General features: G+C 41.6%; 58 protein-coding genes and 1 riboswitch (1 of these 59 running past the window's edge). Of the genes, 44 read left to right on the plus strand and 14 right to left on the minus strand.

Annotation, left to right across the window (positions count from 1 at the left end):
* Nucleotides 1-403: 403 nt before the first annotated feature.
* The gene (locus CSV76_RS11810) at nucleotides 404-955 is read right to left on the minus strand and encodes a hypothetical protein (RefSeq protein WP_099625703.1); all 552 of its coding nucleotides are present in this window, start codon (nucleotides 953-955) and stop codon (nucleotides 404-406) included.
* A 161-nt stretch (nucleotides 956-1,116) separates the two neighbouring features.
* Here CSV76_RS11810 and CSV76_RS11815 point away from each other — a divergent pair, with 161 nt between their 5' ends.
* The 6 genes from CSV76_RS11815 to CSV76_RS11840 all read left to right on the plus strand — a co-directional run bounded on the left by CSV76_RS11815 (nucleotide 1,117) and on the right by CSV76_RS11840 (nucleotide 8,613).
* Nucleotides 1,117-1,899, plus strand: a complete 783-nt coding sequence (locus tag CSV76_RS11815) for a hypothetical protein (protein ID WP_099625704.1) — start codon at nucleotides 1,117-1,119, stop codon at nucleotides 1,897-1,899.
* Between the two features lie 50 nt (nucleotides 1,900-1,949).
* On the plus strand, nucleotides 1,950-3,494 hold the full coding sequence (locus CSV76_RS11820) for an NAD(P)H-hydrate dehydratase (protein WP_099625705.1): 1,545 nt from the start codon (nucleotides 1,950-1,952) through the stop codon (nucleotides 3,492-3,494).
* 24 nt (nucleotides 3,495-3,518) lie between these two features.
* Nucleotides 3,519-4,001 (plus strand): nucleoside deaminase, encoded by a 483-nt coding sequence (locus tag CSV76_RS11825; protein ID WP_099625706.1) that lies wholly within the window; start codon nucleotides 3,519-3,521, stop codon nucleotides 3,999-4,001.
* A 356-nt stretch (nucleotides 4,002-4,357) separates the two neighbouring features.
* Nucleotides 4,358-5,323, plus strand: coding sequence for an SH3 domain-containing protein (locus tag CSV76_RS11830; protein ID WP_099625707.1), 966 nt, complete (start codon nucleotides 4,358-4,360; stop codon nucleotides 5,321-5,323).
* A gap of 393 nt (nucleotides 5,324-5,716) precedes the next feature.
* Nucleotides 5,717-7,051 carry a hypothetical protein gene (locus CSV76_RS11835; RefSeq protein WP_085426854.1) on the plus strand — a complete coding sequence of 445 codons (1,335 nt, stop codon included), beginning with the start codon at nucleotides 5,717-5,719 and terminating at the stop codon, nucleotides 7,049-7,051.
* A 164-nt stretch (nucleotides 7,052-7,215) separates the two neighbouring features.
* Nucleotides 7,216-8,613 (plus strand): thermonuclease family protein, encoded by a 1,398-nt coding sequence (locus CSV76_RS11840; protein WP_099625708.1) that lies wholly within the window; start codon nucleotides 7,216-7,218, stop codon nucleotides 8,611-8,613.
* Between the two features lie 74 nt (nucleotides 8,614-8,687).
* On the opposite strand, the gene CSV76_RS11845 is transcribed toward CSV76_RS11840, so the two are convergent.
* Both CSV76_RS11845 and CSV76_RS11850 read right to left on the minus strand, forming a co-directional pair.
* Nucleotides 8,688-11,273: a CBS domain-containing protein gene (locus CSV76_RS11845; RefSeq protein WP_099625709.1), complete on the minus strand. Its 2,586-nt coding sequence runs from the start codon at nucleotides 11,271-11,273 to the stop codon at nucleotides 8,688-8,690.
* 157 nt (nucleotides 11,274-11,430) lie between these two features.
* Nucleotides 11,431-11,871, minus strand: a complete 441-nt coding sequence (locus tag CSV76_RS11850; RefSeq protein WP_085426851.1) for a cell wall hydrolase — start codon at nucleotides 11,869-11,871, stop codon at nucleotides 11,431-11,433.
* Between the two features lie 387 nt (nucleotides 11,872-12,258).
* Here CSV76_RS11850 and CSV76_RS11855 point away from each other — a divergent pair, with 387 nt between their 5' ends.
* The 8 genes from CSV76_RS11855 (at nucleotide 12,259) to CSV76_RS11890 (ending at nucleotide 20,478) form a co-directional block, all read left to right on the plus strand.
* Nucleotides 12,259-13,038: a gluconate 2-dehydrogenase subunit 3 family protein gene (locus tag CSV76_RS11855; protein WP_099625710.1), complete on the plus strand. Its 780-nt coding sequence runs from the start codon at nucleotides 12,259-12,261 to the stop codon at nucleotides 13,036-13,038.
* 23 nt (nucleotides 13,039-13,061) lie between these two features.
* Nucleotides 13,062-14,822 (plus strand): GMC family oxidoreductase, encoded by a 1,761-nt coding sequence (locus CSV76_RS11860; protein ID WP_099625711.1) that lies wholly within the window; start codon nucleotides 13,062-13,064, stop codon nucleotides 14,820-14,822.
* Between the two features lie 112 nt (nucleotides 14,823-14,934).
* Nucleotides 14,935-15,477, plus strand: coding sequence for an SCO family protein (locus tag CSV76_RS11865; protein WP_233204470.1), 543 nt, complete (start codon nucleotides 14,935-14,937; stop codon nucleotides 15,475-15,477).
* A 188-nt stretch (nucleotides 15,478-15,665) separates the two neighbouring features.
* Nucleotides 15,666-16,955 carry a polysaccharide deacetylase family protein gene (locus CSV76_RS11870; protein WP_099625713.1) on the plus strand — a complete coding sequence of 430 codons (1,290 nt, stop codon included), beginning with the start codon at nucleotides 15,666-15,668 and terminating at the stop codon, nucleotides 16,953-16,955.
* A gap of 28 nt (nucleotides 16,956-16,983) precedes the next feature.
* Entirely contained in the window at nucleotides 16,984-17,475 is a 492-nt protein-coding gene (locus CSV76_RS11875) for a sigma-70 family RNA polymerase sigma factor (RefSeq protein WP_233204472.1), read from the plus strand.
* Nucleotides 17,468-18,544, plus strand: a complete 1,077-nt coding sequence (locus CSV76_RS11880; protein WP_099625715.1) for a S26 family signal peptidase — start codon at nucleotides 17,468-17,470, stop codon at nucleotides 18,542-18,544. Before CSV76_RS11875 ends, CSV76_RS11880 begins: the two co-directional genes overlap by 8 nt.
* A gap of 456 nt (nucleotides 18,545-19,000) precedes the next feature.
* Nucleotides 19,001-19,393, plus strand: a complete 393-nt coding sequence (locus tag CSV76_RS11885; RefSeq protein ID WP_099625716.1) for a hypothetical protein — start codon at nucleotides 19,001-19,003, stop codon at nucleotides 19,391-19,393.
* Between the two features lie 164 nt (nucleotides 19,394-19,557).
* A complete protein-coding gene (locus tag CSV76_RS11890) occupies nucleotides 19,558-20,478 on the plus strand; it encodes an HNH endonuclease (protein ID WP_099625717.1) in 921 nt (306 codons plus the stop codon).
* A gap of 323 nt (nucleotides 20,479-20,801) precedes the next feature.
* On the opposite strand, the gene CSV76_RS11895 is transcribed toward CSV76_RS11890, so the two are convergent.
* Complete coding sequence (locus CSV76_RS11895) at nucleotides 20,802-21,221, minus strand: hypothetical protein (protein ID WP_099625718.1); 420 nt, start codon at nucleotides 21,219-21,221, stop codon at nucleotides 20,802-20,804.
* Nucleotides 21,222-21,477: 256 nt separating this feature from the next.
* On the opposite strand from CSV76_RS11895, the gene CSV76_RS11900 reads away from it, so the two are divergent.
* Nucleotides 21,478-21,957, plus strand: coding sequence for an OsmC family protein (locus CSV76_RS11900; RefSeq protein WP_085426841.1), 480 nt, complete (start codon nucleotides 21,478-21,480; stop codon nucleotides 21,955-21,957).
* A gap of 463 nt (nucleotides 21,958-22,420) precedes the next feature.
* Entirely contained in the window at nucleotides 22,421-22,993 is a 573-nt protein-coding gene (locus CSV76_RS11905) for an SCO family protein (protein ID WP_085426840.1), read from the plus strand.
* A gap of 75 nt (nucleotides 22,994-23,068) precedes the next feature.
* Here CSV76_RS11905 and CSV76_RS11910 read toward each other — a convergent pair whose 3' ends face one another.
* The 3 genes from CSV76_RS11910 to CSV76_RS11920 all read right to left on the minus strand — a co-directional run bounded on the left by CSV76_RS11910 (nucleotide 23,069) and on the right by CSV76_RS11920 (nucleotide 26,760).
* Nucleotides 23,069-24,202, minus strand: a complete 1,134-nt coding sequence (locus CSV76_RS11910) for a CapA family protein (RefSeq protein ID WP_099625719.1) — start codon at nucleotides 24,200-24,202, stop codon at nucleotides 23,069-23,071.
* 186 nt (nucleotides 24,203-24,388) lie between these two features.
* The gene (locus tag CSV76_RS11915; RefSeq protein WP_099625720.1) at nucleotides 24,389-25,363 is read right to left on the minus strand and encodes a bile acid:sodium symporter family protein; all 975 of its coding nucleotides are present in this window, start codon (nucleotides 25,361-25,363) and stop codon (nucleotides 24,389-24,391) included.
* Nucleotides 25,360-26,760, minus strand: a complete 1,401-nt coding sequence (locus CSV76_RS11920) for an FAD-binding oxidoreductase (protein WP_099625721.1) — start codon at nucleotides 26,758-26,760, stop codon at nucleotides 25,360-25,362. Before CSV76_RS11920 ends, CSV76_RS11915 begins: the two co-directional genes overlap by 4 nt.
* A gap of 315 nt (nucleotides 26,761-27,075) precedes the next feature.
* Between CSV76_RS11920 and CSV76_RS11925 the strand changes: the two genes are divergently transcribed.
* From CSV76_RS11925 to CSV76_RS11940, 4 genes are all read left to right on the plus strand, one after another.
* Nucleotides 27,076-28,299: an ATP-grasp domain-containing protein gene (locus tag CSV76_RS11925; protein ID WP_099625722.1), complete on the plus strand. Its 1,224-nt coding sequence runs from the start codon at nucleotides 27,076-27,078 to the stop codon at nucleotides 28,297-28,299.
* Between the two features lie 6 nt (nucleotides 28,300-28,305).
* The gene (locus CSV76_RS11930; protein ID WP_099625723.1) at nucleotides 28,306-29,325 is read left to right on the plus strand and encodes a YheC/YheD family endospore coat-associated protein; all 1,020 of its coding nucleotides are present in this window, start codon (nucleotides 28,306-28,308) and stop codon (nucleotides 29,323-29,325) included.
* 133 nt (nucleotides 29,326-29,458) lie between these two features.
* Nucleotides 29,459-29,842 (plus strand): CotY/CotZ family spore coat protein, encoded by a 384-nt coding sequence (locus tag CSV76_RS11935; RefSeq protein WP_158232798.1) that lies wholly within the window; start codon nucleotides 29,459-29,461, stop codon nucleotides 29,840-29,842.
* Between the two features lie 20 nt (nucleotides 29,843-29,862).
* A complete protein-coding gene (locus tag CSV76_RS11940; protein WP_099625724.1) occupies nucleotides 29,863-30,549 on the plus strand; it encodes a DNA alkylation repair protein in 687 nt (228 codons plus the stop codon).
* Nucleotides 30,550-30,603: 54 nt separating this feature from the next.
* Here the strand turns inward: CSV76_RS11940 and CSV76_RS11945 are convergent, their stop codons facing one another.
* The 3 genes from CSV76_RS11945 to CSV76_RS11955 form a co-directional block, all read right to left on the minus strand.
* Entirely contained in the window at nucleotides 30,604-31,170 is a 567-nt protein-coding gene (locus CSV76_RS11945) for an MEDS domain-containing protein (protein ID WP_085426832.1), read from the minus strand.
* A 152-nt stretch (nucleotides 31,171-31,322) separates the two neighbouring features.
* Nucleotides 31,323-31,949, minus strand: coding sequence for a hypothetical protein (locus CSV76_RS11950; RefSeq protein ID WP_085426831.1), 627 nt, complete (start codon nucleotides 31,947-31,949; stop codon nucleotides 31,323-31,325).
* Nucleotides 31,950-31,976: 27 nt separating this feature from the next.
* Entirely contained in the window at nucleotides 31,977-32,483 is a 507-nt protein-coding gene (locus CSV76_RS11955) for a hypothetical protein (protein ID WP_233204474.1), read from the minus strand.
* Nucleotides 32,484-32,620: 137 nt separating this feature from the next.
* On the opposite strand from CSV76_RS11955, the gene CSV76_RS11960 reads away from it, so the two are divergent.
* Nucleotides 32,621-33,508, plus strand: coding sequence for a 5'-3' exonuclease (locus CSV76_RS11960; RefSeq protein WP_099625725.1), 888 nt, complete (start codon nucleotides 32,621-32,623; stop codon nucleotides 33,506-33,508).
* On the opposite strand, the gene CSV76_RS11965 is transcribed toward CSV76_RS11960, so the two are convergent.
* Nucleotides 33,497-34,012: a C39 family peptidase gene (locus tag CSV76_RS11965; RefSeq protein ID WP_099625726.1), complete on the minus strand. Its 516-nt coding sequence runs from the start codon at nucleotides 34,010-34,012 to the stop codon at nucleotides 33,497-33,499. The two genes, CSV76_RS11960 and CSV76_RS11965, sit on opposite strands and share 12 nt — an antisense overlap.
* 253 nt (nucleotides 34,013-34,265) lie before the next feature.
* Nucleotides 34,266-34,586, minus strand: coding sequence for a thioredoxin family protein (locus CSV76_RS11970; protein WP_085426827.1), 321 nt, complete (start codon nucleotides 34,584-34,586; stop codon nucleotides 34,266-34,268).
* A gap of 169 nt (nucleotides 34,587-34,755) precedes the next feature.
* Between CSV76_RS11970 and CSV76_RS11975 the strand changes: the two genes are divergently transcribed.
* The 16 genes from CSV76_RS11975 (at nucleotide 34,756) to sufB (ending at nucleotide 52,755) form a co-directional block, all read left to right on the plus strand.
* Nucleotides 34,756-37,179 carry a 3-hydroxyacyl-CoA dehydrogenase/enoyl-CoA hydratase family protein gene (locus tag CSV76_RS11975; protein ID WP_483315646.1) on the plus strand — a complete coding sequence of 808 codons (2,424 nt, stop codon included), beginning with the start codon at nucleotides 34,756-34,758 and terminating at the stop codon, nucleotides 37,177-37,179.
* Nucleotides 37,180-37,206: 27 nt separating this feature from the next.
* Nucleotides 37,207-38,382 carry an acetyl-CoA C-acetyltransferase gene (locus CSV76_RS11980; protein ID WP_085426825.1) on the plus strand — a complete coding sequence of 392 codons (1,176 nt, stop codon included), beginning with the start codon at nucleotides 37,207-37,209 and terminating at the stop codon, nucleotides 38,380-38,382.
* Nucleotides 38,383-38,415: 33 nt separating this feature from the next.
* The gene (locus tag CSV76_RS11985) at nucleotides 38,416-40,215 is read left to right on the plus strand and encodes an acyl-CoA dehydrogenase family protein (protein ID WP_304442270.1); all 1,800 of its coding nucleotides are present in this window, start codon (nucleotides 38,416-38,418) and stop codon (nucleotides 40,213-40,215) included.
* 629 nt (nucleotides 40,216-40,844) lie between these two features.
* Nucleotides 40,845-41,204, plus strand: a complete 360-nt coding sequence (locus CSV76_RS12000; RefSeq protein ID WP_085426822.1) for an arsenate reductase family protein — start codon at nucleotides 40,845-40,847, stop codon at nucleotides 41,202-41,204.
* 76 nt (nucleotides 41,205-41,280) lie between these two features.
* On the plus strand, nucleotides 41,281-41,661 hold the full coding sequence (gcvH, locus tag CSV76_RS12005; RefSeq protein ID WP_085426821.1) for a glycine cleavage system protein GcvH: 381 nt from the start codon (nucleotides 41,281-41,283) through the stop codon (nucleotides 41,659-41,661).
* Between the two features lie 61 nt (nucleotides 41,662-41,722).
* Nucleotides 41,723-42,076, plus strand: coding sequence for a toprim domain-containing protein (locus tag CSV76_RS12010; RefSeq protein WP_199170420.1), 354 nt, complete (start codon nucleotides 41,723-41,725; stop codon nucleotides 42,074-42,076).
* A complete protein-coding gene (locus CSV76_RS12015) occupies nucleotides 42,069-42,368 on the plus strand; it encodes a thioredoxin family protein (RefSeq protein ID WP_085426820.1) in 300 nt (99 codons plus the stop codon). The genes CSV76_RS12010 and CSV76_RS12015 overlap by 8 nt, the downstream gene beginning before the upstream one ends.
* Before the next feature lie 49 nt (nucleotides 42,369-42,417).
* Nucleotides 42,418-42,523, plus strand: a riboswitch (SAM riboswitch).
* Between the two features lie 84 nt (nucleotides 42,524-42,607).
* Entirely contained in the window at nucleotides 42,608-43,633 is a 1,026-nt protein-coding gene (locus CSV76_RS12020) for a methionine ABC transporter ATP-binding protein (RefSeq protein WP_085426819.1), read from the plus strand.
* Nucleotides 43,626-44,294: a methionine ABC transporter permease gene (locus CSV76_RS12025; RefSeq protein WP_085426818.1), complete on the plus strand. Its 669-nt coding sequence runs from the start codon at nucleotides 43,626-43,628 to the stop codon at nucleotides 44,292-44,294. The genes CSV76_RS12020 and CSV76_RS12025 overlap by 8 nt, the downstream gene beginning before the upstream one ends.
* 65 nt (nucleotides 44,295-44,359) lie before the next feature.
* Nucleotides 44,360-45,214, plus strand: a complete 855-nt coding sequence (locus tag CSV76_RS12030) for a MetQ/NlpA family ABC transporter substrate-binding protein (RefSeq protein ID WP_099625728.1) — start codon at nucleotides 44,360-44,362, stop codon at nucleotides 45,212-45,214.
* Nucleotides 45,215-45,523: 309 nt separating this feature from the next.
* Nucleotides 45,524-46,705 (plus strand): dicarboxylate/amino acid:cation symporter, encoded by a 1,182-nt coding sequence (locus CSV76_RS12035; protein WP_099625729.1) that lies wholly within the window; start codon nucleotides 45,524-45,526, stop codon nucleotides 46,703-46,705.
* 848 nt (nucleotides 46,706-47,553) lie between these two features.
* Entirely contained in the window at nucleotides 47,554-48,333 is a 780-nt protein-coding gene (sufC, locus tag CSV76_RS12040; RefSeq protein ID WP_085426815.1) for a Fe-S cluster assembly ATPase SufC, read from the plus strand.
* A gap of 18 nt (nucleotides 48,334-48,351) precedes the next feature.
* Nucleotides 48,352-49,659, plus strand: a complete 1,308-nt coding sequence (gene sufD / locus CSV76_RS12045; RefSeq protein WP_085426814.1) for a Fe-S cluster assembly protein SufD — start codon at nucleotides 48,352-48,354, stop codon at nucleotides 49,657-49,659.
* Nucleotides 49,659-50,888, plus strand: coding sequence for a cysteine desulfurase (locus tag CSV76_RS12050; protein ID WP_099625730.1), 1,230 nt, complete (start codon nucleotides 49,659-49,661; stop codon nucleotides 50,886-50,888). The genes sufD and CSV76_RS12050 overlap by 1 nt, the downstream gene beginning before the upstream one ends.
* Nucleotides 50,878-51,315, plus strand: a complete 438-nt coding sequence (gene sufU / locus CSV76_RS12055; RefSeq protein WP_085426812.1) for a Fe-S cluster assembly sulfur transfer protein SufU — start codon at nucleotides 50,878-50,880, stop codon at nucleotides 51,313-51,315. The genes CSV76_RS12050 and sufU overlap by 11 nt, the downstream gene beginning before the upstream one ends.
* Before the next feature lie 42 nt (nucleotides 51,316-51,357).
* The gene (gene sufB / locus CSV76_RS12060; RefSeq protein WP_085426811.1) at nucleotides 51,358-52,755 is read left to right on the plus strand and encodes a Fe-S cluster assembly protein SufB; all 1,398 of its coding nucleotides are present in this window, start codon (nucleotides 51,358-51,360) and stop codon (nucleotides 52,753-52,755) included.
* A gap of 68 nt (nucleotides 52,756-52,823) precedes the next feature.
* Here sufB and CSV76_RS12065 read toward each other — a convergent pair whose 3' ends face one another.
* Nucleotides 52,824-53,234, minus strand: coding sequence for a PaaI family thioesterase (locus CSV76_RS12065; RefSeq protein ID WP_198166221.1), 411 nt, complete (start codon nucleotides 53,232-53,234; stop codon nucleotides 52,824-52,826).
* Nucleotides 53,235-53,421: 187 nt separating this feature from the next.
* Between CSV76_RS12065 and CSV76_RS12070 the strand changes: the two genes are divergently transcribed.
* Complete coding sequence (locus CSV76_RS12070; protein ID WP_099625731.1) at nucleotides 53,422-53,895, plus strand: MarR family winged helix-turn-helix transcriptional regulator; 474 nt, start codon at nucleotides 53,422-53,424, stop codon at nucleotides 53,893-53,895.
* A gap of 168 nt (nucleotides 53,896-54,063) precedes the next feature.
* Nucleotides 54,064-55,044: an NAD(P)H-dependent flavin oxidoreductase gene (locus CSV76_RS12075; RefSeq protein WP_099625732.1), complete on the plus strand. Its 981-nt coding sequence runs from the start codon at nucleotides 54,064-54,066 to the stop codon at nucleotides 55,042-55,044.
* Between the two features lie 78 nt (nucleotides 55,045-55,122).
* On the opposite strand, the gene CSV76_RS12080 is transcribed toward CSV76_RS12075, so the two are convergent.
* Nucleotides 55,123-55,644 carry a coiled-coil domain-containing protein gene (locus tag CSV76_RS12080; protein WP_158232799.1) on the minus strand — a complete coding sequence of 174 codons (522 nt, stop codon included), beginning with the start codon at nucleotides 55,642-55,644 and terminating at the stop codon, nucleotides 55,123-55,125.
* A gap of 191 nt (nucleotides 55,645-55,835) precedes the next feature.
* Between CSV76_RS12080 and CSV76_RS12085 the strand changes: the two genes are divergently transcribed.
* From CSV76_RS12085 to CSV76_RS12100, 5 genes are all read left to right on the plus strand, one after another.
* The gene (locus tag CSV76_RS12085) at nucleotides 55,836-56,072 is read left to right on the plus strand and encodes a glutaredoxin family protein (RefSeq protein WP_085426808.1); all 237 of its coding nucleotides are present in this window, start codon (nucleotides 55,836-55,838) and stop codon (nucleotides 56,070-56,072) included.
* Complete coding sequence (locus CSV76_RS17345) at nucleotides 56,069-56,221, plus strand: hypothetical protein (RefSeq protein ID WP_157129922.1); 153 nt, start codon at nucleotides 56,069-56,071, stop codon at nucleotides 56,219-56,221. Before CSV76_RS12085 ends, CSV76_RS17345 begins: the two co-directional genes overlap by 4 nt.
* A gap of 15 nt (nucleotides 56,222-56,236) precedes the next feature.
* Complete coding sequence (locus CSV76_RS12090; protein WP_085426807.1) at nucleotides 56,237-56,590, plus strand: rhodanese-like domain-containing protein; 354 nt, start codon at nucleotides 56,237-56,239, stop codon at nucleotides 56,588-56,590.
* Between the two features lie 173 nt (nucleotides 56,591-56,763).
* Nucleotides 56,764-57,624 (plus strand): DUF72 domain-containing protein, encoded by an 861-nt coding sequence (locus CSV76_RS12095; RefSeq protein ID WP_099625733.1) that lies wholly within the window; start codon nucleotides 56,764-56,766, stop codon nucleotides 57,622-57,624.
* Nucleotides 57,624-57,671, plus strand: the 5' portion of a protein-coding gene (locus CSV76_RS12100) for a sulfite exporter TauE/SafE family protein (protein WP_085426805.1). 777 nt of this gene lie beyond the right edge of the window; only the first 48 of its 825 coding nucleotides appear in the window; it begins with the start codon at nucleotides 57,624-57,626; the stop codon falls past the right edge of the window. The genes CSV76_RS12095 and CSV76_RS12100 overlap by 1 nt, the downstream gene beginning before the upstream one ends.

The following is a 57,671-nucleotide window of genomic DNA, read 5'->3' on the forward strand; positions in this document are numbered from 1 at the left end:
AATATAAGTAAAAATATCCTTTATTATTTCCCATATAGCCCTATCGTTTGTCTTCATTTATATCTCCTTTAAAGTAAAGTGTACATCGAAACTAGCCTGCCATTTAATTCAACAAGTCCTACTCAATATGGCCCGTTTGCTTAACAAGCCAATCTCTTACAATCCATTTTAACATAAACCCCCTTTTTTAACTTCGACGTATTAAATTCCCCCGAAATATATTCTCAGGTGCCATCCCACTTATCCATTCATAAGGAAATTTAATAACACAATTAGCTGTGGCGCATTTAGTTATGTGCTGTTGTTAATTTGTTCATCAAATAAAAGGTGATTTACAATCTGCCGTGCTACATATTGTTTACTCCGCATGTACCGCACCTCGTATCTCTTTAAGAACAGCGTGTTACCTATGCCGATGAACTTTTTCAGCCCGTGGCCAAATGAAGTAGGAGAGTGAGACGACCATATCAAGGCCAACGATGAGCGCCCATAACTTCAGCATTTGAGAAAGTGCTTCGGTTTTATTGGTATCTCCAATTAAGTAAATCATGACAAACAAGAACCCGCCACCGATGATAAATGCTAGTACATGTTGCAGCGCACCTTTTACGGAATGGCGCGCATGGGCATATCCTGTTTTCTTCGCAGGTTTTGTGCCTTCTTTCTTGACGTAGTAAAGAAAGCGTTCGTCCGCCCAGTGAATCATGCTTTTTCCGAATGCGATCGATACTCCGAGATAGATCGCCGCAATGGCATGAACTTGTGTGGCAACAGCGCCGTTATATAAATCGGTAGCCGTGACGACTAGCAAGAGTAAATCGATGACTGGTGTTAACGCTAGAAAAAATAAGCCGAGCCGTTTTTTGTTGAATACATAGCGTGTAATCAGACCAGCCAGAATAACGACCCAAAAACCTATTTCACAAGCAATAATCACCCAAGCCATGAAATTCATTCGCTCACCCCATTTAGTAAAGTAGTATTGGTTATGTGTATCATAGCATAAACATTCTGAATTGTTTGTGGTCCTGGTACCATTTGAATAGATAGATATGAGATAATAGACACGGAATATGAACTCATATAAGTATTTTATTTTATGGCAGGAGGGATGGTATGGTGAAATCAAAAAGCTTCGAAGAATTTTATTATACTAAAACGGATGAGAATCATTTTATAGAAGAGGTAGTAGATTACGCCATTGCTAATCAGGGCGACTATTCTCCATATGAAGGCTTCATGCGATGTCCCGAATGTGAAATGGCGGATTTGTTTTTAGTGAGTAAATCATCTTCGGCAAGGACCCATTTGAAAAAGAAACCCACTTCGGACCATCGTGAAGGATGCTCTTATATGTATGAGTATGCATCTAAGAAATTGATAGAGAAGTATGTGGAAAATCTCAACTACGATAAAGTCCAAGATAAGCTGGATTCCATGATGCGCATGCTATTTAAGAATACACATCGACAATCGAGACAGCAGGATCATAACCAGAAAACGACTAAAGAAGAGCAAAATCCGATGTTGATTCATGGGGATAAAAAAGAGCTTCAAGAAGTGAAAGCAATCAGAAGAAAAAGTTTAACGAGCTGGATTGACGCATCTGACGGAACAGATATCCGTCTTTTATATGGAAAAGTTAAATTGGAAGTGACTGAAAAAGAAGCTGTAAATAAAAAAGGGAAGAAATTCACTTATTACTTACTCAAATTATGGACAGAGAATAAGTTAGGCGAATGGAAATATAGAACGCAAATATATAGAGGTTCGAATAAAGATGATGTTGAGTTTGACAAAGTGTATCAGATCGCAGTCATCGGGAAGTTGAATTTTAAATGGAAATGGTGGCAGATTGATTTGGTCCATCCGTCTGCTGTGCGTATCCGAGAGGTTTGAATGTATGCAAGATGTCTGTGAAATTCCATCAACTATAGGGAGTGAAGTCAATGTTTGCAGTGGGACGAGAGGATATGCGACGGATGGATCATTATGCGATTGAAACGCTTGGACTGCCGGGGGCGATTCTTATGGAAAACGCCGGCATGAAAGTGACTGATGAGCTGTTAAAACTGACCCGTGATAAGCCTGACACAAGATTCCTCGTGTTCGCAGGTGCAGGTAATAATGGCGGAGACGGATTTGTTATCGCTCGCCGATTACAGGATGAAGGCAAATCTTGCATGCTTATCGTTACCAATACATCCTCCTTGCAAGGCGATGCGAAAGTTCATTATGATGTCTACAAGAATCGAAAACTTAAAATGGTGCCTTTTATAGAAGAACTTATTCCGGATATAAAGCTATTGTTAAGTGAAAACGTCATCATTGTGGATGCGTTGTTAGGAACAGGATGTACGGGCAAACTACGTGAGCCTGTTCGCTCAGTTATAGAGCTCATCAATTCATCAAGGAGTAGAGTCGTCTCGGTAGATATTCCATCCGGGGTAAATAGCGATACTGGAGAAGTGGCAGATATAGCTATACGAGCGGATTATACGATTACGTTCGTTGCCCCGAAGGTTGGATTCTTCCTGCAGCAAGGACCAGAGCATATCGGCGAATGGAAAGTGGTTGATATTTCAGTCCCACCTTCTATAGCTGATGAACTTACACTGGAACTGCCACAAGTGATTACGGAAAACAATGCAATTAACGCGTTACCGAAACGACCACAGCACGGACATAAAGGAACATTCGGGCATGTGCTCGTCCTGGGCGGTTCGAAGTCATATGTAGGTGCACCAATCTTCACTGCTAAAGCTGCATTGCATTCGGGTGCGGGGCTTGTGACGCTCGGTGTTCCAGAGGGGATCTATCCGATGGCGGCTACGCAGTTTCCCGAAGCACTGTTTTGGCCAATGGCAGAAACGGATGGTCATGTCGCTGTAACTTCCTGTGAGCAAGAACTATTCAATTCGTATGATGTAGTGGCGGTCGGACCTGGGTTGAGTCGATTTGCAGGCGGTGAAGAGTGGATGAAAAGTCTCTGGCATTCATTGGACGGACAAGCGGTTGTAGTCGATGCGGATGGATTGTATTTATCACGCGATCTGCTGGACATAATTAGTGTATATGATGGCCCTGTAGTGTTTACACCGCATCCTGGTGAAATGGGTGCTTTGCTGAATACGACCGTACAGGACGTGGAAGCGAATCGATTGGATATAGCGAAACAATTTGCGTTGGAGCATCGGCTGTATTTAGTGTTGAAAGGGCATCGTACGGTTATCACGACACCTGAAGGGGAAGTGTATATTAACCCCTTAGGTAGTAGCGCGCTTGGCAAAGGCGGATCGGGGGATGTGCTGACGGGTTTGATCGCCTCATTCCTTGCTCAAGGAGCTAAACCAAAAGAAGCGGTAATTGCGGCAACTTACTTGCATGCGTCAGCTGGTGAAAATCAGTCGGCTCTTCATTCGGAATATGGCGTGACTGCACCTGATATTATTGAAGGTAGCAGAAAGTTATTACATGATTGGACAACAAACTAGTAAGTGAATAAGGAGGATTTTATTATGATCAATGAAACGGATTTACAGCATTTACAAAGATGTGTGGAGTTGGCGAAAGAAGCAGTAGACCACGGTGATCAGCCGTTTGGTTCGGTACTTGTTTCAGCTGAAGGCAAGGTGTTGGCTGAGGATCGTAATCGGGTAGGAAACGGTGACGCGACGCAACATCCTGAATTTGCTTTGGCACGTTGGGCTGGCGAAAATATGACAGCTGAAGAAAAGAAAAACGCAGTCGTCTATACTTCCGGAGAGCATTGTCCGATGTGCTCGGCTGCTCATGGATTAGTCGGTCTAGGGAAAATCGTGTATGCGAGTTCATCCAAACAGTTATCAGAGTGGAAGAAAGAACTGGGTGTCGAAACCCAAAGCATTCAATCGATTCCGATCGAGGGTGTCATTTTGAACGCGGAAGTGGAAGGGCCTGTTCCAGAACTAGCAGAGCAAGTTCATGAGCTGCATCGCCAGTATCACGCGAAGCAACGGTGATATATAGGAAAAGATGATGATGTCAAAAGCCTATCAGTTTAAACTGGTGGGCTTTTGTGTGTGAAAAGACAAATTCAATGCAGCTTAGAAGTAGGTTGACTATATTTCATTATTTACTCGTATGCTCGTGTGTTGAAGCATTGTGTATATTCTGTTTCGTACTTAAAATAATTAGAGAATTCTATGTACAGTTTGCGTTATTCCATAGTATGATGGATTCATAAAATGCTAAATTCTACTAGAAATTGATTACTATTGTGGGGGCAATGAAAGATGTCCAATGAAATCAGTCGCCACATATTATCCATTCACACAGTTTACACGTACATATAGTCAATCGGAAGGGGTTGGGAAGAATGGAAAAGAGGAGTACTAGTTCCACAAACGCTAAAAGCAATAAAAATAAAATCATTTTAACTATATTATCCGTGGCAGTCATTGCGGTAAGTGTATTTTTATTCACTGTCATTAAAGACAATAAAACGATCAAGCAAGCAGATTCATTGGTTGCGATAGGAAAGTATGAAAATGGCATCGCAATCTATGACACGATGCTAACGAAGAAATACTCGGACGATGTAATGGCAAAGCGTGAAAATGCGATTGAATTAATGGAAGCAAATGAAAATTATGAGCGAGGCATTGAGTCACTAGATCATAATGATCGATACAAAGCGCTGAAGTATTTTTCAAAAGTGCCTGAGAACGATACCAAATTATATGAAAAAGCAACAACTGAATTACAAGACATTGAAGATGTGACTGCTGCCGAAATTGAAGAATTGATAGGGGATCAAGAATTCGATGAAGCTCATGACATCGTGAATGCGTATCTGAAAGCAGCTCCAGGCTCTGCAAGAATCAGCAATTTAAAGGACACTTTACTAGCTATAGAAAAAGATGTTACTAAGAAAAACGCCGTAGCTAAAGCAGAAGAAGATCAAAAGATTGCACAAGCGAAGAGCGAAGAAGAAAAACAGGCAAAAGCGATTGAAGATGAAAAGAGAAAACAAGAAGCCATAGCCATAGCAAGTGCTAAAAGTAAGGAAACAGGTAAGTGGGAATTAGAACAAGCGAGAATAACGGGTGCTAATTTGGTGAATAAAACTCTTTATACAACGAGTAAAATCGCCAATCTAAGAGATGCGCCTACTTTAGGTGGGAATGTGGGAATAGTATTGTATAAAGGAACTGAAGTATATATTTTGGAGACGCACGTAGAGAGTGCTAGTAGAACGTGGTGTAAAGTGAGAGCCTACACAAATGAAGGTTCTTACGTGGGATGGATTTCGTACAATACGATGAATAACAGTATTCCTTAAAATGAAGGGTGAGCGACTCACTATGAATAATCGAACGAAGAAAGAGCAAAAATTACTAGATCAAGTGGTTGGATTTATTATTGTGTCTGCCGGTACGCCGTTTTCAAGTTTCAGGTAGGCAGTGACGTATACACCTACATGACGTGCGCATGGTAGATCGAGAAGCATTGATTCGACTAAGTATCGAAATGAAAAGAAATGTACAGATTACAGCTTAAAATATATGTTTATTCAACCTATCAGAAAAATAATCTGGTAGGTTTTTGTGCTCCTGCCCATATTCATTCACTTCCTACGTATCGTTATACTGCGAAACTTGATGAGTTTACTCCCTTTTTGTAGTATGATGCATAGAGAGTTGGAATTCGAAAACAAATTATGCGGGGGTACGACATGAATTATGGGGATCCGTTAAACAATAAAAACATTGAACCAGATAGAACGATTTATAACAGTGAGGGCTTCGATAGACAAGGGTTCAATAAGTTTGGTTATGATCGTCATGGGTTTAATGAACATGGATATAATGCTAGTGGTTTTGATAAATATGGTTTTGATGCACAGGGCTTCGATAAAAACGGCTATGACAATCAAGGCTATGATAAAGAAGGCTTTAAGGCAACGGGCTTTAATAAAGCAGGCTTTGATCGGACGGGTTATGATCGCTACGGCTATGATGCAAACGGTTATAATAAGAACGGTTATAACGTGCAAGGCTATGACAAAGACGGCTATAAAGCGGATGGCTTCAATCGCCAAGGCTATCACAAAAATGGCTATAACAAAGAAGGTTATGATGTCAACGGCTTCAATCGGGCAGGATTCAATAAACAAGGCTATGATAAATATGGCTTCAATAAATACGGTGTCAGTGCACAAGGTTATCGGACAGACGGGTTTAATAACTTGGGTTACGATAAGAATGGCTTCAATCGTCAAGGCTATAATAAATTTGGTTACGATAAAAGAGGCTTCAATCGCGATCGCAAGCATATGAATGGCACGATGTATGATGGCAGCGGTTTTGATTTCCAAGGTGTCCATAAAAATAACAGTTCATTTGACGAACAAGGGTATGACCAAGAAGGCTTTGATGAACAAGGTTTTAATAGAAGAGGATACAACCGTGAAGGTTTTACACGTGATGGTGGACATATCAGCGAAAAAACGTATGATGAAGCGGGTTACGATCAGCATGGGTACAATCGTGATGGTTTTGACAAAGCAGGGTACAATGCATCCGGCTTTAATTCGCTCGGCTACGATAGTGAAGGCTATGATGTAAATGGTTTCAATAAGCATGGCATCGACCGCGAAGGTTATAATCGCGATGGCTTCAATAAAGCAGGCGTCGACCGAGAAGGCTTTGGCAAGAACGGCCGAAACCGACAAGGCTATGACAAGAAAGGCTTTAATCTGCAAGGATATGATAAGAATGGCTTTAATAAAGACGGCTATAATCGTTTCGGCTATGATCCACACGGTTTCAATCGGGATGGCAAACATGCGAACGGTACGAAATATGATACTAAAGGATTCGATTGCAACGGCTTTACTCCTCAAGGGATTCACCGAAACGGGACGGATCGCGATGATGAAGGATACGACAAGTCGGGCTATGATGAAGAGCGCTATGACCGAAGAGGCTTTAATAAGTTAGGCTACGATAGAAATGGTTATGATAAATATGGCTACGATAAATCGGGGTTTAGGGCGGATTCGAAATAGGATTCTTGTTTAACTTTGATAGAATTTTATAAGTGATGGTTGTAATAAGTTCAACACCCCAAATTTCAGGTAGAGTTTGGGGTGTTTGTAATTTGTAAAAGATATCTGTACATAAAAATCAAACTGTAAGCCTCTCCGTATAAAAAAACATGAGGAGTGTATAAGTGAAGATATTCAAGCTATGTGTAGTCGTATTATTTATCATTTTATTTCCCGATGTGTCATCCGCCGAAGAGAATACTGTGACGAAGATTATCGATCCGTATACTATAGAAGTCAATGACACGAATCGAATTCATCTTTATGGCATCTCAACTAGTATGTTCGAAGAGTACGAAGAGTTTAAAGGGAATTTTGAAGAGGCTCCACTAAAAATAGAATCTAAAAAAATAAAAGACGCAGTACTGTTTGTGGAGGATATAGTTACTTTTCATCAGCAAGATGCTGTAAATGAAATTGAAAAGATTCTATTAAACAAAACTATTTACTTGAAGGAAGTTGAACAGGACGACTATCTCATATCTTTTTCAGCTGATGATGATCTAACTATAAATGAGTTAATTGTTGCGGAAGGTTTAGCTAATATGGACGACCTAATTAAACCAGAATATAAAATGCGTTTTTTACATGCGGAAAAGATGGCTAAAGATAATCAATCAGGGATTTGGGGCATCCGTTATCAAAGCAAGTCGATAAGCAATTCGGAAGTTATTATGGGGAAAGGAATATATAAAGTATTAGCGGTAATTAGTATAGTTAACTTGATGTACTTGCTATTCACTATAAAACAGTTATCAAATATTCCGAGTTGGTCAGGATTGTTCTATGGATTCATTTCCTTATTGATTATTCCTTTTCCAGTGATCATAGTAGCGATTCAATATAAAATGGCTGCTAAGATATATTTAGGAATCTGTTTAATTATCATACTAGTTATTTTTTACATTCTATCTAAATTCATATTGAAACACATAGAAATATTGAATATCAAGAAGTTAAGTGCCCTCATTGTCGGGTCAGTCCTAGTAGTTATTTCTTATTTTACATTTGTCTACGCTGTATTTGATAATCCACGAATAGTTCATATAACTCAAGAGGATTTCTTTTCGGGAAAAATATACACTGACGACAAAGAAGTTATAGGAGATCATATTTCCGTAAATGGCGGGACAGATCATCTGAATGATTTAGGTGATTATCTATATTTAAGTGGCACTACTTTCTTTGGTGGATCGTATGGTGATGTAATTCCTAATGGAAATATACGCTTTATAGTTGTGTTAGAAATGTTTATTGGTTTCTTATTACAATTACTTTTCTTTAGTATAGTGATCAACCTTATTTACGATAAATTTATCAAGAGTAAAAATATAGTTGAGGAAACGAGTACACAAGGTGAAAAGGACATAATGGAACGAGAAGATAAAGAGTGCCAAGTCGAAGAGGTACCACTTAAAATAAGTGCGAGAGTAAGTCTAGACAGAGAAACTACTAAATTGTCTGCGATTTTAGCGACATGTATAGTCTTGTTTCTGGAAATATGTAAGGGTAAAAAGGATTGAATAATCTATATTTAGAAATTTAATAGAGAAAACAAGACACCCGAAACTTCAGTTGAAGTTTCGGGTGTCTTTGATTAATTCTTACACAAATACTCCTCTAACCACTTCAACGCATCATCCTTGGAGGCAATATCTCCATTTAGCTGCCTTACTTCCAGAAGGAGCAAGATCTTAGCGAATGCTGGTCCAGGTTTAAGTCCGGCTTTCATTAAATCGCCACCCGACAATAGATTTTGAAGTTGGTTGCGTTTGTACAAATAATCAATGACGGATTCCAGATGCGCTACTTCATCCGCCACTAGGATAAACAGGATCGCTTCGTCGGAAAAATCGTGAAGGAACAAGTGGTAGTCTCCAGGTTGTTCCGCTGCATGCCATTGATCATGCCGCTGCAATGCGGTGATTTCTTCCAACAGCTTCCTACGGTTTTTTCGCAGTGTGAATTTTTCCGCTGCATACAAGCTATCGTTACAGTAGAACGGCAACAGGAAGTAATTGAACCAACTTGGTTTTTCACCGATTTTCAGATTTGCGATTTGACGTACTTGTTCGTTGTACAGCTTTTCTAAGTTACTAGCGGCCATGACGGAAGCACCTAACTGTTTCTCGCTGACACCAAACTGTTGCCAAACTTTTAATTCAAATAGGCGACGAATGACTTCTTGTGGTCTGCCTTCTGTGAATAAACGAATCATTTCTTCATTAATACGCTGCGGTGACAAGTGGATGACTTTATCAATTGACTCCAGTGCCAATTTTTCTGTTTGCTCATCCATCGAGAAACCGAAACGTTCTTCAAAGCGTACCGCACGGAAAATACGTGTCGGGTCTTCAATGAAACTAATATTATGGAGAATTTTGATTTTCTTCTGGCGCAAGTCTTCTTGTCCGCCAAACGGATCGATCAACTCACCAAACGCTTCTGTATTCAAACGGATTGCCATCGCATTGATCGTGAAATCACGTCGTTGCAGATCATCTTCGAGAATGGAGATTTCAACTTCAGGTAAAGCAGCTGGCTGTTCGTAATATTCGAGCCTTGACGATACCATATCAATGGATAGGCCGGACGGGGTATTCCACGTCGCAGTGCCGAAGCTTTCATGTTCCACTACTTCACCGCCATGGGTTTCCATCATGCTTTTCGCCAGTTCGATTCCATTGCCTTCCGCCACAATATCGATGTCATAATTCGGCTTGTCGAGTAAAATATCCCGTACAATCCCACCGATTAAGTAGGCAGGTGTATGGATGCGGCTAGCCGTTTCACCGATGTCTTTTAGCAATTGCGAAACTTCTTCACTCATATGCTTGTCCATCTTTTCAATAAGTTCAGTGGTAGGGGACTTGTTTTCTGTTTGCTTGTCAGCTGTCATATCGCTATAGAGCACTTCGATAATATTCGACCGTGTGACAATCCCAACGATTTCTCCGTCAATTAGCACAGGTAAGCGACCGATATTATGCTCGATGACGAGTTCCTGTATTTCTTCAAGTGAAGCATCGGGTCCGATTGAATAGATTTTAGTCGTCATATATGCCTTCACCGGTGCATGACCGAGTCCGTGGTGATTTGCTTTATCTAGATCACGTCTCGTAATTAAACCGACCAATTTATTGTTTTCGACGACAGGGTAGCCTGAATGCCCGTATCGATACATGCGATGGCCTGCTTCTTCAATCGTTGTATCAGGCGTTAGTGTTTTGACAGGCGACGTCATCAACTCTTTTGCAGTAATCGCAGGGCGCAACATTGTACTCATACTATTGTTGATTTCCTCAAGAATGGCGTCTTTATCTCCTTTTTTCACAGTGGCGGAACCTGCATGCTTGTGACCTCCGCCGCCTAGTTTTTTCAGGATAGGTTGCAGTGTAATACGTTCAGAATTTGCACGCCCTACGACGCATACAGTATTTTTCATTTTGACGACAGTAATGACCGCATCCGTTCCTTTCACACCCAGTACTTTGGTGGTAATCAATGCCAAACCGTTCAAGAAGCTATCCAACTCATGCGTACTGACTGCAATTTCAAGACCATCGACTTCATGAATTTCTGTATGTGTAAGCAATTGATCCAACAAATCTTGCTGGTCTGAAGTTAATGATTCCTCCGCGAAACTGCCAACCATCTCAAGGCTCATTCCTTGTTCGAGTAAATATGCAGCAGCTTTCATGTCACGGACCGTTGTATTCGCGTATGTAAAGTTTCCTGTGTCTGTATACAAGCCGAGACCGAATAAGGAAGCCTCAAAACTTGTGATCGATACGTTCTTTCTCTGGATTTCCTCAAGAAGCAATGTCACAGCAGCCCCTGTAAGTTCCACAGTCCCTTCATCGTATGCTAGGTCCTTTTCGCCTTTTTGATGGTGGTCATAAATAATGACTTTGCGTTTTGAGACGTCGAAATCATCGGGGAGTCTACCGATTCTAGAAAGTGAAGCGACGTCCACGATAATCATTTCTGTTACTTGATTCCAATCAATACGAGCGCTTGGCACGAAGTCGAAGACATCTCGGTAAATATTCAAGAAACGTTGTACGCGACCTTCCAGCTTATCGGAAATGATCAACTGTGCATCCGGATACAGCTTCTTCGCCGCAATCATTGAAGCGAGCGCGTCAAAGTCAGTATTGACGTGTGATGTAATAATTTGCACTGATAGTCCCCCTAGACAATATGTGAGTTAGTAAAAAAATAACCACCCTCTGCTCTGCCTGAGTGGAAGGTGGTTATTTTTCGCGTTAAATAGTGTAATAGGTACAGTTTATCAGTTTCATTCAAAATGTTCAATTGAGTCTAATCTATGGTGCTTTTTAACCCATATAGACACTATCACAAGTCCCAGGTTGCGGTTCATAGAAACAGTGATTTTTAAATTGCCCTGTAAACGGCTGACCATACCAAGTAGGCGGGCAAGGGGCGTATGGATTAAAATACCATAGCGCATAGTGGGCAGGATGTTGACGCCAGTTTGTTAGAGTCCGTTCAGCTAATCTTTTTTCAGATTCTCTTGCACGTTGGTAGAACAAGTTTCCTTTTTGTACGGCTTCGAATGAATAATTATTGCCTTGTATTTGGAAGATTACATCGTTGATCGAACGCACATCCCTGAAGTCCAGACAATCGGCTACTGCGCGATTGACAATTACATTTCCAACATATAGCATGCCTTGATTACCTTCCGCCTCGGCTTCCGCTCTCATCATTCTTGCCATTAAGTCGACATCTGAATTTCGATATTTGACTCTCGCCATAGTTTTCACCTCACTCATAGTGTATGAAAAAGAGGGGTGATGATGTGCCGTTTTAGGAAATAGTTATAGGAATGAAAATAAATATACTAGCGAACGTTGAATCGCTAATGTAGATTACTGTCTAAAAATGAAATATGCAGGTTTAATAGATTGAAATAGATACACTGAACATTTACACTGAACATTTACACTGTACATAGTACTCACAAATATTTAGAATAGTAAATTACTATTGTGATATTATTTATATCTTCTGATCGCATTGTCTACATGTACAAATTCATACATCTGTGCATACGCATTCAGATTTTTAATTATTGTGTATATATGAAGAGTGCAACGGTGTTGTAGAAGTGATGTATTCATACAAAAAAGGAGGACAAGCTCATGGCAGATAATAATACAAATAACCCCAAAAACACAAATGAAGTTTCAGATCCGGGCCGCCGCAGTTTCGTCAAGAACACAGGAATTGCTGTCGGTGGGGTAGCCGGTGGTGCGTTGCTTGGAGGACTATTTACAAGCCGCTCTAAAAATAACAACAACGCGAATTCCACTGCGGACAAAGGAACAGCTAAAGAGAAGCGTTATGAAGAAGCGCGTATGTATTTCACGCGCATGGCGGACTTTGCTATTTTGGAGCAAGCCGTTGAGCGAATCTTCCCTGAAGACGATAACGGTCCTGGTGCTATAGAGTTAGGCGTTCCGTATTATATTGACAAGCAACTTGCGGGTCCTTACGGGTCTAACGTTGGCGATTACAGACAAGGTCCCTTTAAAGGTCCTAAAACTTCCGCAGCAGATTCAAGCCTAGATCGTGGGCAGATTTTCATTAATGGACTGCGTGCAATGGATATGGAAAGCCAAAAGAGATTCGATACGAATTTCATTAAAGCAACAGAAGATCAACAATTAGAAATCATGACGGACTTTGCAGATGACAAAGTAGAAGTAAAAGGAATTACCTCAAAGGCATTCTTTGCACTACTGCGTTCAACTACGCTTGAAGGAGCGTACTGTGATCCCTTATATGGTGGTAACCGAGATATGAAAGGCTGGAAAATGAAAGAATATCCAGGAGCTATCGCATCTTACGCCAACATGATCGAAGAAGATAAATTTATTAAAATGGATCAGGTCAGCCTGACAGATTATCAACCTAAATAAACTTTAGGAAAGGGGAGAACAGAATGGTAAAAACATTGGAAAAAGTAGATGTAGTAGTCGTAGGTTCAGGCTGGGCAGGCGGTATTGCAGCAGCTGAATTAACGAAAAAAGGATATAAAGTAGTAGGTCTGGAGAGAGGTAAGGCACAGAAACGAGACGATTTCGTCGGTTCAAAAGATGAATTGCGTTATGATGTGCGGAAACTCATGTTCCAGGAATTGAACAAGGAAACATTGACGATTCGTAATACGCTGGATGAAACTGCGACACCAAACCGTAGTAACGATACGAATGCTATTAATGGTACTGCTACTGGCGGTTCAGGTGTTCACTGGAACGGTATGGTTTATCGCTGGCTTCCGACAGATTTCGAAATTCGCACGAAGACTGTGGAAAAGTATGGAGAGGAAATCATTCCGAAAGATATGCAACTTCAGAACTGGGGTATAAAATACGACGAACTAGAAAAGTATTATGACCAGTTTGAAAAAACGGGAGGCATCTCTGGGGAGCCCGATCCATTGCGACCAGGTCAGCGTTCAGATGATTATCCTACACCACCGATGAAAGAAACGGATATCATTCGTACATTCACGAAAGCAGCGAAAGATTTAGGGTATCACCCGTATCGTATTGCTTCTGCCAACATTTCAGAAACATATACAAATCCAGACGGCGAAACAATCAATGCGTGTGTTTACTGTGCATTTTGTGAATCGTTTGGCTGTGATTTTGGAGCGAAAGCGGATCCAATCGCTACGGTCTTGGCTACTGCCAATAAAACGGGTAATTATGAGTTACGCAATAATTCATATGCAGTCCGAATTGTACATGAAAATGGAAAAGCTGTCGGTATCAAATATGTAGATACGGAAACAGGTGATGAGTTCATCCAACCGGCTGATCTAGTCGTAGTGGCAGGATTTACATTTACGAATACGCGTTTAATGCTTTTATCGGAAATCGGGAAACCGTATAATCCGAAAAATGGAACGGGTGTGATCGGTAGTCACTTGACAGCACACCAACGTAACTTGACGCACACACGCGTACGTGGATTCTTCGATGAGAAGAAATTCAACCGCTATGCAGGTACGGGTGCACTTGGTGTGACGATGGATGATTTCAACGTGGAGCAACTGGATCATACGAAACTCGATTTCTTGCATGGTTTCTGTTTGCGTACGTCTCAAAGAGGAGATCGACCGATTACGAATAACCACGTTCCGGCAGGTGTTCCTTCTTGGGGGAAAGAATTTAAAGACAAGTCCATTTTCTATGCAAACCGTCGTATAGACGTTCAGCAACAAAATGGTGCACTCGCTTGGCGTGAAAACTATATGGACTTAGATCCAACGTATACAGATATGTTTGGTGATCCATTGCTGCGCGTTACGAGCAAGTTCCATGACCAAGACCGCAACATTGTCCGATATGCTCACCAAAGAGGAAAAGAGTTACTAGAGCAAATGGGCGCGGATTATATTACAGTTCCTGAAATTACGGATGAAACAGAATTTGATAAGACATCACTTTCCGATCATACGGGTGGCGGCGTCATCATGGGAGACAATCCTGAAACATCTGCTGTCAATAACTTTTCACAAGTATGGGATATGGATAATTTATTCGTAGTAGGGGCATCTTCATTCCCATTGATGGGTAGCTCCAATCCTACAGCGACAGTTGGTGCTCTCGCGTATCGTGCTGCTGAAGGAATGATCAAGTTCCTCGAGGATGGTGGAGGCCAGTTGGTCAAAAAGGAAGAAAGCGCAAAAGCGTAAACCAATTAAAGATGTGACAACGGGGGAGAGGGAGATCGAAGCCTCTCTCCTTTCTTTATATAGATTATAGCGAGGAAAGATGCTTATGAATATCCGAATACTTTTTCTCCTGTTGACAGCCGTATTTCTCAGTGCCTGTTCCAATCAAATCGAAACGAATATGTCCGAAGAATTACCGGATTTCGAGTTTACTACACAAGACGAGAATACACTCGCGCTGGATGATTTGAAAGGTGATTGGTGGATTTCTTATTTTTCCTATACGCACTGTACAACAGTCTGTCCACGAACGACAGCGAATATGGTCAGTATTCAGGAGAGTTTGAAAGAAGAAGGTGTAACACCGCAAATTGTTTCGTTCAGTATCGATCCGGAATTGGATACACCTGAAATATTGCGAGATTATGCAAGAGATTATGGAGCCGACCTAGATACGATGACGTTTTTAACAGGCTATGATTTTGAAGAAATTCGTAAGTTGTCTGTGAATACATTTAAGGCAGTATTGGAAAAAGGAGCGCTCGGTCAGCGATCCCACAGCTTTTTCTTTTATTTAATTAATCCTGACGGCGAGATTGTCAAACAGTATAATGGCATGAGCGCTACGGATAATGACTTGCTAGTCGAAGATGTGAAGACGATTTTAGGGAAGTAGCGTTATTTGAAAAATAATTTATATAACTAAATCAGGCATACTTTCGTTCTAAAAAGGGCGAAAGTATGCTTTTTCTTTTTATGTACGTTATACGGTTCTCATCGATAAAAAACTTTCTAAAAAACTTTTGAAACTTTTTCTGTATTCCTCCGTCTGTAGGGTGCGCAAATGATAATAGGGGGATTCACATGAAGAAAATATATAGCTGTATGTTGTTACTAGCGAGCTTACTCTTATTTATAATGGGAGATGGAGCCAAGTGGAATTTGAATGAAGTGCCACTGTACCATGAGCAGCCAGCCACGGCATTTGCGGAAACTATACAAAGCAAACCGTTCATTACAGAGAGAGAATTTGAACAGGTAGTCACACTTACACAAAACCAACCGATGTATATGAAGCAAGAGAATCTTGTCCGAATTGGTGAACTGCAAGCGAATCAAGCGGTTGCGATCATTGGTGAAGATGAGGAATATTACGAGATTCGAGTAGGTAAGATGCCAGCTTTTATTCGTAAAGGACAGGCAAAGGTGGAAAAGAACGTGATCAAAGCACCGTTACATGCAGAACGTCTCGGGGCAGTAAAAACAGCTGAAGAAACACCGGTCTATTCGGAAGCAAATCGTGAAAGTGGTATCCTCATGCAATTGAGGGAAGGTTATCGCTATCCAGTTGTGCAGGAAGAAAACGATTGGTATATTATCAAAGTCGGTGAACGTGCCGGCTATATTCATAAGTCATCCGCGGAAATGGATGAAGGCTTGCCGGTATTGCTGTATCACCAAGTACTGCCACGTAAACTAATGGAAACAGAAATGAGTACAATCTCACTTGAAAAATTTGAAGAGCAAATGGCGTATTTAGCCAATGAACAATTTACGACGCTGACTTCACAAGAATTGTATGATTATCTTGAAGGGCGATTAGTCATACCCGAAAAAGCTTTGATTATTACATTTGACGATGGATTATTATCATCGAAGAAATATGCGTATCCCGTCTTGAAGCAATACGGTTTTACTTCACCTCACCACATCATTTCTTCACGTTTGGACAGAGGAAAAGGGGCACCGGCATTTGACGGTGGCGGGTTGTTGAAGTATCTTGATGCGGAAGATCTGAAAGAAATGACAGATGTCTTCCAGTTTGAAGCCCACACATGCGCATTGCACGAGCTAGGGATAGAAAGCGGAGCGGGTTTAGTTTTCGAACATTCCGAAGAGGAAATTATCGAAGATTTGAAGCTGAATTTGCACCATGTACCGTCAGCTATTTCGATCGCGTATCCATATGGCCAATATAATGATGAATTTATCGCGGCTGCTAAAGAAGTAGGATTACTAATTGGCTATACAACAGTAGAAGGATATGCCAATATGGATCGTTCCAATTATGAAGTGAATCGATTTGGCATGACAGAAAAAAGGTCGTTTAAAGATTTTGCAACGTATGTTGACGGAGACATGAGATGGCCATAGAAGAGAGTGACTAACCCAAATGAATGAAATGGATCAAATAATGAATGAGCATTCGCATTATTTAGTGCGAATCGCTTATCTATACGTGAAAAACTGGTCAACTGCTGAAGATGTCGTGCAGGAAGTCTTCGTCACGTACTTCCAGAAGAGCGACCAATTTCGCAATGAAGCCTCTCTTAAAACGTATTTGACGAAAATGACGGCGAATCGTGCAAAAGATTATTTGCGCTCCTGGAAGCATAAAAAAGATGTCGTATTTGAAACGATTTTCGTATCAACCAAAAGCTCGGAAGAACAAATCATTGAGCAAGAGCAGCTCGCTTCACTTGAAAAACACTTATTCCAACTGCCGCTGAAATATCGCGAGCCTCTACTTTTATATTATTATGACGAGCAATCGATTGCGGAAATCGCATTATTTCTAGGGCTCAATGAAAACACGATCAAGACTCGATTACGTAGAGCAAAGTTGCAATTGAAGGGATTTTTTGAAGATGAGGAGGTGGACGACTTTGAATGACTTTAAACGAAAACTCGACCAAATGATGGGCGATACAACAGAACAGGAACGTCGAATTAAACAGCGCGTGCACGATGACCTCCAACCTTCGCGAAAGAGACAGTTTTCTTGGCAAGCTTTGCTCGTCACAGCGGCATTACCCGTTGTCGCCTTGTTGCTCGTGTTCAACTTGATGCCGGACAATCAAATCTCTTCCGATCAAGGACCGGGCACACCGTATGATCCACTTGACGATATGGCGTTGATTTCTGCGCTTCAAAAGAAAGACCAACTATCGTCCATTGATTACGAAGAATTTTCTTCATTGCCTGAGGCGAAGGAAGTAGACGGTCTATTATACGTCGATGATGAATCTTTTTCACTGCAATTTAGTACGGACACATATCATCCAGTTCTAGAACGTAAAGCGGATTTATACGATGCTACGGTCTATGAGCCAGGTGACATAGTGAAGACCTTTACGAATACGAATAGTCACTTGCCGACGTATACAGGTGTTTATTATGAAGTCGTGGCGGTACCTGGAGATCGTGTTGTCTTGCAAGACGGTAAGCTGAACATTAACGGCAACAAATTATCGTCCGAGCTGATGGATCGCTATACAGAACAAAACGTCAAGATTGCTGGCGGATATGATCAGTTGTTGAATGCGCGGGAATATTTACTGCTGAACCACTTCCCGGCAAAGGGGACGGTTCAAGGAGCGACCGTCACGCCAGTGCATAAAATTTACGGTAAATTAATTGGCGTCGCAACGGAAGAAAGAACCGAGTCAATTTACATCGATTATTTGACTGATCAAATGAAGAGTGATTATACAGCCGAAGAGTACTTCGATTTGTATTTATATGATCAGCTCACCGGTTTGAATAAACTACCTGAGTCATCGGTATTCGCGGAAACGAGCAGAATCGGAGAACTATTCCTCGAGGCTGCTTATCGCAGAGCCATTCCAATCAATGAAGACAGAGTGGAAATACGTTATCAATATGGACGCGAAGGTGTCGTGGAGCAAGCGTTCTCTATGGGAAGAGACGCTAACTCTGGACAGTGGATTGTGAAAAATTGATCTGTTAAAGACTTTAAAGGAGGTGATGCCAAATATAGCCTCAAAGAAACCAGGTTGGCACCTGTTCAGCACTAGCCGTCAACCAACCGCTCGCTTATAGAGCCAGCCTGGTTTTCATTATATGTAACATGAGCAATAACCATGGGAAGCACTATCGAAACAAGAAATAGAAAACATACCAGACCGGCACCTGTTTTGCATAAGCCGTCAACCAACCGCTCGCTATATAGAGCCGGTCTGGTGTGTATACATAATCGTTTAAATAGCGTGATACAAGTATTACAGACATACTAGCGATTGAAACTATGTGATGGATCAAGTACTCGTTATAGTTGATGAAAAAGACAAGAACTTCAATTTCAAGAAGTAAGAAAGAAGTGCCCGAACCCTCCCGTTTGCATTGGAAGATGTATGATGAAATACTAAACAGGTATACTCATACAAGGAGATGATACTATGGCACTCAGCAGAAAAGATTACTTACAGAAAATCATTGGATTACATGAACGCTTGATTATAGCGTCAGAAGAATATGAAGGTATTTCTGAAGAATTTATTTCTAAACAAGAACTCGATATTCCAGGGATGCAAGAACAATGGATGGGGAAAGTAGAAGAGTTCAAGCAAATTCTGAATGACATGAATGCATTGGAAGTTCCGAACGCGTTTGAAACGGAAGGCAATGAACTAAAAGAAGCCTATACGATATTCGTCAACTGTGTAGAAGAGAAGACGAAGAAGTTCAGCGTGGAAGCGATGGAGAACGGTGAGCTGGATGCCCTCCAGTCGAAGGAACTGCACGCCGCAGAGGATATGGAAGAATTGATTGAGAGTATGTTTGAGAAGTGAAACTTTCTTCATACGATAATTAAATACAAAACAATCGAACTGCAGACAACCCTCTAAGTAGAGTGGTCTGCAGTTTTTCGTTTGCAAAGAATGCACTTTTTAACCGTACCAGATATGATAAGAGTACTAGTACACGAAATCGGTTCAGAAAGGAGTTCTCATTGATGCAAAGTTTCATCGTCATGCAAGGACGTACATATCACGAAGAACGAGAAGTAGGAATCATTTGGACACCCCGAAAAGATCGTATTGGACAAGAGCAACATTCATGGGAGCGCGTAAGGGAAGTGCGTGCAGGAGATCGGATCCTGCATTACGTGAAAGGATATATTGTCGCAATGAGCGTGGCTACATCTGACTATGTGATCGCAGAAAAGCCTTCGAGTATGAGGACACATCTAGAAGACAATGAAGAAGGATATCTAGTTCACTTAGAGTATCATGAGTTAGAAATTCCATTAAATGTTCGCGATCATTTTACTCATATCGAACCTTACCTCCCGATGAAATATTCTCCATTCCAACAAGATTCAAATGGAAATCAAGGCTACCTATATCCGTGTAATGAAGAATTATTGATTAAGTTAGTGGAACTGATTGGTGAGTTGAATATTTTTGTAGAAGATGACGAACAGTTGGAATTTGCTATTGGGATTGTGAAAAGAACCGAACATAATACGTTCATCCCTATGTTGACTGAAACGGAATCGAAAGCTAAAACGAAAGTGCGGCTAGGCAAACAGAAGTTCAGAAATGAATTGATGGATCAATGGAATGGTACATGTGCGATTTGTGAAATTAAGCTACCCGCTTTGTTGAAAGCTAGTCATTCCAAGCCCTGGAAGGATAGCACTGAAGCGGAAAGATTAAATCGGTATAATGGGCTATTACTATGCTATAATCATGCAGCGTTATATGATGGAGGTTTCATTGCATTCGATGGTCAGGGAAAGATCCATATTTCTTCGCAGATTCCAGAAGAAGATTATGAGAAGTATGCAATACATCCAAAAGTGAAAATTGTACGTATGGAAGAAAATAAATATTACTTTAAATGGCATAAGAAGCATATGCTCAAAAAATAAAATCGTTTATTTAGTATCCCATTTACTTTCTTTACTCTATATAGAGCAAAAAAGGGTTTTTTTGTTTTATATTTTGCTCAAATAGATTGTACGAAGAGAGCAAAACAGTCTATGTAGTAGACAAATTTGCTCCGTTCCATGGGAGAGTTTTGCACCTAGCAATAACCTAAGCATTTAAGAAAACTACAAAGAAAAGAAAAAGTGCGTGTGGACAAAAGATTTCCACACGCACTATCCCTTTTGGATTTATTCTCTATATAGTGGGTAACGAGGAGGGATGCTTTTCTTGAAACTTCACCATACTGTTTATAATTGTGGTCACTTTATTGCAAATAACGACCGACGTTCAAGTCGTCATAGGACGGCGTTAGTATAAAATCATTATTCGTAAAATCAAAAGTTCTTCTAGGTAGTTCAACAGTTTTAACCGCATACTTGCCATTAGCAAAAACGAGCAAGAATAGATCATCTCTAAAATCAATATTTTGAATACTGCCTTTGACTGTAATATCCAAACGGTCTTCAATCATTTCTCTCGAAGTATATGGACCGAAGACCATGGCTTGATCCCAGTCGAAATTTGTTAATGTACTCAATGGGATTTTCATCACACCACTGTTGGCTTGTTCCTCAATTCGCTTGGCAAGAATCGGATCTTCAGTCGCCCTATGTAGGAAAGTCGAGGCGAAAACTAGTACGATCAGCAGCACTAGAATGGACCCTATAACAACTTTCTTTTTCATCCCATCACCTCTTTGATTTTTGATTATAATATATATACGACGAGAGTGGATAGTAGTTCCACTAATTGAAGAGATTCAGTATATAATCATGGTAAAGGAAATGAGTAGTATGAACTTTTTAACACGTAAGGAATCACTTCATCTACAACACGCTGGCCTAGCAACCTATACTAGGGGCCAATACAGCCAGAGTGGATTAAAATTTCCTGATCTGCATATACACTAAATACAACTTAGATTACCAGGAGGCCATAATATGAGTACAACTAAAATCATGACTGAAATTAAACGATTGATAGAGCAAGATCCGTCACTCGCCATTAGTGAATGGCAGGGGACGTGTCATTATGTAGTGGGTGAAATGATATCGCTTGAAACGAAAGATCTGCACGAAATTGATTTAGAAGGATTTGCGAAGCCAGGAGAAAAGCAAGTGATGCCGATTGAGTTATTGATCGCTGCCGCAACTACGAGTTTTGGCGTTACATTTCATTTAGAAGCACATAATCAAGGTGTAATTGTGGATCGAGCGGAAATTGTCTTCAGTGGGGTATGTGATAAAGCACCGTTTTTAGGAATTCAAAGTGGAAATAGTGGAATTACGAAACCAATGATCGTCTTATCAGCACAGTCTGCTACGAATAAAGGACATCTAGCAGAGATTGCGGCCATTGCAATTGAACGTTCACCGATTCTTTCTAGCTTGAAAGAAGACGTTACGTTGCATATTAAGTGATTGTCTAGAGCCAGGTTATAAATAGGTATAAAAATACGCCATCATTTGTCTTTTTAGACGAATAGATGGCGTGTTTTTTCATTCAAATCAAGCATTTTTCTCAAGTGATGCAGCTACAACATTGCCGCCTTCTGCTCATATCTTTTAGAGTGGCGTAATTCATCTTTCGTTCCGATGAAGACTTCATGCTATTTGTTTTTACCTCGTTCTAATATGACTACGTTTTATCCTGCTTTTGTAAGTTCTGCATCCGCTATTTTTTTGATATAACTAATAAATAACACTACATTTGGCTTATAGAATAGTTTCAACAAAAATAGCTCATTCACATTGAACAAGGAAATGATGATACAATCATTCCAAGACCGGGGTTAGACAATGAGTAAACTGCAATTATAAATAGATGTCGAATGTGGTATACTTACTTTCTTCATTGCGATATACCAAAAGTAGGAGGATCTTCATGAAAATTAAAGTAGCTATTCTTTTATGCGCGACCATTTTATTTCTGAGCGCGTGTAATAAGAAAATCGAAACAAATATGTCTGAAAAAATACCTGATTTTACATTTACTACACAAGATGACAAACCTCTTGGATTGGATGATTTAAAAGGGGACTGGTGGATTGCGTATTTCTCCTATACGAACTGCATTACAGTCTGCCCAAGAACAACAGCGAATATGGTCGATGTTCAAGAAAAATTAAAAGAAGAGGGTCTGAAACCTCAAATTGTATCATTCGGTATAGATCCTGATTATGATACACCTGAAGTGCTGAAGAAGTATGCTGCGGATTTTGGAGCGGATTTGAATACGATGAGTTTTTTGACAGGCTATGATTTTGAAACGATCCAAGATATTTCAAAAAACACTTTCCTTTCTATATTGGAAAAGGGAGCGCTAGATCAACGCGCCCATAGCTATTACTTTTATTTAGTAAACCCTGACGGTGAGATTGTGAAAAGATACGATGGGCTGACAGCGACTGAGAATGAATTGTTAATAGAAGACGTCAAGACGGTACTCGGCGCGTAAGCCGAAAAGATGTAACTATATGAAAAAGCCTTTCTAATCCTAGGATTAGAAAGGCTTTTTCAGTGTTCGGGAATGTTACCATTTTGGTACGCCTACATGGTTTTCAACCCATTCATCATTGTATTTAATCGTTGGGTTAGCTTTACTAAGCGGAACGACTTTGAAACGCCTATCTTGATCTCGAATGACGCCAGTTGGGAAAAATCGTGGATCTTCGATAGTTACCGTTTTTTGATCGCCTGTTTGTTCTTTTGTCACCGATAGCTTAGCGATTCCGCCAAAGTTCGTATAGTCAAATGGTTGAGCGGAATAGAAGTTGCCAAGTGAGAAGAAAACTTTCGTGTTTCCTACTTCACCATAGCGTTGTAAGACGTGTGGATGATGTCCAAATAGTACATCTGCACCCGCATCTGAAACGAATTGCGCAAGTTCTGCTTGATCTTCAGACGTTTCGAGATGATATTCAGGCCCCCAATGCAATGATACGATTGTAACGTCTACCATCGGTTTCATTTCTTTAATTTCATTTTCCATCCGTTCACGGTCGATGTAGTTGACCAAGTACTCTTTGTCATGCAAGTCTAGCTCCACATTTGTGCCATACGTATAGGCAAGTACTCCAATTTTGATGCCGTTGACTTCGACAATCCGTTGCGTCTTGCGATCTTTAAATGATTCATAGGCGCCGACATACTCAAGCCCATATTCATTTGCATGCTCAATTGACTTTCGTACACTGGCTTCTCCTTTATCGAATGTATGGTTGTTCGCGAAGGTAACCATATCGACACCAATGTTTTGCAAAGCCGGGAGTATGTGTTTTGGACTGTTGAATTTTGGATACGTAGACAATCCAAGTTCGACACCAGCTGGCATAGATTCTTGGTTCGCTAATAGAAAATCAATACTTGCCGTTTTATCTTTTATTTCTTCAAATGCAAAATCAAAGTTCGGATACGTGTAGATGGGATTATGTAAAAGCACATCTCCGATCATTCCAATCGTTGCTGTAGTACTAATCGTTTCTTCCACCTTTTGTTCTGCTTTCACTTCTGTTACTTTTTCAGTCGTGTCCTTTGCTACAGAGTTAGTCACCGTACTTTTCTTTTCTGAAGTTAGTCCATACTCTCTAGTATTCCAATCATTCCATAAAATTATGCCGCCAACGGTCCAGACAAAGACCAATGAAGCCACAAGCCATTTCCTCATCAAGTTAATCTCTCCAAATCTATAAATGCTATTCCTATGTAGGTTTCCAAAGTTAACGATAGCACATTAGTAGATTGGTAAACAATCAAAAATTGGAATTGTAATAAAAAACTTATATATTTTACCATTATGTATAAAAACCGCTAGACTTCGACAAAAAGATCGAGGTCTGGCGGTTTCTTTTTTTTATGAATGTACTTTCACTTGGTTGATCACATGATCCTCTTGGGTATCGCCAGTCGGCTTTTTTGACCAAATGGTTGCTAGAATCGGGCCAGAGATATTATGCCAGATGGCACCCCAGACACTGGGGAGGGCTGCGAGTGGCCCGAAGTGAGCGGTAGCGAGTGCTACACCAAGACCTGAGTTTTGCATGCCGACTTCAAGTGAGATGGCGCGTCTGTCGTTTTCATTTAATCCGAGTCCAAGCGCAATTAGATAGCCGAGTAGTAATCCGATACCGTTATGCAAGAATACCGCGATAAACACGATGAAACCTGAACTCGCTACATTGCCTGCATTCGCGGAAGTAACCGCAGCGACAATGATGAGAATAGCAACGACTGAAATAATCGGTACGACGGATACACTTTTTGCAACCGCTCCAGGGAAGAACCGTTGAATGAGTAGCCCAAGAACGATTGGAATGATAATCACTTGTACGATTGACTTAAACATCGACAACGCATCTACCGGAAGCCATTGACCTGCTAACAATAATAACAATAACGGTGTGACGAGTGGTGCCAATAATGTGGAAAGGGATGTCATAGCGACAGATAATGCAAGATTCCCTTTTGCCAGATAGACCATAACGTTTGAAGCGGTACCGCCTGGAACAGATCCAAGTAATACAAGGCCAGCTGCTAGTTCAGGTGGTAGCTTCAATAAATAGGCTAAACCGAAAGCAACCAATGGCATAACAATAAATTGTGCGGCAACCCCGATGATCACGGGTAGCGGATTAGTCAAAATGATTTTGAAGTCCACAGCGCGTAATGTCAGTCCCATTCCAAACATGACGACGCCTAATAAAATCGTAATATAGGCACCTAATCCAAGAAAAGGACTCGGGAACATGAATGCAATAATCGCAACAATGATGACCCAAAATGCAAAAAACTTTCCTGCTATAGAACTAATAGCTTCGAGTGCTTTCATGGCTTTGTCACCTCTAAATCAAGGTGGAAGATTTTATTTGGATTGAGTAAATGATCCGGATCGAGAGCTTGTTTGATTTTTTGCATGACTAGAAGGGCAGGGCCATGTTCTTGTTGCTGGTATTTCTGTTTGCCGATTCCTACGCCATGCTCTCCAGTACATGTACCGCCACGCTCGAGTGCATACAGAACAATTTTTTCATTCAACTCATCCGCTTTGGCGATTTCAGCTGGATCGTTGACGTCCATCATCAATAGTACGTGGAAGTTACCGTCACCAACATGGCCAACAATACCGGCTGGCATATTCAATGATTCAACGACTTCACGCGCATGATTGACTGCATCGGCTAGTTCCGAAATAGGCAAGCACACATCCGTCACCATTAGCTTCTTACCTGGGTTGCCGTGAATGAAAGCATAAGCCAAGTTGTGTCGAGCTTCCCATAATCGATTGCGTTCGGCATTGTCCGTTTCAAACTCAATGTTTTCACAGTGATGATCCGCCACAATTTCTTTCGTGAATTCGACGTCTTGTTGAAGTCCCGCTTCATTGCCGTGGAATTCTAGGAATAGTGTAGGCTGTTCTTTATACTCCGTTTCACTGAATATATTTACTTGACGCATCGATGGTTCGTCGACCAATTCCACGCGCGCGATCGGAATACCAGCTTGCAGAATAGAAACTACGGCTTCTACCGCATCTTTTACAGAAGGAAAGGATGCGCGAGCTGCCGTTGTGAATTCAGGAATACCATAGACGCGCAATGTCAGCTCAGTGAAGCAACCAAGAGTTCCTTCAGAGCCGACGAATAATCCGTTCAAATGGAGACCCGACGCAGATTTAGCTGCTTTATTACCAGTATGTATAACAGTTCCGTCAGCCGTAACAACTTCCAGATCACGTACTTGATCACGCATGACGCCGTATTTGACGGAAGTCGTACCGCTAGCATTCGTTGCTGCCATGCCTCCAAGTGTCGCGTCTGCTCCTGGATCGACAGAGAAGAATAACCCATGTTTCTTCAGTTCCTTATTTAATTGAGTACGCGTAACGCCCGGTTGTACAGTAACGAGGAAATCTTCTGCGCGCACATCTAGAATCGCGTTCATGTTTGAAAAGTCGATTGTGATCCCACCGTTATCAGGGATGACACTGCCTTCTAGACTTGAGCCAAGTCCGAATGGAATGACCGCAACGTGCAGTTCTTTTGAGATGCGCATGATGTTGCTGACGTCTTCCGTACACGAAGGGAACGCCACAATATCCGGAAGTTTCATCGTATGGTAAGACTCATCTTTACCATGAAGTTCGCGCACGGTTTCATTGATCGTTACTTGTTCATCGGTTAATACCTTTTTCAGGGCTTGGACAATTTTCTCAGTAGTTGCTGTCATAGTTGTTCTCTCCTTGTATGTTGAATTCATTTTATTGAAAGTAGTTCCATTGATTAGAATTTTATAACTATTCTAGCGGACATTATACTATTATACTTGCTAATTTGAACAATTCAATAATAGTTTTCATATTATTCTTTTTTCATTCAATACTTCACTGATGCAAAAAACTATATGTACGCATGTTCGAAGGCCTATCCGACTAGCTATACTCTTTCATATGATTAAAAGAACGCCAAAATAAGTGACTGTTTTGTTTGTATTTTCATTAACATATGCAAATGAATAACAGGCTTTGACGAAGGAGAGTGTGAAATGGATACTATTTTGTTTGTGGAAACCACGAAGAGTGGTTCGAGCAGAGAAGCCATAAAGGCTGCAGAAAGGATAGGCTATGTAACGGTCTTGCTAACCGAGAATATGAAGTATCTCGAGCAAAGGGAAGAGTTCCCCGAAGTTACACATATGATTCATGTTGACAGCCTAACGGAAGTGGTGATTCGTCATCAGATTCATTCACTACAGAAGTCGGGAATGAAGTTGAAAGGGATTTTCAGTTTCGTAGATCCATTTGTTTCGATGACTGCCCATCTTGCGAATGAATTTTGCGATTCGAAAATTTCCGCTGATGCCTATCTGAAAATGGAGGACAAAGTATTAACTAGAACAGCATTAGCTAAGAACGAAGCGACACCTAAGTTTATGATTTATGAAACATCGGCAAATTTGAAGCAATTTATCATCGAACAGGAAGTATTTCCCCTCATCATCAAGTCGCCACTTTCAAAGGCATCAAGAGACGTATATCTCGTTGAAGATCGAAAAGAAATGATGCGTGTCATGAAGGGCATGTTGAAAGTCCACCCTGGCCAGCAAATTGTCGTTGAAGAATACTTGGATGGACCTCAATATTTAGTTGAACTTGTAGTGGTTGACGGGGAGCACCACCTAGTTGCAGTGATTAAACAGGACATTCAAAAAGACTTGAAGTTCATCATTACCGGTTATGATTTTCAATTATCACTGGAGAAAAGTTTATACGATAAGCTTTTCAAGACAATAGAATCTATTTGTGAGGATTTAGGTGCAAAAAATGTAGCCTGTCACCTTGAACTACGATATGTCAGGGATACCTGGAAGTTGATTGAATTAAACCCAAGAATTTCGGGTGGTGCTATGAATCGCATGATAGAAGAGGCGTATGGAATTAATTTAATGGAAGAGACATTGAAGCTTTTTATTGGAGAAGAAATGAATTTGAAGAGAAGGCACGAAAATTATATTTATACGCATTATATTACCGTGAATGCTTACGGTACATTACTGAAAGTGACAGGAAAAAGCAATGCCATGATATATGAAGGTGTGCGTGAAGTCTACGTGAAGCCACGTAAAGGCACGTTCATGACTCCACCCACTTCGATGGGAAATCGATATGGTTACGTCATAGCTTCGGGCGATTCAGCATCAAAAGCGAAACAAAATGCCTTGCATGCAGCGAAGAATATCAAGTTCTATATAGAAACGAATGAGGAGTGAGCGCAGATGATTACAGTAGGAATGTTGCATTCAAATAAACACCCAAGCAAAGTAGATAGAGCTTTCGCCTGGGCAGCTGTTGCTAAAATGGAAGGAATAAATTTTTACTACTTTTCACCACGCGATGTTAATTTCACGACAAACGTAATTTCAGGCTATGTTTATGAACAGGGCGAATGGATTCAAAAAGAATTGTTGTTCCCGGATGTCATTTTCAATTCATACTGGATGAAAACCGATGAAGATACTGCCGTCTACGATAAATTAAGTGAAATGATTCCTTTCACTTCACAACCGGTTGGCAATAAAATGAGTGTCTATAAGAGAATTAGTAAAATGTCAGGATTTGAAAAGTATTTGATCCCTTCTATACGGGTGGATCAACCGAAAGATGTATTGGAGGCTTTGACAAAATATAAAAAAGTGATTATCAAACCAGTATCCGGCAGTCAAGGGAAGGGGGTTTGGTTTATAGAGCAAGATGGAGAGCTGTTTCAGAAAGTAGTCGATACAGAAAAGACAACTACGAATCGAAAACAACTTATTTCCGAACTTCAAGACTTAATCAGTGAGGAAGACTATTTGGTTCAACCATATATTTTATGCCGAACAAAAGATGGGAATCCGTATGATTTAAGACTGCATGTTCAAAAGGACAGAGAGGGGAAATGGATAATTCCCATCATTTTCCCTCGGATAGGTACGACGGATCGAGTGACTAGCAACATCTCACGCGGCGGTAGTAAGGGAGAGTTAAAAACATTTTTACAAAGAGAATTTGATGATGAGTGGATGAATATGAAAAAAACTTTAGAGGAATTTGCTGAGCACTTCACGATTGAATTCGAAAGTACTTATGACGTGGAATTCGATGAGCTGGGTATTGATATAGGTATCGATGAAAATAATAAGCTATGGATCTTCGAAGTGAATTGGAGACCGGGATGCGTAGATTTCATACTCGCTATAGCAAAGAACCATATTCCTTATGCCATGTATGTCGCCAAGAAAAATGAATCAACTTAATAAGGTTTCAAATAATTATCTATTCATGCTTGCCCAAACCTAACCTGTCATTCTACTTTGGCATATATATAAGAGATACGTATATATGAAGGGAAGGAAAATGATGAATGAACCTAGTGTGATTTGTCTAGCAATGAAAAAATTACTGGAAGAACAAGAGATGATGAAGAAATTCGGCCATGGATTACAATTTGTCTGTTCACTACCTGTCTACGATACAATCCCCTTTACACTGCATGACTGTGCATTACAAAAGCCGTTCAGTGCTCACTATCAATGTATAAAGACTCCATATTTCAGATTGGAAAAAATCGATATAGATACATGCTGCGCGACTCTGACCTTACTCGAGCCAGTCGATATGGAAGGGAATCCAGTGGAAGACTGCGAAGAACTTTACTCCCTCAAGAAGACAAAAAGCTGTATTATAGTCAATATCAATTGCTTTTGCACTATCACACCCCTACCACCTAAACTAGTCAATAGACCACTACCTATTATTGAACCGAAAAAATAAAACGTAAAAGGTGATACTTTATGCAAGACACGATCAGAAAACAAATTTTTGAACTACAAGAGGCTAGCTATCAGAAGTTTATATCCGCGCTCATACCGAATATCGATAATGTACTCGGAGTGCGCATGCCGGAACTCCGCAAACTCGCAAAGGAGATTGCAAAAGGTGACTGGCGGACATATTTGCAAACTGCGAATGACGAGTACTTTGAAGAAGTGATGTTACAAGGTTTAGTCATTGGATATGCAAAAGCGGATGTAGAGGAACTTTTGACGTATGTAGAGACATTTGTACCCAAAATAGATAACTGGTCTGTTTGCGACAGTTTTTGTACAGGGTTAAAATTCACCAAGCAAAATAAAGAACGTGTATGGTCATTCCTTCAACCGTATATGATTTCCGACAAGGAGTATGAACTTCGCTTCGGTATAGTCATGTTGCTTGATTATTATATTGAACCTGACTATATCGACAGAGTTCTTGATTTATTAGATGATGTACAACATGAAGGATATTATGCAAAAATGGCAGTTGGATGGGCGCTATCTATTTGTTTTGTGAAGTTGCCCGATCAGACGATGAAGTATTTAACAGGGGATCACTCATTGGATTTGTTTACGTATAATAAAGCTTTGCAGAAAATCACGGAATCGACACGGGTAGGGGCAGACGTGAAGGAGATCATTCGTGGTATGAAAAGGAAATGACAAAAACCTAGTTAATTGACTAGGTTTTTAGTTATGTAAATGGCGCTAGGAACTTTACTTACATTCTCTTTCGTATACCTCTGATTGTACGAGCTCATCATTTACTATAATGAGCGGGTGCGTTTTAAATAGTAATTCTTGCAAATGCTCGGGCATGCTTTCCTCTTTGTAAGCACAGATCAGCGGAAATGATAATTCGTTCACGGCGTGGTCTACGAACCTCTCCAAGTCCTCTATAATATGCCAAGGACCGTCCATCGTCGCCCATTCTACATGTGCCCATGAACGGAATAGTAATTGATTTTCTACATAAGGCGTGACAGTTTCTGTTAAATACTGTTCAATCGTAGCGGGATGATAGCTACCAGTAGAATAATAGAAGTGGAAATTATTGATGAAATGAAGGTATTTCATTTCCTCTTCGTTTAACCTATTCTGTAACTCATTTTTTATCAAAAGATGTATACGTTCATTGTCTATTAGAATGGTATATTCGCCCGCGCGAACACCTTCCTCAATATACGCCGCAACCAATTGGATATGGTGATCTAGATCTTTGTAGGAGTAAAGAATATGTAAATTTCTCTTGCTTTCAATTAATTGTTGAATGCGGGTTTTCATATGATTTTCAACTCCTTTATATGGATGATTTTAAAAATATCATTATTTAAATGTTAGAGTAAAACGAGTCCATTGTAAAGATATGTCGTAAATAAGAAAAACCTGACAAATAGTCAGGTTTTTTTCGATATATCAATTGTATAAAATGCTCTTTACATACATCTGAATGAATCAATCTTTTTTAAGTCTAATCCATAATACTCCCATCGGTAATGGCGTGGATCCCATCGGTAGCCGGCAATCGAAGTTCTGCCAACGAATGTTGGATAGTACCAGAATCCATTATTCCGCGAAGTCCATACATACGTGTAACGGTACAGACATCCCGCTATTCCGCCTGGGTCGACTGCACGTAAATGGGCATCGGGATAACTCGGCGTTTGGCTTGGTGGAGCAAAAGTCGGCGCACTTTGTTGTGGTTGACCACCTTGGTGTCCGTGTTGATGACCTGGCTGCTGTCCTGGATAATGCTGTTGATGATGTCCTGGTTGACTAGGATACCCTGGATATGAAGGTTGTTGAGGGTACCCGGGATATCCTGGTTGTGGTGTATGCCCGTGCTGTTGCCCAGGATATCCTGGCTGCTGTCCTGGATAACCAGGTGGCCATTGAGGATTCTGTTGATTGGGTGGCGGATAACCAGGGGTATTTCCACCTTGCCACCCATGTTGTGGATATTGACCATGTTGCGGTTGATGCTGTTGATACGTCTCTTGCTGTCGCCCTGGATAACCATCAGGCAACTGCGGATACCACATACCTTCATTCTGCTGACTCAAACTATCACTCCTTCTTTTCTACTTGTTTCAAACACAACGAAACTGATCGATACGTTGTAAGTCAATACCGATATACTCCCAGCGGAATCTTCGCGCGTTCCATTGAAAACCTGCTACGGATTGTCTACCGACGAATGTCGGGTAGAACCAGAATCCATTGCGTCGAGATGTCCATACATACGTAAAGCGATACAAGCAACCCGCAATGGCGCCGGGATCTACCGCGAACGTCTGGAATTCCGGGTAACTTGGAACTTGATTCGGTGGCGGAGTAGTAGGGGCGGCCGCCTGCCCACCTTGATTGGGTGACCCTTGATTGCCTCCTGGTCTACCGGGTTGCTGTCCAGGGAAATTAGGTTGCTGTGGAAAACCAGATGACCCCGGGAATCCTGGCATACCTGGGAACCACTGCATACCTGGAAAACCTTGTGATCCTGAAAACCAAGGTTGCCAAGGTGAAAACGATTGCGCTGTAGAGAAGCCTTGTGGATCAGCACCTTGCCAATTTTGATCTGTGTATTGTGGATACCACATAAATTCGTCTTGTGGATTCAACTCATTACGCCTCCTTTTTCTATTCGTTTTATCATATGCAGCCTGATAGTCATTTGACCTTATTCTCTCTTCGTTCGACAGCTGTGCTAAACTATAGGTGAAGGAAGTGGACTATAATGAATGAAAATAAACCGCATATTTTAGTAGTAGACGGAATGGCGCTCTTGTTCCGTTCGTTTTTTGCGACGGCACATAGTGGTCAGTTTTTCCGCAATGCAATGGATGTACCGACGAACGGGGTACAAGGGTTTGCACGTCACACGATGAGTGCCATCTCGATTTTCCAACCGACACATTTGGCGGTGTGCTGGGATATGGGATCGAAAACATTTCGTAATGAATTATTCGCAGACTATAAAGCGCATCGCCCAGCACCTGCACCAGAATTAATTCCACAGTTCGATATGGCACGCGAAGTATCGGAAACGCTAGGATGGAAGAGTTATGGAATTAAGAACATGGAAGCGGATGATCTGATTGGTTCGCTAGTTGAAACGTGGAAAGACGAAGCCAAATTGACCGTAGTATCGGGGGATAAAGATTTACTCCAGTTGTTGAAACCGGATGTGTCGATTGCGCTAACGAAAAAAGGATTCACGCAGTATGATGAATACACGGAAGCTCGTTTTATAGAAGGGTATGGAATTACGCCGAAGCAATTTATTGATATGAAAGCATTTACTGGAGATTCGAGCGACGGATATCCTGGTGTGAAGGGGATTGGACCGAAGACGGCATTGAAGCTCATACAGGAGTATGGTTCGGTCGATGGCGTGCTTGCAGCGAAAGAAAACTTAACGGCAGGTTTGCAAAAGAAGCTAAACGCAGAAGAAGAGATGTTGATGATATCAAGAGATCTCGCAACGATTCATTGTGAAATCAAGCTGGATGATCCGCTAGAAGAATTGATCATTCCCGAGTTCACGGTAGAAACCGCCAAAGTAATGGAAGAACAGGGCTACTCCATGATTGCAAAACAAGGCCTACCGGTTTCACCGTTTTAACGGTTCGATCGTAACAAACGTCAAAATCTTTTTATTCGGCTCATAAGGGATAGAGCGTACACGGCTCGCGCTATTTCTGCCACCGTGATCATGAACGAGTACAAGCAGTTGATTGTCTACATATTCATAGCCAACCATTACGACCCAGTGGTAATTGAATGAAAAACGACTACGCCATTTGAATTTGAACCATTTATCAAATTTCAACGCAACAGGACGGTCTTCATCGATCTGTTCAATTGCCTGCTGTACAGTACAAACTTTCACATTCCATTGCGAGCCGAGCATTTGGTTCAGCCTACGAACAAACCGCCAAGTAGGCAAACCAATCTTCGTACTACCTAATGTTCGATACAGCTCATTAATAGAAGGAGTTTGTTCGGTGGGAAAGAAATGGCGCAACAATACATACGCTGTAACAGGCCCGCAAGCCGATGGACGATAACGTGGTTCAATGTCGTGATCATATTGTGATTTGCCTTTCACTTCTATGTATTTGGACATGCTGAATGCCTCCTTTTAGTGGGTATGTTATGGGGCTGGGAATGCTGAAATGCTCAATGAATCCGCGTGACCGCTCTATGTAACCGGTTAGACTGCTCTAGCCAACCGCGCGACCGCCCTATCCAGGCCGTTGAGCGCTCTATCAGCCGTGTTAACCACTCATAGCCGCCACGCAACCGCTCTTAGACCTTCAAACTAAACTATAAAACAAATGCTGAGAACCTAGAGGCTCTCAGCATTTTTATTACCATCTTTAGATCTTTACTTCATCTAAGAACGCCATAACTTGTTCAGGTGACTTCGCAAACGCACTATGCAAGTGTGCATGCTTTTCACCATTTTTGAAGACTAACAAGCTTGGAATACCCATGACTTCATACTTCTCAGCGATTTCAGGAATAACGTCGCGATCCGCATCATACCATGTGTATGTATCGTATTTTTCAACGATTGGATCGATGAACATGTCCATACGCTTACAGTCAGGGCACCAGCCAGCTTCAAACTTCACAAGCACTGGTTTGTCGCTCGCAATGATTTCTTCAAACTCACTTGCTGTTTTAATTTCTTTCATTTCTATCGCCTCCATTCAATGAATAGTGTACAATGATTCTAAAGCATTGGGAATTAAAGTGCTTATTTTAAAAAGTCAGATTAAATATGAAATAAATATTGCGAAATAGTTTCAAATGATTTATACTAGCAATTATAGGCAATGCGTATTTTTTTTACGCTATAAATGAATGAGTGTTCATTCAAAGAACATAAGGGGAGGATTGCACGTGACTTATCAAATTAGAAAAGCGGCAGTTTTAGGATCTGGAGTTATGGGTTCTGGTATTGCAGCACACTTAGCGAATATTGGCATTCCCGTACTTTTATTGGATATCGTACCACCGAAATTAGGTGCAGACGACGAGGCCAAAGGATTAACGTATGACGATCCAAAGTTCCGTAATAAGTTTGCGGCTACAGCATTGGAGAAATTACAAAAACAAAAGCCGGCACCTCTGACAACGAAGAAAAGCTTAGCATTACTTACACCAGGAAATTTCGAGGACCATTTGGATCAATTGAAAGACGTAGATTGGATCATTGAAGTCGTCGTAGAAAACCTTGATATTAAAAAGAGTTTATATGAAAAGATTGAAAATGTGCGAAAGCCAGGCACCATCATTTCATCCAATACATCGGGTATTAGTATTGAAGCGATGACAGAAGGACGTTCGGAAGATTTCCAGAAACACTTCCTTGGCACACACTTCTTCAATCCTCCAAGATACTTGAAATTGCTTGAGATTATTCCTACAAAAACTACATCACCTGAAGTTGTCGAGTTCATGACAGTGTTCGGTGAGGATCGTTTAGGTAAGGGAGTCGTTATTGCGAAAGATACACCAAACTTTATCGGCAACCGAATCGGTACGTATGGTTTACAAGTGACATTGCATGAAATGCTAGAACGCGGTTATACAATCGGAGAAATCGATTCAATTACAGGTACATTGATCGGCCGTCCGAAATCCGCAACATTCCGTACATTGGATGTAGTGGGACTAGACACGTATATGCACGTTGCGAAAAACGTCTACGATCAAACGACAGGTGAAGAGCAAAAAATCTTCGAACTGCCAGACGTCGTTACGAAAATGATTGATAATGGCTGGATCGGTGCGAAGGCGAAACAAGGCTTCTACGTTAAAGAAGGCCGAGATATTCTTGAACTCGATATGAAGACATTAGAATATATTCCTACACAGAAAATGAAAGCGCCTTCAATCGAAATGGCAAAACAGCAAAAAGGACTAGCTAACAAAGTGAAAACATTGCTGTATGCAAAAGATCGTGCAGGCGAGATTTTATGGAATACATTAACACCGACAATGCTATATGCTGCCCAACTTCATGGAGAAATTGCAGACGATATCGTTTCGATCGACAACGCAATGAAATGGGGCTTCGGCTGGACGCAAGGACCGTTTGAAATTTGGGACGCAATCGGCGTGAAGAAGTCTGTTGACATGCTAAAAGAAGAAGGTAAGGAAATTCCTGAATTCGTTCAGTCATTGCTCGATAAAGGCTATGAAACTTTCTATAAAGAAGAGGATGGCGACACGTACTACTTCGACGGCTCGGACTATCAGGTTGTGCAAGTAAATGAGAAAGCTATCAACTTGAAGCAGTATAAGAAAAAGCACGGCGTGATCAAGAAAAATTCTGGCGCAAGCTTGATCGATCTTGGCGATGGCGTAGCTCTACTAGAATTCCATTCACAATCAAATGCTATTGGTCTAGACATCATTCAGATGATCAACTTCGCGGTAGATGAAGTGGAGAAGAACTTCAAAGGGCTTGTGATCGGGAATCAGGGGAAAAACTTCTGTGTCGGCGCAAACCTAGGCATGATTTTAATGGAAGCGCAAGATGATAATATCTTTGAACTCGACTTTGTCATCCGTTCATTCCAGAATGCGATGTTGAAGATTAAATATAGTGGCAAGCCGGTTGTTGTGGCACCATTCCAGATGACGCTAGGTGGCGGGGCGGAAGTTTGTCTTCCAGCTGCACATATTCAGGCATCTATGGAAACGTATATGGGACTTGTTGAAGTAGGGGTAGGCTTGATTCCTGGAGGTGGCGGAAACGTCAACTTGTATCAGAAGCATCTGAAAGGTTTACCGAACGGTGTACCTACTGATTATCAACATATTGCGAATAAAGTATTCGAATCGATCGCGATGGCGAAAGTTTCAACATCGGCTGACGAAGCAAGAGAGAATAACTTCCTCGACTTTGCAGACGGCATAAGTGTCAATCCAGATCATCAGATTTATGATGCGAAGCAAGCGGCACTGGCTTTATTTGAAGCGGGCTACGTTGCACCAAAGCGAGCGAAAGTTCCCGTAACAGGCGATTCGGGCTATGCGACATTATTGTTAGCAGCTGAAGGCATGTACGGTTCTGGATTCATTAGCGAACATGATTTGAAAATTGCGAAGAAACTCGCGTACGTGCTAGCAGGCGGAAAAATTCCGTACGGTACACGTGTGGATGAGCAGTACTTACTTGATTTAGAACGCGAAGCATTTTTAAGTTTAGTAGCAGAACCGAAATCACAGCAGCGTATGCAGCATATGCTGGTCAAGGGTAAGCCGTTACGTAACTGATGAGAGATAGTTAAAGGAGGAAACAGAATGCGCGAAGCAGTAATTGTAGCCGGTGCTCGAACACCGATTGGAAAAGCAGGAAGAGGTTCTTTGGCAACTGTCCGTCCGGATGATCTTGGGGCGTTGACTATAAAGGAAACATTGAAACGTGCAGGGAATTATGATGGACCGATCGATGATTTAATCATCGGTTGTGCCATGCCTGAAGCGGAACAAGGAATGAACGTAGCGCGTAATATTGGCGCATTGGCAGGGTTACCGGATACGACACCAGCCGTAACGGTCAACCGCTTTTGTTCATCTGGCTTACAGTCGATCGCCTATGCAGCAGAGCGAATCATGCTCGGTCACTCAGAAGCTGTCTTAGCAGGTGGCGTTGAATCGATGAGTATGGTTCCGATGATGGGAAACACGATTCGTCCAAACTTTAAATTAGCAGAAGAAGCGCCTGAATATTATATGGGAATGGGACATACAGCCGAGCAAGTGGCGCAAAAGTATGGTATCTCACGTGAAGATCAGGACGCGTTCGCAGTCGAATCACATAAACGTACGGAAGCGGCAATCAAAGAAAATAAATTTGTTGATGAGATTGTACCTGTTGAAGTAACGAAGCGTTTTGTCGATGCAGACGGCAAGTATCAGGAAAAGACGGTTTTATTCGAAATGGATGAAGGCGTGCGTCCTGGCACGACGACGGAAGTACTGGGGAAATTACGTCCGGCATTCGCAGCGAAAGGTTCCGTAACAGCTGGTAACGCGTCACAAACATCTGACGGTGCAGGAATGGTCTTATTAATGGATCGAGAAGTTGCTGAACAGCGCGGCTTGAAGCCGATGGCAAAATTCCTTTCATTCGCAGTAGGCGGCGTTCCACCAGAAGTGATGGGGATCGGACCGATTGTAGCTGTGCCTAAAGCATTGAAGCTTGCAGGTTTATCTATTGAAGATATCGATCTTTTTGAGCTCAATGAAGCATTTGCCTCTCAGTCGCTCGCAGTTATTCGCGAACTAGGACTTGATACAGATAAAGTGAACGTCAATGGTGGCGCGATTTCATCAGGTCATCCACTAGGCGCAACAGGAACTATTTTGACGTTGAAATTAATTAATGAATTGAAACGCCAAGGCAAAAAGTACGGTGTCGTCACGATGTGTATCGGTGGCGGAATGGGAGCAGCTGGAGTGTTCGAAGTTCTATAAAAATAATACAGACAAACAATAGGGGGAAATTATATGACTAAAGCTATGGAGGGAACTATTATGACTGAATTCGTAAAAGGTGGCGCATTTTTAACTGAGGATATGGACGCAAGTCGCGTATTTACACCAGAGGACTTCACAGATGAGCAAAAGATGATTGCCAAAACAACGGAAGAGTACGTAAAAAACGACGTAACACCGTTAATTGAAAAGCTAGAGAACCATGAATTTGAAAACTCTGTAACATTGCTGAAGAAAGCTGGAGATCTAGGTCTTCTAGCAGCAGATATTCCAGAAGAGTATGAGGGACTTGCACTAGATAAGATTTCATCTGCATTGATTGCGGAGAAATTATCAGTGGCAGGCGGCTTCTCAATCACTCACGGAGCGCACGTAGGGATCGGTACATTACCGATCGTTCTATTCGGTAACCATGAACAAAAAATGAAGTACTTGCCAAACTCCGCAAGTGGAGCGAAAATTTCCGCTTATGCATTGACAGAGCCAAGCTCAGGATCAGACGCATTAGGCGCGAAGACCACTGCTAAATTAAACGCTGCAGGTACACACTATGTACTGAACGGTGAAAAACAGTGGATCACAAACTCTGCATTTGCTGATGTATTCGTAGTCTACGCAAAAGTAGATGGCGACAAGTTCACAGCGTTTATCGTAGAAAAAGAATATCCAGGCGTTTCAGTAGGACCCGAAGAGAAGAAAATGGGTATCAAATCATCTTCTACACGTACGTTGATTCTAGAAGACGCAGAAGTACCTGTTGAAAACTTATTAGGTGAAATTGGTCGCGGACACGTGATCGCGTTTAACATTCTAAACATCGGTCGGTACAAGCTTGGAGTAGGTACAATCGGCGGATCGAAGCGTGCACTTGAATTGGCTATCAAATATGCGAATCAGCGTAAGCAGTTCGACACACCGATTTCTTCATTCAACTTAACGAAAGAAAAATTCGGTACGATGGCTTCTATGTTGTACGCAACAGAAAGCTTGATCTATCGTACAGTTGGATACTTCGAAGAGCGTAACGCGGCGATGAGCCCTGAAGAGCAAAAAGACGGCGCGAAAGTAGCGGCTTCCATTGCTGAATACGCAATTGAATGTTCTATCAATAAAGTAGTAGGTTCAGAAGTGTTGGATTACATTTCGGATGAAGCAGTTCAAATCCACGGCGGTTACGGCTTCATGGCTGAGTACGAAGTAGAGCGTATCTACCGCGACTCACGTATTAACCGTATTTTCGAAGGAACGAATGAAATCAACCGAATGATCGTTCCAGGCACATTCTTGAAGAAAGCAATGAAAGGCGAATTGCCATTGCTTCAACAAGCACAAGCATTGCAAGAAGAGTTGTTAATGCTTATGCCGGAAGAAGTGGGCGACGAAGCATTGGCTCAAGAGAAGGCGCTTGTGAAGAACGCGAAGAAAATCGGCATCTTGGTTGCAGGACTTGCAGCACAGCGTTATGGCACGAAGTTGGATCAAGAGCAAGAGATTCTTGTGAACATCGCAGATATTGCGAATGATCTATTCGGTATGGAGTCTGCATTGCTTCGTACGGAGAAGGCGATCAACAAGAACGGCGAAAAGAAAGAGAACCAGAAGCTTCTTTATACACAGATCTTCTGTCAAGAAGCGTTCGGACGCATCGAAGCGGCAGCAAAAGAGACATTGCTTGCAGCAGTAGACGGCGACAACCAGCGCATGATGATTTCGGCGTTGCGTAAGTTGACTCGTAACAATCCGTATAACTTGATTGCGAAGAAGCGTGAAGCGGCTGAGAAGCTGATCGAAGCAGAGAAGTATATCGTATAATTATAGCTTAGACAAAACGCCTCCTACGTGGGGCGTTTTTTGTTGTTTCTGGAATTGTTTAAGTTCAAGTTCCAAAGCAAGTGCTTGGGAGTAGTGAGTGAATTTGTGTAGGGGAGGGGATGGAAGCTCCAGTTGGGGGACGCTTTCCCATGGGCTCGGCTTGAGCCGCTTCCTACGCTTCGCTCCGTCCAGGGTCTCAAGGCTTTCGCTGATCCATCGGGAGTCGCCCCCAACTTCCGCTTCCATCCTACGTTGATAGTACGGTTACTCAGATCACTCATTGAAGGTAGTATTTGAATTATTGTTTTGTCTTTACTTATTTAGATTCAAGTACTGAAGTTCAAAAATCCATTACAAAACGTATTTCAATGCACTATAAAAAAGTGTCTCCTCCTTACATTGCAAGGGATTGGAGTGTAGGAGGGGCGACTCTGGGAGGATCAGCGGGACAGGTGAAACACCCTGCGAGCGAAGCGAAGGGGTGTGGTTCACCGCCCGCCCTCCAGAACGCGTCCCCTCCGAAGCGCAAATCCCCACCCCAGCACTCTGCCAGCTTCTCATTGTTATCACGCCAAACTAGTATCCACACGCCTTTATTTGCTATACTGAAAAAAAGGAGGATTACGACTATGACTATCACATACTACGGCTATCCGAAATGTACCACATGCCGCAAAGCGAAGAAATGGCTCGAGAACGAGGGGATTTCATTCGAAGAACACAACATCGCCGAACAACCACCGAGCGAAGACGACCTTCGTAGCATGATCGCAAACTCCGGGCTCGAAATGAAGAAGTTCTTCAACACAAGCGGCATGAAATATCGCGAGCTCAATTTGAAAGACAAACTACCTACCATGACAGACGACGAAAAGATCGCACTCCTCGCTTCAGACGGAATGCTCATCAAACGTCCACTCGTGTCGGACAACCAAAAAGTGACCGTTGGTTTCAATGAAACAACATTCGCAGAAACATGGAAGAAATGATCTAGAATCTTGTCTTTACGCGGGAACTATGGCAAACTAAAGATAGATAAACTATTATATTTTTGGAGGTAACGACATGAGCACACCAAAAGATTTACGTTATTCAGAAGAGCACGAATGGGTAAAAGAAGAAGACGGTAAATACCGTATCGGAATCACACATTTTGCACAGTCTGAACTAGGGGATATCGTATTCGTTGAACTCCCACAAGTTGGCGATCAATTGAAATCTGACGAGCCTTTCGGAAGCGTTGAATCAGTGAAAACTGTTTCTGAATTGTATGCTCCACTAACTGGTAAAGTTGTAGAAGTGAACGAAAACCTTGAAGACAGCCCTGAATTGGTTAACGAATCTCCATACGAAGGTGCATGGATGGTTGTAGTTGAAATCGATGACAAAGCTGAATTGGATGCGTTAATGACAGCTGAACAATACGAAGAAATGACAGCTGAATAATCATCACAAAGGAAAGCGCTGGAACGTCTCAGCGTTTTTTTTACACTCTAGGAGGAAGCGCATGGACCTGAAAGTTCTCATTGTAGAAGGCGGTTCGGATCGTAAGCGGTTAGTGCCGATCCTTGCAGAGCCTGTAGAGATTCTTTGTACGAATGGTACCATCAGTGCGTACCACATCGAAGAACTGCTTGAGCCGTACGAGCAACATGAAATCTTCATATTTTTGGATGCGGACGCGTCAGGTGAATCCATTCGAAAGCTGTTCAAACAACTGTATCCGGAAGCTAGACACCTATACACGGATCGTCTCTATCGTGAAGTGGAGACGACGCCTATCAAGCTATTGGCCAGCATTTTAGCTGCCGCCAATTTTAAAGTACATCCTAAATTTTTGGCAGGTGGAACACATGAATAATTGGTCAATCGAAGACTGGAAACATGCAAAGGCGGCGGAGCAAATAGCCGCTTTTTATTTATTTACACCTATGTGTGGTACCTGTGCAGTCGCTTCGAAAATGTTAACGGTAATAGAAGCGATGCGACCGGAATTGCCCATTGGAAAAGCGGATTTGAATTACGTCCAGGATATTGCAATCGAATATGAAGTAGAGAGCGTTCCTTGTTTGCTCATTCAACGAAAAGGCGAGCCGATAGAAAAAATTTACGCTTTTCAATCTGTACCTTATCTACTGGAGAAGCTCAGTTGACAATAGAATTCGAAGTATGGTATAAGTAGATAATCAATTGAATACGTAACTCTTATAAAGAGCGGTGGAGGGAAGTGCCCTATGAAGCCCGGCAACCGTCACATATGTGAAATGGTGCCAATTCACTCAAAGTGTAATGCTTTGATAGATGAGAGAAATGTTAACGTACATATGTATATACGTTGGACCTTTCTGCTCAACTGCAGGAAGGTCTTTTTAAATTAAAGGTGGTGCGGAAAATGATTCAACTAGCAAACGTTCATAAAAGGTTCCAATTGAACCGTTCAGAAATTGTCGCAGTAGATGATGTGACATTTGACATCGAAGAAGGAGAAATTTTCGGCGTCATCGGATACAGCGGAGCAGGTAAAAGTACATTGATCAGACTACTGAATGGTCTTGAAACTCCGACGTCCGGTAGTATTAAGATTAATGAACAGGAAATGACGACGTTAAAAGGTGCAGGCTTGCGCAATGCGCGACAGAAAATCAGCATGATCTTTCAACACTTTAATTTGTTGTGGTCGAGAACGGTAGAAGAGAATATCATGTTTCCTCTTGAAATCGCTGGCGTGAAGAAATCGGCACGCAAGCAAAAAGTCAAAGAACTAATTGATTTAGTTGGATTGACAGGACGCGAAAAGGCGTATCCATCACAACTTTCAGGCGGTCAGAAGCAACGTGTCGGTATTGCACGTGCCCTTGCAAATGATCCGGAAGTATTGCTTTGTGATGAAGCGACATCCGCACTCGATCCAGAAACAACGAATGCTATTCTGGATTTATTAACGGATATTAATGAACGTCTTGGACTGACAATTGTTTTGATTACGCATGAAATGCATGTCATTCGTAAGATCTGTAATCGGGTGGCGGTCATGGAAGCCGGAAAAGTGATGGAAATCGGTAACGTGTTGGACGTTTTCCAATCTCCACAGGCTGATATTACGAAGCGTTTCATTTCACAAGTGACAGATACTGGTGATACGGATGCAGCGATGGCTCATTTACAAGAAGAAGTACCTCAAGGGAAGCTAGTGAAGTTAGCCTTCATTGGAGAGCGTACGGAACAGCCAGTGCTTGCTGAGTTAATCCGTAAATTTCCAATTGACGTCAACATCGTACAAGGGAATATTTCGACTACGCGTGACGGCGCATATGGCACATTAGTACTTCAATTGGTAGGCGATACAGCGATCATTGATGAAGCAATCGTCTTCTTAGATGCCAATGAAGTAAAGACGGAGGTGCTGCTACATGATTGAGCAATGGTTCCCGAATGTTGACTGGGACAAAATGTGGCTTGCGACAGGCGAGACGCTCTATATGTCCGCATACTCGACATTCTTTACGTTCGTTTTTGGTATCGCACTTGGACTTATATTGTTTTTGACTAGCCCAGGACAATTATGGGCTAATAAAATGATTAACGTTATTACTGGCGCGTTCGTGAATATATTCCGATCAATTCCATTCATCATTTTAATTATTTTACTTATCCCATTTACAAAGTTATTGTTTGACAGCATGCGTGGACCGAATGCGGCATTGCCTGCGTTAATCATCGGGGCGGCTCCATTTTACGGACGCATGGTATTGATCGCGTTGCAGGAAATCGATAAAGGGGTTATCGAAGCAGCTCGCTCAATGGGTGCCAAAACATCCACTATTATTTTCAAGGTCTTGTTGCCTGAATCGATGCCAGCATTGGTTTCTGGAATTACGGTGACATCTATTGCACTTGTCGGCTATACGGCGATGGCAGGGGTCATTGGTGCTGGAGGGCTCGGTACACTTGCGTATTTAGAGGGGTTCCAGCGTAGCAGGGAAGACGTTACGATCATGGCAACGATTTTAGTATTGGTTGTCGTATTCATCATCCAAATTATTGGTGATCTCATTGTAAAACGTTTGGACAAACGGTAATAGGATTTTCAGGGTAACCTGTTGACCATAAAACATTCCATTAATGGAGAGGGAGAAATGTGGAGATGAAGAAATTTTTATTCGGTTTATTCGCAGCAGTATTAGTGCTTGCACTGGCAGCATGCGGAACGAAAGACGATAGCAAGGACGGGGCAGCACCAGATGTGGACGAGGCTGAAAAAGGCGAGAAAACAACATTGACAGTAGGGGCGTCTAACACGCCACACGCAGTCATTTTGGAAGAAGCAAAGCCATTACTAGCTGAAAAGGGCTATGATTTAGTAATTGAAAGTTACACAGATTATGTACTTCCCAATAAAGATTTGGATGAAGGTGAATTGGATGCGAACTACTTCCAACACATTCCATACTTAGAAAGTCAGATTGCTGATTTCGGTTATGATTTCGTCAATGCTGGTGCAATCCACATCGAGCCAATCGGTGTGTACTCTAAGAAATATGATTCACTTGAAGAACTTCCTGAAGGTGCTACAATCTTGATCAGTAACTCGGTTGCAGATCACGGACGTGTACTGGCTATGCTTGAGGAAAAAGGCTTGATTAAGTTGGCTGACGACATAGAAAAAGTGAAAGCAGAAGTAGGAGATATCGTAGAAAATCCGAAAGATCTAAAGTTTGATGCGAACTACGAAGCGGCATTAATGCCTCAGTTATATGCGAATGATGAAGGCGATGCATTGTTGATCAACTCGAACTTTGCAATCGACGCTGGTTTAAATCCAATGGAAGATTCTATTGCGCTAGAAGATAAAGAGTCTCCTTATGTTAACGTAATTGCTGTAAATAGCGGTGACGAAGACAGTGATGCAATCAAAGCTTTGGTCGAAGTATTGACTTCAGAACAAATCCAAAACTTCATTTTAGACGAATGGTCTGGATCAGTCGTTCCAGTACAATAAACAAAGAAATGCCGGTAGCTATTGCAGCTACCGGTTTTTTATTAGGCTAGTTAAGCTCAATCATTTGCGTGAGCGCTCTATTACGCCCGCTAAGCGCTCTATTCAAGCGTTTGAATGCTCTATAGGGCATGTTATTCGCTCTATTCGCATCCGTATTCGCTCATAGACCTCCCATAACCGCTCATAGACAACCCACGACCTCTAAATAAATTTACATTAACCCCAAACAAAATCTTCTTTATTCTTTCGACATGTGGTAAAGTTAATTTTGTTTGAGTAATACATATGTGTATTTGAGGAGGACGTATTGTGAAGTTTAAATTAGGGCTTATTTGGCGAATTTTGATTGCCATTGCCCTGGCAATTGGACTAGGCTTGTTATTGCCGACGATCCATGAAGGATTTGCGCATTGGTTCGTTCGTTTAGCAGCCACATTTAATATGTTATTCGGTGGATTCTTGAACTTTGTAGTTCCACTGATCATCATCGCGTTTATCGCACCAAGTATTGCAAAGCTCGGGGCAGGTTCAGGCAAACTACTAGGCATGTCTGCTGCGTTTGCTTATGGCTCTACAATTATCGCTGGATTGCTTGCGTATTTTGCAGCAACAAATATATTACCGAACTTTATTCAACCAACGACTAATACGGACATTGCAGAGGGCGCACGTGAAGCTGGAGTCGCATTCTTTGAAATGGAAATGGATCCAATGATGGGGATCATGACAGCACTATTGCTAGCATTTTTACTTGGAATTGGCATGGCAGCAATCAAAGGAAAGACGATGTTATCATTTTTTGATGAGTTTAATTTGATTATTGATAAGGTTATTTCCGTTGTAATCATACCATTACTACCATTCCATATTTTCGGGATTTTCCTGAATATGACGTATACAGGGGAAGTAGCAAACGTGCTTTCTGTCTTCGTATTCGTTTTCATTATGATTATTGCACTTCATTTGATCATGCTGACTTTCCAATACACAGTGGCGGGAACATTGAACAAACGTAATCCGTTTATGTTAATGAAAACGATGCTACCTGCGTATTTAACAGCCATCGGAACTCAGTCTTCTGCTGCAACGATTCCGGTTACGCTACGCCAGGCGAAAAAGACAGGTGCTTCAGAACGCGTAACGAACTTCGCGGTTCCGTTATTCGCAACGATTCACCTGTCAGGTAGTACAATTACCATCGTCTCTTGTTCAATCGGGGTTATGCTGATGAACGGGTTCGACGTTAGCTTTGGTGCGTACTTGCAATTCATCTTTATGCTAGGTGTTACAATGATCGCAGCTCCGGGAGTACCGGGTGGTGCAGTCGTTGCCGCAACTGGACTTCTGACGACTATGCTTGGATTCACCGACGGCATGGTAGCATTAATGATCGCATTATACCTAGCACAAGATAGCTTCGGAACAGCAACAAACGTAACAGGCGACGGCGCACTTGCAATGATCGTCGACCGCTTCACTAAAAAAGTATAGAGATATAAAGGAGCTGCCCCTTCGCCATTATTTCAAATGACGAAGAGTGACAGCTCCTTTTTGACTTGCAAAAGTATAGGAAATAGGGGAAAGGTGGCATAGTGTTGAAGTAGGGATTTCGAGTGCAAAAATCTATTCCAATGCTACGCTTATCTTCACAATGTAAGTAGGTAAAACTTATTCATAGTGCATTAAAGCTAGAATTGTACTCTACTTTGAACTTGAACTTGAACTTGAACTTGTACTTGAACTAATTTTAAACATAACAATTATTCAAATACTTAGTTCAATGAATAATCTAAGTACCTGTACTATCAAAGTAGGATGGAAGCGGAAGTTGGGGGCGAAGTGCAAAGATGTGCTCCTAACGCTTCGCTTTTACTCGCAAAAGCCGTTCTTCGTTACGGCTCTTCCCGCAGGATCAGCCCGATCAGGTGAGACAACCAAAGAGAGCGCAGCGAACTGGTTGGCTCACCGCGGGCCCATGGGAAAGCGTCCCCCAACTGGAGCTTCCATCCCGAACCATTTACTAAGTAACTAACTATGCCCAAGCAATCGCTTTTAAACTCAACCTGCATAAAAAGTTCTAACTTCATCATTTTTCAATCAACTTTATTTTCTCATCTAATTCTTATGTACCAATCTACAGTTGATTCTCATTCACTAGTAGTCAATTGAAAAATAAATAACAAGAAAAACGCAGCCAGCCACAAGCTGCCAATGATATTATTCAATATTTGTAATGATTCTTAAAGATTTGCAACCAACTCGAATATGAGTTAAGATTAGAATGATACTAAATAGAGAATGGATAAACCATTCAACGTGATCATACTGGAGGTATTGGAATGGCAATTTTGGAAATTAAAGATCTTCATGTCCAAATTGAGGACAAAGAAATCTTAAAGGGTGTTACCTTAACAATAAATACAAATGAGATCCATGCAATCATGGGTCCCAATGGTACGGGGAAATCTACGCTTGCATCAGCAATCATGGGTCACCCGAAATATGAAGTCACTTCTGGATCAATTACAATTGATGGAGAAGACGTATTAGCAATGGAAGTAGATGAGCGCGCAAGAGCAGGTCTATTCCTAGCAATGCAATATCCAAGTGAAATCACTGGCGTAACGAACGCAGACTTCCTCCGTTCTGGAGTGAACGCACGTCGTGAAGAAGGCGATGAAATTTCATTGATGAAATTTATTCGTGAAATGGATAGCAAGATGGAAGTTCTTGAAATGGAAGAAGATATGGCAACTCGTTATTTAAACGAAGGTTTCTCTGGTGGAGAGAAAAAGCGTAATGAAATTCTCCAGCTAATGATGTTGAAACCAAAGTTTGCAGTACTTGACGAAATTGACTCAGGTCTAGATATCGACGCATTGAAAATTGTTTCTAACGGAATCAACCAAATGCGCGGTGAAGGTTTTGGTTGCTTGATCATCACTCACTACCAGCGTTTGTTAGACTACATCACGCCGGACAAAGTGCATATCATCATGCAAGGTAAAATCGTTAAAACTGGTGGTTCTGAATTGGCCAAGAAACTTGAAGTTGAAGGATATGACTGGATCAAAGAAGAGCTAGGTATCGAAGACGAAACTGTTGGACAAGAAGCATAAGAAAGGGGACGACTCAAAATGACGGTTGAAACAACATTGGCATTGACCGAACAAGACGTCCGCTCTTATTCCGCAAAAGTGGAGGAAGCTGCTTGGATGGCAGATTTTCGTTCGAATGCTCTAGCTAAAGCTGAAGTACTCGAAATGCCAAGACCAGATAAAACTAAGATTACAAAGTGGAATTTCACGGAATTCCCTTCACATACAGTTGAAAGCTCAATCTTCGCGGGCTTGGAAGAAATGCCAACAGAAGCGAAAGCATTGATTGATGACGAACAACAACAAAACATTTACGTGCAGCACAATAACACACCTGCATACCTTTCATTGTCAGAAGATCTGAAGTCACAAGGCGTTATTATGACGGATATCTTCACGGCATCACGCGAACACAGTGAGTTGTTGCAGAAACACTTGATGACTAATGGTGTGAAAGTGGATGAGCATAAATTAACAGCTCTTCACGCAGCATTGATCAACGGTGGAGTATTTGTCTACGTACCTAAAAACGTAGTTATCGAAGATCCACTGCAAGTACTCTTCATTCACGATAATGAAGAAGCTTCATTATTTAACCACGTAGTAATTGTCGCAGAGGAAAACAGCCAAGTAACATATGTAGAAAGCTATCTTTCTACTATCGAGCATGCGGCAACTCAAGCGAACATTGTATCTGAAGTATTTGCTATGGCGAATGCGAAAATTGTCTACGGTGCAGTCGACGTATTAGCAGAAGGTATGACAACTTATGTCAACCGTCGCGGTGTTACTGGACCTCACGCACGCATTGAGTGGGCGCTTGGACTGATGAACGACAGCAATACGATTTCTGAAAACATCACGCATTTAGTAGGTGACGGTTCATCTAGTGATATGAAATCCGTAGTCGTCGGACGCGGTAACCAGAAACAAAACTTCACATCTGAAATCGTACACTGGGGACTTGATACAGACGCTTTCATTTTGAAGCACGGTGTAATGAAAGAAAACTCTACTGCCATCTTTAATGGAATCGGTCGTATCGCAAAAGGCGCTACTCGTTCTAACGCAGTGCAAGAGTCACGTATTCTGATGTTGGGTGAAAGAGGGCGCGGAGACGCAAACCCGATTTTACTCATCGATGAAGACGATGTAACAGCAGGTCACGCAGCTTCAGTAGGACGTGTAGATCCTCTACAAATGTTCTATCTAATGAGCCGCGGTATTACACAAGAAGAAGCAGAACGCCTCATCATTCATGGTTTCTTAGCTCCAGTCGTTAGCAAATTGCCAATCGCAGGAGTTAGAAAACAATTGACGGAGGTTATTGAAAGGAAAGTGCGCTAATGCTCAGCAAAGACATCCGCAATCATTTCCCTATATTAGACCAAGAAGTCAATGGACATCCTCTTGTCTACTTGGATAGTGCGGCTACATCACAAAAGCCTGTTCAAGTAATTGAGGCACTGGATCGCTACTATCGCTTTGATAACTCGAATGTTCACCGTGGGGTGCATACACTTGGGAATCGCGCGACAGACGGCTATGAAGGTGCTCGCGAGAAAGTCCGAAAATTCATTAATGCCAAATCTACGCAAGAAGTGATCTTCATGCGCGGTACAACAACAGCTATCAACACTGTTGCGCAAAGTTATGGCCGTGCCAATGTCTCGGAAGGTGACGAGATCGTCATTACACATATGGAGCACCATTCCAATATTATTCCGTGGCAACAGCTCGCAAAAGAAACTGGCGCCGTGTTAAAATATATTGACTTAGAAGAAGACGGTACATTATCACTTGATAAAGTACGGGAAACCATTACAGACAAAACGAAAATTGTTTCGATCATGTATGTTTCCAACGTCCTCGGTACGATGAATCCGATTGAAGAAATCACAAAAATTGCCCATCAACATGGCGCAGTGATGTGTGTGGATGCTGCACAAGCAGCTCCACATTTAAAAATAGATGTACAGAATCTAGATTGCGACTTCCTTGCATTTTCCGGACACAAAATGTGTGGACCTACCGGTATCGGTGTCCTCTACGGTAAGAAGGATTTGCTCAATAATATGGAACCTATCGAATTCGGCGGCGAAATGATTGATTTTGTCGGATTATACGAATCCACATGGAAAGAGTTGCCTTGGAAATTTGAAGGTGGCACACCTATTATTGCAGGAGCTATCGGACTCGGTGCAGCCATCGACTTCCTGGAAGAAATCGGTTTGGATGCTATCGAAAAGCATGAACACGAACTAGCTGGTTATGCTATGGATAAAATGTCTGAAATCGACGGTTTGACCATTTACGGTCCAAGAGATCCAGAAAAGCGCGCAGGATTGGTCACATTCAATTTGGATGACGTCCATCCTCACGATGTTGCTACTGTACTCGATATGAATGGTATAGCTGTTCGTGCAGGTCACCATTGTGCACAACCGTTGATGAAATGGTTACAAGTTTCTTCGACAGCACGTGCTAGCTTCTATCTTTACAACACCACTGATGACGTAGATCGCCTCGTGGAAGGACTTCGCACAACAAAGGAGTATTTTAACGATGTCTACTAATAAATTAGATCAACTTTATCGTTCTGTAATTATGGAGCACTATAAACACCCGAAAAACAAAGGCGTCTTGGAGAATGGTAATGTTACAATCGACATGAACAATCCAACTTGTGGTGACGTCATCCGTTTAACAATGAACGTAGAAGACGACATCGTCAAGGATGTTAAGTTTGAAGGCGAAGGATGTTCCATTTCAATGGCATCTGCTTCCATGATGACACAGATGATTAAAGGTGAAACAACAGAGCGCGCATTGCAATTAGCTCATACTTTTTCAAATATGATGCTAGGCAAAGATATTGATGAGTCGATTGATCTTGACGACTTAGAAGCACTATCGGGTGTCGCGCAATTCCCTGCCCGCATAAAATGTGCAACATTGAGCTGGAAGGCGATGGAAAAGGGAGTCTCTGGCGAGTCGCAGTGACCTTGGCCATAGTACGAGCAATTATGGGACGGAGGAATAGTAATGGCAAAACAGATGCCGGAAATCGGCGATTACAAATATGGTTTCAGTGATAAGGACGTTTCGGTGTTCCGTTCAGAACGTGGACTGACACGCGAAATCGTAGAAGAAATTTCTGGAATGAAAAGTGAACCACAATGGATGTTGGATTACCGTCTGAAGTCTCTTGAGATCTTCTACAGTAAGCCAATGCCACAATGGGGCGGAGACTTGAATTCATTGAAATTTGATGAAATCACGTACTACGTAAAACCATCTGAAGGTGCAGAAACTTCTTGGGATGAAGTACCTGAAGAAATCAAGCGTACGTTTGATAAACTAGGTATTCCTGAAGCAGAACAAAAATACTTGGCAGGTGTATCTGCACAGTATGAATCTGAGGTAGTTTATCACAATATGAAAGAAGAACTAACAGATCTTGGAATTGTCTTTAAAGACACGGATTCTGCACTTCGTGAAAACGAAGAGTTATTCAAGCAGTATTGGGGTACAGTTATTCCAAACTCGGATAATAAATTCTCAGCGTTGAACTCTGCTGTATGGTCTGGTGGATCATTTATCTATGTACCGCCTGGCGTAAAAGTAGAAACACCGCTACAAGCGTATTTCCGTATTAACTCGGAAAACATGGGACAGTTCGAGCGTACAATGATCATCGTAGACGAAGGCGCAAGCGTTCACTACGTAGAAGGTTGTACAGCACCTGTTTACACAACAAACTCTCTACACAGTGCGGTTGTTGAAATCATCATCAAAAAAGATGCATATTGCCGTTACACGACAATCCAAAACTGGGCGAACAACGTCTACAACTTGGTAACGAAGCGTGCGGTATGTGAGCAAAATGCGACAATGGAATGGATCGATGGCAACATTGGTTCTAAATTGACGATGAAGTACCCAGCAGTCATCCTAAAAGGTGAAGGCTCACGTGGTTTGACTTTATCCATCGCATTAGCAGGTAAAGGACAGCACCAGGATGCCGGCGCGAAAATGATGCACTTGGCACCTAATACGTCTTCTACTATTGTTTCAAAATCTATCTCTCAACACGGCGGAAAAGTAACGTATCGCGGAGTTGTCCACTTCGGACGTAATGCGGACGGAGCACGTGCCAACATTGAGTGTGATACGTTGATCATGGATAAACTATCTACTTCAGATACAATTCCATACAATGAAATCTTGAATAACAATATTTCATTGGAACACGAAGCAAAAGTATCAAAAGTTTCCGAGGAGCAGCTCTTCTATTTGATGAGCCGTGGTATTCCTGAATTGGAAGCAACAGAAATGATCGTAATGGGCTTCATCGAGCCATTTACAAAAGAACTACCGATGGAATATGCGGTAGAGATGAACCGTCTGATCAAGTTCGAGATGGAAGGTTCAATCGGATAATACAATTAAACCCTGTTCGCATCTACTGGTGCGAACAGGGTTTTTTTATGTGAAGATAGTAGCTTGACCTATTTTTTCTCAACAACGGCAATTGTGCATCTGGACACACTGATTAATTTACCTGCTTCATCTGTAATTTGGATGTCCCAAACCATTGAGGTGCGGCCCCTATGGAAAGGGGTGGCGGTAGCAGTAACTATGCCATCTTTTTTACCCCGTATATGATTCGCATTGATTTCTAGCCCAACTGGATAATGTGTCTCTGGATTCAAGTTTAAAGCGGCGGCAATGCTAGCAGCTGTCTCAGCGAGCGCCACGGACGCGCCTCCATGCAGTAATCCCATCGGTTGAACGGTTTTCGGTCCAACCGGCATTTCACAGACGACTTTGTCTGGATCTAGTTCTTTAAAGGTAATTCCCAATGCACCAATCAGCGTATCTTCTAAGTCCAAACCGTCCAATAAATTAAGTTCTTTCATCCTCTTCTTACCCTCCATTTCCATGATATACTTCTATTACATGTATATACATATATGTGTAACGCATACTGCTATGAACCCAACTGTAAAAAGAATATGCGTACATGTACCCTAATATAGTGTTGGATAAATTGTCAAGGCTCATTAGAAAGTTAGCTATCTACATTTGAAAGAAGGGGTGAGTGTCGTGAAAAAGGATTTGGATCAAGAACAAGCAAAATATATTATTGATGTATGCGCCAGTGCTAATCTCCGTACGGTATCCGGTTCACTTACACAACTGTACAACCAACTGTTAAAACCTACTGGATTAAAAATCACCCAATATTATATGCTAGGCAATATTTATGCAACGCCAGACATATCCATTAGTAAATTAGGCGAGATTATGTTGTTGGATCAAACGACCGTCACGCGTAACTTAAATATTTTAAACGATTCAGGATATGTACAGATCAAGAGAGCGAAACAGGATTCGCGAATAAAAGTCGTTACGTTAACAGATGTAGGGTATGAGAAATTAAATAACGCTACACCTATTTGGATGCAAGTACAGGAACAAATTGAAGGCTCTATTGGCAAAACAGAGTATATGGATTTGCTGGAGAAGTTGGCTTCATTACAGAAAGTAATAGAAGAGATCAAAAGTTTATCGACATGAAAATGAATCTTCATTCATAAATTGATTGACAACTCAAAAAAATCAAGTAAAATACATGTATATACATGTATTGACGATGTAGGAGTTTTGAAGAGTACGGTTTTTACGTTAGTAACAGATATACACAGAACACATTTTGAAAGCGCTTACGATAAAAGGAGGGTGTTTATGATGAATTTAGTAGAATTGAAAAACAGTATGAGTCTTCCGGTGATTGCTTCCCCGATGTTTATTATTAGTAATCCTAAGACTGTGATTGAGCAATGTAAAGCAGGAATAATTGGTTCTATGCCATCTCTAAACGCAAGACCAGTTGCACAATTTGAAGAGTGGTTGATTGAGATTACAGAAGAATTAGCGGACTATAATGCCAAAAACCCTACTAAACCAGCCGCACCATTTGCGATCAACCAAATCGTTCACCGATCCAACGAAAGATTGCAAGAAGATATGGAGCTGTGTGTAAAGTATAAAGTTCCGATCATTATTACATCTCTTGGTGCGAGGGAAGATGTCTATGAGGCAGCGCATAGTTACGGTGGTATCGTTTTGCATGATGTCATCAATAATATGTTCGCGAAAAAAGCTATTGAAAAAGGGGCAGATGGTTTAATTGCGGTAGCGGCAGGAGCGGGTGGTCATGCTGGTCCGAAAAGCCCGTTCGCACTCATTCAAGAAATCCGTGAATGGTTTGATGGACCACTAGTGCTAGGGGGTTCCATCGCAACTGGCGGAAGCGTATTAGCTGCTGAAGCAATGGGTGCAGACTTTGCATACATCGGATCGCCATTCATCGCCACTGAAGAAGCAAGAGCAGTTGACGAATATAAACAAGCAATTGTAGACGCAACTTCGGATGATATCGTGTATAGCAATTACTTCACAGGTATCCACGGGAATTATTTAGCTACATCTATTCGTGCATCGGGCTTAGACCCTGAAAACTTGCCAGAAAGTGATCCGAGTAAAATGAACTTCGGTGGGGATGCGGGTCAAAAAGCTTGGAAAGATATTTGGGGTTGTGGACAAGGAATTGGTATCATCGATAAAGTACAACCTACAAAAGATTACGTCGCGCAATTGGCTCAGCAATACAATGAGGCAAAGGATCGGTTGGTAGGAGATCGAGTGAACACAGCGAGCAGGTAATACAGAGGGAAAAATAAATCGATTTACGATAAAAAACAAGTATGTCCATCCAGACACGCTTGTTTTTTATTTGTCTACTTAGTGTTTGTGAATGGAATGTGTTTCAATACGGTTGATTTTTAAATCATTCATCGCGGTTTTTTGATAGGTGAATTCAACATCTGATTGGAGTTGTTCGAGTAAAGAGAGGGTTTTGGTTTGTGTTTCCATTAAGGATCCAGTTTGCTGGTAGATAATATCCTGTTTACTTTCCATAGAAGATAACCGTTTATTTGTCAGTTGCTGTTCCTTTTTCACTTCTACCATTTCTGTATTAAGGACATCGACATTAGTCTTGAGTATTTCAACGTCCGACGTGAGTGTGCCAACATCTGACTTAAGCGTACTAACATCCGACTTGAGTGTACTAACATCCGACTTAAGCGTACTAACGTCTGATTTGAGTGTACTAACATCTGACTTAAGCGTACTAACGTCTGATTTGAGTGTACTAACATCTGACTTGAGCGTACTAACGTCTGACTTAAGCGTACTAACATCTGACTTGAGTGCACTAACATCTAACTTAATCTCAGAGACGTCAGTTTTAATGCTTTTCATTTCGCTCAAAATTTGGTGCAATAGAACGTCACTCATTTTCCTCCATCCTTTCGTATGTAATTGATCCTCTCTATATAATAGCATGTATTATATGAAAGACAAACACCATCCTATTGCTAAATCAATTCATTGATTATATACCTTACGGGGTATATAATACATATATAAACAAATGGAGAGGAGTTTTTTACATGTCTGAAAAAGCAACTGTATATGTGTCATCTACTTGCCCTTATTGTACGATGATGACGAATTATCTAGATGAAATCCATGTACCTTACGAGACGATCAATGTCTCTACAAATCCTGAAGAAGGTGAGCGTCTAATGGAAATAACGGGTCAGATGGGCGTTCCACAAACACAGCTGAATGGTAAATGGATAATTGGCTTTGATCCAGCAAGTATTCAAGCTGCACTCGACGCATGAATAAATTCAAACAGATTGTATTTAACCGAGGCTGCACAATTCAAACGGCTGAAGAGATGGAAAAGAAGTTATTTCCACGCTTTTGTATTGGCAACATAGCATTTGCGGTGATGGGTGTGATCCTCGTCATCATAGAATGGACTCACTAATAGGAGGCGCCAAGTATGGGATGGATTATTATAGCACTCATCGTCGGCTTAGTAGTTTGGCGAATGAAACCTGCAAAAGGTGTGCAAACAATTTCGACTGAACAATTAAAAGATAGACTGAATGAGCGGAACGTCCAGTTAATCGATGTACGTTCACCGGCAGAATATACAGGACGTCATATAAAGGAATTTAAGAATATCCCATTGAATCTACTTTCGAATAAAATGGGGACATTGAAGAAAGATCAAGAAGTCATAGTCATCTGTCAAAGCGGCATGCGCAGTTCAAATGCGGCAACACAGCTGAAAAAAGCAGGGTTCGTGAATGTAACGAATGTACGTGGTGGAATGAGCGCGTGGCAAGGCTAATGATAGAAGAAGCGTTTCGAGAATCTTATCTCGAGACGCTTTTTTAATTGGAAATGAAACCAATTACATCAAGTGAAATACAATAGAGTAAAGCCTAGTCTGCACGTACGATTTTTCCGAAAATACATAAGATATGATACACTAAGTTAAAGGTAAAAGGAGGGGGACTTTCCATGATACATGTTGGCCTGACTGGATGGGGAGACCATCCAAGCCTATATAATGAAAATACAGTTGCGAATAAAAAACTTGTAGATTATAGTAAACATTTTCCGATTGTTGAGCTAGATTCGACGTTTTATGCGATACAATCAAAGAAAGTAATGGATAAGTGGAATGAGGAAACGCCTGCTAATTTCCAATTTGTTGTGAAAGCGTATCAAGGCATCACAGGTCATCAGCGTGGAAAACTACCGTATGATTCTGAAGAAGAGATGTTCACACAATTTAAATTGTCGATGACGTCATTTGTCGAAGCGGGTAAGCTTGCGATGGTGCTTGTACAGTTTCCACCTTGGTTCGATTGCAAGAAGGAAAACGTCGAACGCATTCGTTATGTTCACGAACAATTACAACCGTTGCCCATTGCCGTCGAATTTCGCAATCAAACTTGGTACTCACCTGCATATCGAGAGAAGACACTGGATTTCTTGAACGGTCTAAACGTCATTCATGTCGTCTGCGATGAGCCGCAAGTGGGAGATGGAAGTGTGCCACTTGTACCGATTGCGACGGATAAAAAAGTGCTGTTACGTCTCCACGGACGGAATGATAAAGGTTGGGTCAATACGATGGGGGATAGTAAAGCATGGCGTAAAGTGCGCTATCTTTATGATTATAACAATAAAGAATTAGAGAGTATGAGTGAAATCGTCAAACATCTCGAGAAGCAAGCAGAAGAAGTTTTTGTCATTTTTAATAATAACTCTGGTCAGCATGCAGCCAAGAACGCTAAACAGTTTGCAAGTTTAGTCAACATAGAATATGGTCAGCCGCTTACGAAGCAAATGGATTTGTTTGAGGAGGATCAGTAATGGAATTTGTAGTACTCGCTTTAATTGGATTGGCATCGGGTGTAATT

This window comes from Sporosarcina sp. P17b, assembly GCF_002743115.1.
In the GTDB taxonomy this organism is placed as follows: domain Bacteria; phylum Bacillota; class Bacilli; order Bacillales_A; family Planococcaceae; genus Sporosarcina; species Sporosarcina ureae_C.

Coding starts and splice junctions, on each gene's coding strand:
- CSV76_RS11810 (WP_099625703.1), bottom strand. CDS start 955: ATGAATTTCATGGCTTGGGTGATTATTGCTTGTGAAATAGGTTTTTGG.
- CSV76_RS11815 (WP_099625704.1), top strand. CDS start 1,117: ATGGTGAAATCAAAAAGCTTCGAAGAATTTTATTATACTAAAACGGAT.
- CSV76_RS11820 (WP_099625705.1), top strand. CDS start 1,950: ATGTTTGCAGTGGGACGAGAGGATATGCGACGGATGGATCATTATGCG.
- CSV76_RS11825 (WP_099625706.1), top strand. CDS start 3,519: ATGATCAATGAAACGGATTTACAGCATTTACAAAGATGTGTGGAGTTG.
- CSV76_RS11830 (WP_099625707.1), top strand. CDS start 4,358: ATGGAAAAGAGGAGTACTAGTTCCACAAACGCTAAAAGCAATAAAAAT.
- CSV76_RS11835 (WP_085426854.1), top strand. CDS start 5,717: ATGAATTATGGGGATCCGTTAAACAATAAAAACATTGAACCAGATAGA.
- CSV76_RS11850 (WP_085426851.1), bottom strand. CDS start 11,871: ATGGCGAGAGTCAAATATCGAAATTCAGATGTCGACTTAATGGCAAGA.
- CSV76_RS11855 (WP_099625710.1), top strand. CDS start 12,259: ATGGCAGATAATAATACAAATAACCCCAAAAACACAAATGAAGTTTCA.
- CSV76_RS11860 (WP_099625711.1), top strand. CDS start 13,062: ATGGTAAAAACATTGGAAAAAGTAGATGTAGTAGTCGTAGGTTCAGGC.
- CSV76_RS11870 (WP_099625713.1), top strand. CDS start 15,666: ATGAAGAAAATATATAGCTGTATGTTGTTACTAGCGAGCTTACTCTTA.
- CSV76_RS11875 (WP_233204472.1), top strand. CDS start 16,984: ATGGATCAAATAATGAATGAGCATTCGCATTATTTAGTGCGAATCGCT.
- CSV76_RS11885 (WP_099625716.1), top strand. CDS start 19,001: ATGGCACTCAGCAGAAAAGATTACTTACAGAAAATCATTGGATTACAT.
- CSV76_RS11890 (WP_099625717.1), top strand. CDS start 19,558: ATGCAAAGTTTCATCGTCATGCAAGGACGTACATATCACGAAGAACGA.
- CSV76_RS11895 (WP_099625718.1), bottom strand. CDS start 21,221: ATGAAAAAGAAAGTTGTTATAGGGTCCATTCTAGTGCTGCTGATCGTA.
- CSV76_RS11900 (WP_085426841.1), top strand. CDS start 21,478: ATGAGTACAACTAAAATCATGACTGAAATTAAACGATTGATAGAGCAA.
- CSV76_RS11905 (WP_085426840.1), top strand. CDS start 22,421: ATGAAAATTAAAGTAGCTATTCTTTTATGCGCGACCATTTTATTTCTG.
- CSV76_RS11910 (WP_099625719.1), bottom strand. CDS start 24,202: ATGAGGAAATGGCTTGTGGCTTCATTGGTCTTTGTCTGGACCGTTGGC.
- CSV76_RS11915 (WP_099625720.1), bottom strand. CDS start 25,363: ATGAAAGCACTCGAAGCTATTAGTTCTATAGCAGGAAAGTTTTTTGCA.
- CSV76_RS11920 (WP_099625721.1), bottom strand. CDS start 26,760: ATGACAGCAACTACTGAGAAAATTGTCCAAGCCCTGAAAAAGGTATTA.
- CSV76_RS11925 (WP_099625722.1), top strand. CDS start 27,076: ATGGATACTATTTTGTTTGTGGAAACCACGAAGAGTGGTTCGAGCAGA.
- CSV76_RS11930 (WP_099625723.1), top strand. CDS start 28,306: ATGATTACAGTAGGAATGTTGCATTCAAATAAACACCCAAGCAAAGTA.
- CSV76_RS11935 (WP_158232798.1), top strand. CDS start 29,459: ATGAAAAAATTACTGGAAGAACAAGAGATGATGAAGAAATTCGGCCAT.
- CSV76_RS11940 (WP_099625724.1), top strand. CDS start 29,863: ATGCAAGACACGATCAGAAAACAAATTTTTGAACTACAAGAGGCTAGC.
- CSV76_RS11945 (WP_085426832.1), bottom strand. CDS start 31,170: ATGAAAACCCGCATTCAACAATTAATTGAAAGCAAGAGAAATTTACAT.
- CSV76_RS11955 (WP_233204474.1), bottom strand. CDS start 32,483: ATGTGGTATCCACAATACACAGATCAAAATTGGCAAGGTGCTGATCCA.
- CSV76_RS11960 (WP_099625725.1), top strand. CDS start 32,621: ATGAATGAAAATAAACCGCATATTTTAGTAGTAGACGGAATGGCGCTC.
- CSV76_RS11965 (WP_099625726.1), bottom strand. CDS start 34,012: ATGTCCAAATACATAGAAGTGAAAGGCAAATCACAATATGATCACGAC.
- CSV76_RS11970 (WP_085426827.1), bottom strand. CDS start 34,586: ATGAAAGAAATTAAAACAGCAAGTGAGTTTGAAGAAATCATTGCGAGC.
- CSV76_RS11975 (WP_483315646.1), top strand. CDS start 34,756: ATGAGTGTTCATTCAAAGAACATAAGGGGAGGATTGCACGTGACTTAT.
- CSV76_RS11980 (WP_085426825.1), top strand. CDS start 37,207: ATGCGCGAAGCAGTAATTGTAGCCGGTGCTCGAACACCGATTGGAAAA.
- CSV76_RS11985 (WP_304442270.1), top strand. CDS start 38,416: ATGACTAAAGCTATGGAGGGAACTATTATGACTGAATTCGTAAAAGGT.
- CSV76_RS12000 (WP_085426822.1), top strand. CDS start 40,845: ATGACTATCACATACTACGGCTATCCGAAATGTACCACATGCCGCAAA.
- gcvH (WP_085426821.1), top strand. CDS start 41,281: ATGAGCACACCAAAAGATTTACGTTATTCAGAAGAGCACGAATGGGTA.
- CSV76_RS12010 (WP_199170420.1), top strand. CDS start 41,723: ATGGACCTGAAAGTTCTCATTGTAGAAGGCGGTTCGGATCGTAAGCGG.
- CSV76_RS12015 (WP_085426820.1), top strand. CDS start 42,069: ATGAATAATTGGTCAATCGAAGACTGGAAACATGCAAAGGCGGCGGAG.
- CSV76_RS12020 (WP_085426819.1), top strand. CDS start 42,608: ATGATTCAACTAGCAAACGTTCATAAAAGGTTCCAATTGAACCGTTCA.
- CSV76_RS12025 (WP_085426818.1), top strand. CDS start 43,626: ATGATTGAGCAATGGTTCCCGAATGTTGACTGGGACAAAATGTGGCTT.
- CSV76_RS12030 (WP_099625728.1), top strand. CDS start 44,360: ATGAAGAAATTTTTATTCGGTTTATTCGCAGCAGTATTAGTGCTTGCA.
- sufC (WP_085426815.1), top strand. CDS start 47,554: ATGGCAATTTTGGAAATTAAAGATCTTCATGTCCAAATTGAGGACAAA.
- sufD (WP_085426814.1), top strand. CDS start 48,352: ATGACGGTTGAAACAACATTGGCATTGACCGAACAAGACGTCCGCTCT.
- CSV76_RS12050 (WP_099625730.1), top strand. CDS start 49,659: ATGCTCAGCAAAGACATCCGCAATCATTTCCCTATATTAGACCAAGAA.
- sufU (WP_085426812.1), top strand. CDS start 50,878: ATGTCTACTAATAAATTAGATCAACTTTATCGTTCTGTAATTATGGAG.
- sufB (WP_085426811.1), top strand. CDS start 51,358: ATGGCAAAACAGATGCCGGAAATCGGCGATTACAAATATGGTTTCAGT.
- CSV76_RS12065 (WP_198166221.1), bottom strand. CDS start 53,234: ATGAAAGAACTTAATTTATTGGACGGTTTGGACTTAGAAGATACGCTG.
- CSV76_RS12075 (WP_099625732.1), top strand. CDS start 54,064: ATGATGAATTTAGTAGAATTGAAAAACAGTATGAGTCTTCCGGTGATT.
- CSV76_RS12080 (WP_158232799.1), bottom strand. CDS start 55,644: ATGAAAAGCATTAAAACTGACGTCTCTGAGATTAAGTTAGATGTTAGT.
- CSV76_RS12085 (WP_085426808.1), top strand. CDS start 55,836: ATGTCTGAAAAAGCAACTGTATATGTGTCATCTACTTGCCCTTATTGT.
- CSV76_RS17345 (WP_157129922.1), top strand. CDS start 56,069: ATGAATAAATTCAAACAGATTGTATTTAACCGAGGCTGCACAATTCAA.
- CSV76_RS12090 (WP_085426807.1), top strand. CDS start 56,237: ATGGGATGGATTATTATAGCACTCATCGTCGGCTTAGTAGTTTGGCGA.
- CSV76_RS12095 (WP_099625733.1), top strand. CDS start 56,764: ATGATACATGTTGGCCTGACTGGATGGGGAGACCATCCAAGCCTATAT.